59 protein-coding genes (2 of these 59 cut by a window edge) are annotated in these 55,892 nt (G+C 69.3%); 17 read left to right on the forward strand and 42 right to left on the reverse strand.

The genetic code is table 11. The features are described from left to right. The 7 genes from hemB to BOSE46_RS18250 form a co-directional block, all read right to left on the reverse strand. Positions 1–187, reverse strand: partial view of a porphobilinogen synthase gene (gene hemB, locus BOSE46_RS18220; RefSeq protein WP_159541581.1) — the 5' portion only. 797 nt of this gene lie to the left of the window's left edge; 187 of the gene's 984 nt are visible here — the first part of the coding sequence; its start codon is at positions 185–187; the stop codon falls past the left edge of the window. A gap of 9 nt (positions 188–196) precedes the next feature. After that, on the reverse strand, positions 197–1,807 hold the full coding sequence (locus tag BOSE46_RS18225) for a uroporphyrinogen-III synthase (RefSeq protein WP_159542934.1): 1,611 nt from the start codon (positions 1,805–1,807) through the stop codon (positions 197–199). A gap of 47 nt (positions 1,808–1,854) precedes the next feature. Further along, on the reverse strand, positions 1,855–2,775 hold the full coding sequence (gene hemC, locus BOSE46_RS18230) for a hydroxymethylbilane synthase (protein ID WP_159541582.1): 921 nt from the start codon (positions 2,773–2,775) through the stop codon (positions 1,855–1,857). After that, positions 2,772–4,067: a glutamyl-tRNA reductase gene (locus BOSE46_RS18235; RefSeq protein WP_159541583.1), complete on the reverse strand. Its 1,296-nt coding sequence runs from the start codon at positions 4,065–4,067 to the stop codon at positions 2,772–2,774. Before BOSE46_RS18235 ends, hemC begins: the two co-directional genes overlap by 4 nt. Next, positions 4,064–4,741: a redox-sensing transcriptional repressor Rex gene (locus tag BOSE46_RS18240; RefSeq protein ID WP_159541584.1), complete on the reverse strand. Its 678-nt coding sequence runs from the start codon at positions 4,739–4,741 to the stop codon at positions 4,064–4,066. Before BOSE46_RS18240 ends, BOSE46_RS18235 begins: the two co-directional genes overlap by 4 nt. 135 nt (positions 4,742–4,876) lie before the next feature. Beyond that, the gene (locus BOSE46_RS18245) at positions 4,877–5,140 is read right to left on the reverse strand and encodes a glutaredoxin family protein (RefSeq protein WP_159541585.1); all 264 of its coding nucleotides are present in this window, start codon (positions 5,138–5,140) and stop codon (positions 4,877–4,879) included. Beyond that, on the reverse strand, positions 5,137–6,708 hold the full coding sequence (locus tag BOSE46_RS18250; RefSeq protein ID WP_159541586.1) for a class I adenylate-forming enzyme family protein: 1,572 nt from the start codon (positions 6,706–6,708) through the stop codon (positions 5,137–5,139). The genes BOSE46_RS18245 and BOSE46_RS18250 overlap by 4 nt, the downstream gene beginning before the upstream one ends. A gap of 53 nt (positions 6,709–6,761) precedes the next feature. Here BOSE46_RS18250 and BOSE46_RS18255 point away from each other — a divergent pair, with 53 nt between their 5' ends. The 3 genes from BOSE46_RS18255 (at position 6,762) to BOSE46_RS18265 (ending at position 9,547) form a co-directional block, all read left to right on the forward strand. Further along, positions 6,762–7,646 (forward strand): HAD family phosphatase, encoded by an 885-nt coding sequence (locus BOSE46_RS18255; protein WP_159541587.1) that lies wholly within the window; start codon positions 6,762–6,764, stop codon positions 7,644–7,646. Between the two features lie 46 nt (positions 7,647–7,692). Then, positions 7,693–8,391 carry a sigma-70 family RNA polymerase sigma factor gene (locus BOSE46_RS18260; protein WP_236551799.1) on the forward strand — a complete coding sequence of 233 codons (699 nt, stop codon included), beginning with the start codon at positions 7,693–7,695 and terminating at the stop codon, positions 8,389–8,391. Between the two features lie 97 nt (positions 8,392–8,488). Further along, positions 8,489–9,547 (forward strand): DUF5667 domain-containing protein, encoded by a 1,059-nt coding sequence (locus BOSE46_RS18265; RefSeq protein WP_159541588.1) that lies wholly within the window; start codon positions 8,489–8,491, stop codon positions 9,545–9,547. A gap of 75 nt (positions 9,548–9,622) precedes the next feature. Here the strand turns inward: BOSE46_RS18265 and BOSE46_RS18270 are convergent, their stop codons facing one another. The 6 genes from BOSE46_RS18270 to proC all read right to left on the reverse strand — a co-directional run bounded on the left by BOSE46_RS18270 (position 9,623) and on the right by proC (position 14,484). Beyond that, positions 9,623–10,864, reverse strand: coding sequence for a lysophospholipid acyltransferase family protein (locus BOSE46_RS18270; RefSeq protein WP_159541589.1), 1,242 nt, complete (start codon positions 10,862–10,864; stop codon positions 9,623–9,625). After that, positions 10,861–11,844 carry an NAD-dependent epimerase/dehydratase family protein gene (locus BOSE46_RS18275; protein WP_159541590.1) on the reverse strand — a complete coding sequence of 328 codons (984 nt, stop codon included), beginning with the start codon at positions 11,842–11,844 and terminating at the stop codon, positions 10,861–10,863. The genes BOSE46_RS18270 and BOSE46_RS18275 overlap by 4 nt, the downstream gene beginning before the upstream one ends. A 6-nt stretch (positions 11,845–11,850) precedes the next feature. Further along, positions 11,851–11,952, reverse strand: a complete 102-nt coding sequence (locus BOSE46_RS18280; protein ID WP_019143756.1) for a 30S ribosomal protein bS22 — start codon at positions 11,950–11,952, stop codon at positions 11,851–11,853. A gap of 198 nt (positions 11,953–12,150) precedes the next feature. Then, on the reverse strand, positions 12,151–12,336 hold the full coding sequence (locus BOSE46_RS18285) for a helix-turn-helix domain-containing protein (RefSeq protein ID WP_159541591.1): 186 nt from the start codon (positions 12,334–12,336) through the stop codon (positions 12,151–12,153). Between the two features lie 156 nt (positions 12,337–12,492). Beyond that, complete coding sequence (locus BOSE46_RS18290; protein ID WP_159541592.1) at positions 12,493–13,668, reverse strand: acetoin utilization protein AcuC; 1,176 nt, start codon at positions 13,666–13,668, stop codon at positions 12,493–12,495. A 9-nt stretch (positions 13,669–13,677) separates the two neighbouring features. Beyond that, the gene (proC, locus tag BOSE46_RS18295) at positions 13,678–14,484 is read right to left on the reverse strand and encodes a pyrroline-5-carboxylate reductase (protein ID WP_159541593.1); all 807 of its coding nucleotides are present in this window, start codon (positions 14,482–14,484) and stop codon (positions 13,678–13,680) included. A gap of 23 nt (positions 14,485–14,507) precedes the next feature. Between proC and BOSE46_RS18300 the strand changes: the two genes are divergently transcribed. Then, complete coding sequence (locus tag BOSE46_RS18300; protein WP_159541594.1) at positions 14,508–15,458, forward strand: bile acid:sodium symporter family protein; 951 nt, start codon at positions 14,508–14,510, stop codon at positions 15,456–15,458. On the opposite strand, the gene BOSE46_RS18305 is transcribed toward BOSE46_RS18300, so the two are convergent. The 3 genes from BOSE46_RS18305 to BOSE46_RS18315 are packed head-to-tail and all read right to left on the reverse strand — an operon-like array spanning position 15,455 to position 17,849. Beyond that, positions 15,455–16,108 (reverse strand): LysE family translocator, encoded by a 654-nt coding sequence (locus BOSE46_RS18305; protein ID WP_159541595.1) that lies wholly within the window; start codon positions 16,106–16,108, stop codon positions 15,455–15,457. The two genes, BOSE46_RS18300 and BOSE46_RS18305, sit on opposite strands and share 4 nt — an antisense overlap. 20 nt (positions 16,109–16,128) lie before the next feature. Beyond that, positions 16,129–16,914, reverse strand: a complete 786-nt coding sequence (locus tag BOSE46_RS18310; protein ID WP_159541596.1) for a sugar phosphate isomerase/epimerase — start codon at positions 16,912–16,914, stop codon at positions 16,129–16,131. Between the two features lie 23 nt (positions 16,915–16,937). Further along, entirely contained in the window at positions 16,938–17,849 is a 912-nt protein-coding gene (locus tag BOSE46_RS18315) for a Ppx/GppA phosphatase family protein (protein WP_159541597.1), read from the reverse strand. Between the two features lie 94 nt (positions 17,850–17,943). Between BOSE46_RS18315 and BOSE46_RS18320 the strand changes: the two genes are divergently transcribed. Next, positions 17,944–19,629: a hypothetical protein gene (locus tag BOSE46_RS18320; RefSeq protein WP_159541598.1), complete on the forward strand. Its 1,686-nt coding sequence runs from the start codon at positions 17,944–17,946 to the stop codon at positions 19,627–19,629. Here BOSE46_RS18320 and BOSE46_RS18325 read toward each other — a convergent pair. Next, entirely contained in the window at positions 19,602–20,426 is an 825-nt protein-coding gene (locus BOSE46_RS18325) for a trans-aconitate 2-methyltransferase (protein WP_201299669.1), read from the reverse strand. The two genes, BOSE46_RS18320 and BOSE46_RS18325, sit on opposite strands and share 28 nt — an antisense overlap. Positions 20,427–20,494: 68 nt before the next feature. Then, entirely contained in the window at positions 20,495–20,902 is a 408-nt protein-coding gene (locus BOSE46_RS18330) for a GtrA family protein (protein ID WP_201299670.1), read from the reverse strand. A 102-nt stretch (positions 20,903–21,004) separates the two neighbouring features. Here BOSE46_RS18330 and BOSE46_RS18335 point away from each other — a divergent pair, with 102 nt between their 5' ends. Beyond that, entirely contained in the window at positions 21,005–21,955 is a 951-nt protein-coding gene (locus tag BOSE46_RS18335) for a glycosyltransferase family 2 protein (RefSeq protein ID WP_159541600.1), read from the forward strand. 7 nt (positions 21,956–21,962) lie between these two features. Here the strand turns inward: BOSE46_RS18335 and BOSE46_RS18340 are convergent, their stop codons facing one another. Both BOSE46_RS18340 and rffA read right to left on the reverse strand, forming a co-directional pair. After that, positions 21,963–22,742, reverse strand: coding sequence for a GNAT family N-acetyltransferase (locus BOSE46_RS18340; RefSeq protein ID WP_159541601.1), 780 nt, complete (start codon positions 22,740–22,742; stop codon positions 21,963–21,965). Next, positions 22,739–23,872: a dTDP-4-amino-4,6-dideoxygalactose transaminase gene (rffA, locus tag BOSE46_RS18345; RefSeq protein ID WP_159541602.1), complete on the reverse strand. Its 1,134-nt coding sequence runs from the start codon at positions 23,870–23,872 to the stop codon at positions 22,739–22,741. Before rffA ends, BOSE46_RS18340 begins: the two co-directional genes overlap by 4 nt. 94 nt (positions 23,873–23,966) lie before the next feature. Here rffA and BOSE46_RS18350 point away from each other — a divergent pair, with 94 nt between their 5' ends. Together BOSE46_RS18350 and BOSE46_RS18355 are read left to right on the forward strand one after the other, a co-directional pair. After that, positions 23,967–24,710: a hypothetical protein gene (locus tag BOSE46_RS18350; protein WP_159541603.1), complete on the forward strand. Its 744-nt coding sequence runs from the start codon at positions 23,967–23,969 to the stop codon at positions 24,708–24,710. Between the two features lie 42 nt (positions 24,711–24,752). Further along, positions 24,753–25,391 (forward strand): VOC family protein, encoded by a 639-nt coding sequence (locus tag BOSE46_RS18355; RefSeq protein ID WP_159541604.1) that lies wholly within the window; start codon positions 24,753–24,755, stop codon positions 25,389–25,391. Positions 25,392–25,395: 4 nt separating this feature from the next. On the opposite strand, the gene BOSE46_RS18360 is transcribed toward BOSE46_RS18355, so the two are convergent. Then, a complete protein-coding gene (locus BOSE46_RS18360; protein WP_159541605.1) occupies positions 25,396–26,052 on the reverse strand; it encodes a hypothetical protein in 657 nt (218 codons plus the stop codon). A gap of 89 nt (positions 26,053–26,141) precedes the next feature. On the opposite strand from BOSE46_RS18360, the gene radA reads away from it, so the two are divergent. Continuing rightward, positions 26,142–27,518 carry a DNA repair protein RadA gene (gene radA, locus BOSE46_RS18365; protein WP_159541606.1) on the forward strand — a complete coding sequence of 459 codons (1,377 nt, stop codon included), beginning with the start codon at positions 26,142–26,144 and terminating at the stop codon, positions 27,516–27,518. Between the two features lie 44 nt (positions 27,519–27,562). Next, positions 27,563–28,663, forward strand: a complete 1,101-nt coding sequence (disA, locus tag BOSE46_RS18370) for a DNA integrity scanning diadenylate cyclase DisA (protein WP_159541607.1) — start codon at positions 27,563–27,565, stop codon at positions 28,661–28,663. A 1-nt stretch (position 28,664) separates the two neighbouring features. On the opposite strand, the gene BOSE46_RS18375 is transcribed toward disA, so the two are convergent. Continuing rightward, positions 28,665–29,348 (reverse strand): hypothetical protein, encoded by a 684-nt coding sequence (locus tag BOSE46_RS18375; RefSeq protein WP_159541608.1) that lies wholly within the window; start codon positions 29,346–29,348, stop codon positions 28,665–28,667. Positions 29,349–29,428: 80 nt separating this feature from the next. On the opposite strand from BOSE46_RS18375, the gene BOSE46_RS18380 reads away from it, so the two are divergent. Beyond that, positions 29,429–30,325, forward strand: a complete 897-nt coding sequence (locus BOSE46_RS18380; protein WP_159541609.1) for an A/G-specific adenine glycosylase — start codon at positions 29,429–29,431, stop codon at positions 30,323–30,325. Positions 30,326–30,395: 70 nt separating this feature from the next. Here the strand turns inward: BOSE46_RS18380 and BOSE46_RS18385 are convergent, their stop codons facing one another. Next, a complete protein-coding gene (locus tag BOSE46_RS18385; protein ID WP_159541610.1) occupies positions 30,396–30,938 on the reverse strand; it encodes a TetR/AcrR family transcriptional regulator in 543 nt (180 codons plus the stop codon). Positions 30,939–31,006: 68 nt separating this feature from the next. Here BOSE46_RS18385 and BOSE46_RS18390 point away from each other — a divergent pair, with 68 nt between their 5' ends. After that, positions 31,007–31,333 carry a multidrug efflux SMR transporter gene (locus tag BOSE46_RS18390; RefSeq protein ID WP_236551800.1) on the forward strand — a complete coding sequence of 109 codons (327 nt, stop codon included), beginning with the start codon at positions 31,007–31,009 and terminating at the stop codon, positions 31,331–31,333. A gap of 18 nt (positions 31,334–31,351) precedes the next feature. After that, on the forward strand, positions 31,352–31,777 hold the full coding sequence (locus BOSE46_RS18395) for a protein-tyrosine phosphatase family protein (RefSeq protein WP_159541611.1): 426 nt from the start codon (positions 31,352–31,354) through the stop codon (positions 31,775–31,777). A 57-nt stretch (positions 31,778–31,834) separates the two neighbouring features. Here BOSE46_RS18395 and BOSE46_RS18400 read toward each other — a convergent pair whose 3' ends face one another. The 7 genes from BOSE46_RS18400 to BOSE46_RS18430 form a co-directional block, all read right to left on the reverse strand. Next, positions 31,835–34,348: an ATP-dependent Clp protease ATP-binding subunit gene (locus BOSE46_RS18400; protein WP_159541612.1), complete on the reverse strand. Its 2,514-nt coding sequence runs from the start codon at positions 34,346–34,348 to the stop codon at positions 31,835–31,837. 141 nt (positions 34,349–34,489) lie between these two features. Then, positions 34,490–35,947, reverse strand: coding sequence for a lysine--tRNA ligase (gene lysS / locus BOSE46_RS18405; RefSeq protein WP_159542946.1), 1,458 nt, complete (start codon positions 35,945–35,947; stop codon positions 34,490–34,492). 199 nt (positions 35,948–36,146) lie between these two features. Beyond that, complete coding sequence (locus tag BOSE46_RS18410; RefSeq protein ID WP_159541613.1) at positions 36,147–36,926, reverse strand: type III pantothenate kinase; 780 nt, start codon at positions 36,924–36,926, stop codon at positions 36,147–36,149. 4 nt (positions 36,927–36,930) lie between these two features. Then, the gene (gene panD, locus BOSE46_RS18415) at positions 36,931–37,353 is read right to left on the reverse strand and encodes an aspartate 1-decarboxylase (protein WP_371415528.1); all 423 of its coding nucleotides are present in this window, start codon (positions 37,351–37,353) and stop codon (positions 36,931–36,933) included. A gap of 14 nt (positions 37,354–37,367) precedes the next feature. Further along, positions 37,368–38,201 (reverse strand): pantoate--beta-alanine ligase, encoded by an 834-nt coding sequence (gene panC / locus BOSE46_RS18420; protein WP_159541615.1) that lies wholly within the window; start codon positions 38,199–38,201, stop codon positions 37,368–37,370. A gap of 3 nt (positions 38,202–38,204) precedes the next feature. Continuing rightward, complete coding sequence (locus tag BOSE46_RS18425; RefSeq protein ID WP_159541616.1) at positions 38,205–39,107, reverse strand: Rossmann-like and DUF2520 domain-containing protein; 903 nt, start codon at positions 39,105–39,107, stop codon at positions 38,205–38,207. Positions 39,108–39,227: 120 nt separating this feature from the next. Further along, the gene (locus BOSE46_RS18430) at positions 39,228–40,691 is read right to left on the reverse strand and encodes a glycosyltransferase family 2 protein (protein WP_159541617.1); all 1,464 of its coding nucleotides are present in this window, start codon (positions 40,689–40,691) and stop codon (positions 39,228–39,230) included. Between the two features lie 36 nt (positions 40,692–40,727). Here BOSE46_RS18430 and BOSE46_RS18435 point away from each other — a divergent pair, with 36 nt between their 5' ends. From BOSE46_RS18435 to BOSE46_RS18445, 3 genes are all read left to right on the forward strand, one after another. Then, positions 40,728–41,657 (forward strand): SAM-dependent methyltransferase, encoded by a 930-nt coding sequence (locus BOSE46_RS18435; RefSeq protein WP_159541618.1) that lies wholly within the window; start codon positions 40,728–40,730, stop codon positions 41,655–41,657. Positions 41,658–41,733: 76 nt separating this feature from the next. Continuing rightward, positions 41,734–43,209: a polysaccharide pyruvyl transferase family protein gene (locus tag BOSE46_RS18440; protein ID WP_159541619.1), complete on the forward strand. Its 1,476-nt coding sequence runs from the start codon at positions 41,734–41,736 to the stop codon at positions 43,207–43,209. Further along, entirely contained in the window at positions 43,206–44,348 is a 1,143-nt protein-coding gene (locus BOSE46_RS18445) for an NADH-quinone oxidoreductase subunit D (protein ID WP_159541620.1), read from the forward strand. Before BOSE46_RS18440 ends, BOSE46_RS18445 begins: the two co-directional genes overlap by 4 nt. Positions 44,349–44,477: 129 nt before the next feature. On the opposite strand, the gene BOSE46_RS18450 is transcribed toward BOSE46_RS18445, so the two are convergent. Continuing rightward, positions 44,478–44,765, reverse strand: a complete 288-nt coding sequence (locus BOSE46_RS18450; protein ID WP_159541621.1) for a DUF1330 domain-containing protein — start codon at positions 44,763–44,765, stop codon at positions 44,478–44,480. 22 nt (positions 44,766–44,787) lie between these two features. Here BOSE46_RS18450 and BOSE46_RS18455 point away from each other — a divergent pair, with 22 nt between their 5' ends. Next, the gene (locus BOSE46_RS18455; RefSeq protein WP_159541622.1) at positions 44,788–46,440 is read left to right on the forward strand and encodes a DUF885 domain-containing protein; all 1,653 of its coding nucleotides are present in this window, start codon (positions 44,788–44,790) and stop codon (positions 46,438–46,440) included. Positions 46,441–46,588: 148 nt separating this feature from the next. Here the strand turns inward: BOSE46_RS18455 and BOSE46_RS18460 are convergent, their stop codons facing one another. The 11 genes from BOSE46_RS18460 to dacB form a co-directional block, all read right to left on the reverse strand. After that, entirely contained in the window at positions 46,589–47,092 is a 504-nt protein-coding gene (locus tag BOSE46_RS18460) for a DUF3180 domain-containing protein (RefSeq protein ID WP_159541623.1), read from the reverse strand. Between the two features lie 13 nt (positions 47,093–47,105). Further along, positions 47,106–47,669, reverse strand: coding sequence for a 2-amino-4-hydroxy-6-hydroxymethyldihydropteridine diphosphokinase (gene folK / locus BOSE46_RS18465; RefSeq protein ID WP_159541624.1), 564 nt, complete (start codon positions 47,667–47,669; stop codon positions 47,106–47,108). Beyond that, the gene (folB, locus tag BOSE46_RS18470; protein WP_159541625.1) at positions 47,666–48,040 is read right to left on the reverse strand and encodes a dihydroneopterin aldolase; all 375 of its coding nucleotides are present in this window, start codon (positions 48,038–48,040) and stop codon (positions 47,666–47,668) included. Before folB ends, folK begins: the two co-directional genes overlap by 4 nt. After that, positions 48,037–48,471 carry a nuclear transport factor 2 family protein gene (locus BOSE46_RS18475; RefSeq protein ID WP_201299671.1) on the reverse strand — a complete coding sequence of 145 codons (435 nt, stop codon included), beginning with the start codon at positions 48,469–48,471 and terminating at the stop codon, positions 48,037–48,039. The genes folB and BOSE46_RS18475 overlap by 4 nt, the downstream gene beginning before the upstream one ends. Further along, entirely contained in the window at positions 48,468–49,283 is an 816-nt protein-coding gene (folP, locus tag BOSE46_RS18480) for a dihydropteroate synthase (RefSeq protein WP_159542952.1), read from the reverse strand. The genes BOSE46_RS18475 and folP overlap by 4 nt, the downstream gene beginning before the upstream one ends. Before the next feature lie 42 nt (positions 49,284–49,325). After that, positions 49,326–49,892 carry a GTP cyclohydrolase I FolE gene (gene folE, locus BOSE46_RS18485; protein ID WP_159541626.1) on the reverse strand — a complete coding sequence of 189 codons (567 nt, stop codon included), beginning with the start codon at positions 49,890–49,892 and terminating at the stop codon, positions 49,326–49,328. After that, complete coding sequence (gene ftsH, locus BOSE46_RS18490) at positions 49,889–51,907, reverse strand: ATP-dependent zinc metalloprotease FtsH (RefSeq protein WP_159541627.1); 2,019 nt, start codon at positions 51,905–51,907, stop codon at positions 49,889–49,891. Before ftsH ends, folE begins: the two co-directional genes overlap by 4 nt. Positions 51,908–52,063: 156 nt before the next feature. After that, entirely contained in the window at positions 52,064–52,621 is a 558-nt protein-coding gene (gene hpt / locus BOSE46_RS18495) for a hypoxanthine phosphoribosyltransferase (RefSeq protein ID WP_159541628.1), read from the reverse strand. Positions 52,622–52,625: 4 nt separating this feature from the next. Beyond that, complete coding sequence (gene tilS / locus BOSE46_RS18500; RefSeq protein ID WP_159541629.1) at positions 52,626–53,579, reverse strand: tRNA lysidine(34) synthetase TilS; 954 nt, start codon at positions 53,577–53,579, stop codon at positions 52,626–52,628. Positions 53,580–53,589: 10 nt separating this feature from the next. Beyond that, entirely contained in the window at positions 53,590–54,636 is a 1,047-nt protein-coding gene (locus BOSE46_RS18505) for a zinc-dependent metalloprotease (protein ID WP_159541630.1), read from the reverse strand. A gap of 118 nt (positions 54,637–54,754) precedes the next feature. Next, positions 54,755–55,892, reverse strand: partial view of a D-alanyl-D-alanine carboxypeptidase/D-alanyl-D-alanine-endopeptidase gene (gene dacB / locus BOSE46_RS18510; RefSeq protein WP_159541631.1) — the 3' portion only. Its footprint extends 269 nt past the window's final position; only the last 1,138 of its 1,407 coding nucleotides appear in the window; its start codon lies beyond the right edge, outside the window; its stop codon occupies positions 54,755–54,757.

A 55,892-nucleotide genomic window follows, 5' to 3' on the forward strand; every position in this document is an offset into this window, starting at 1 on the left:
TGCGGGCCGTGTCGCGCGTGTGCTGCACGACGCCGGGCATGCTCTCGATCGGCCGGGGCTCGGAGATGCCCTCGGCGATGAACATCGGCAGGACCAACTGCGACGGCTGGACGTGCGTCTCCCGCACCAGCCGCCTCATCGCCGGCGACTGGCGCAGGCGACGAGGGCGGTCGGCAGGAAAGCTCATCGGTGAGACCTACGCCTTGCGACGCGTCGACGGACGCTTCTGCGACGGCTTGGTGACCGGCTCACCTGCGTCGAGGAACGCCAGACGGCGAGTCGCACCGAACTCCGCGAGCGCATCGGCCAGCACCTCGACCGACGGGGACTCGGCGAGGACGTCGACCCGGAGGCCGTGCTCCTCGGCGGTCTTGGCGGTCGCCGGACCGATGCACGCGATGATCGTCGACGTGTGCGGCTTGCCGGCGATGCCCACGAGGTTGCGGACCGTGGACGACGAGGTGAACATGACCGCGTCGAACTTGCCGGTCTTGATCGCCTCGCGCGTCGGCGCTGGCGGCGGGGCCGCCCGGACCGTGCGGTAGGCCGTGACGTCGTCGACCTCCCAGCCGAGATCGACGAGTCCGGCCACGAGGGTCTCGGTAGCGATGTCGGCGCGCGGCAGGAAGACGCGGTTGATCGGGTCGAGCAGGTCGTCGTACGGCGGCCAGTCCTCGAGCAGGCCGCGGGCCGACTGCTCACCGCTGGGGATGAGGTCGGCGCGGATGCCCCAGGTGGCGATGGCCTCGGCGGTCTTGTCGCCGACCGCGGCGATCTTGAGACCCGAGAACGCGCGGGCGTCGAGCCCGTACTCCTCGAACTTCTCGCGAACGGCCTTGACGGCGTTGACGCTGGTGAACGCGATCCACTCGTAGCGACCCTCGACGAGGCCGCGGACGGCCTTGTCCATCTGCTGCGGGTTGCGGGGCGGCTCGACCGAGATGGTCGGGACCTCCTCGGACAGGGCGCCGAAGCCACGCAGGCGCGCGGCCAGGCTGGCGGACTGCTCCTTGGTGCGGGGCACCAGGACGCGCCAGCCGTAGAGCGGCTTGGTCTCGAACCACGACAGCGCCTCGCGCATCGTGACGACCTGGCCGACGACCGTGATGGCCGGCGCGGTCATGCCCGCGGCCTTGGCGTCGGCGGCGATGTCGGCGAGCGTCGAGACGATCGTGGTCTGCTCGGTCGTCGTGCCGACCCGGGTCATGGCGACCGGCGTCTCGGCGGAGCGACCGGCGGCGACGAGCCCAGCGGCGACCTCGCCGATCCGGGCGACGGCCGACAGCAGGACCAGCGTGTCCTGGGACGCGTGCTCGGACCAGTTGATCGATGCGTCGCCGACGCTGACGACCGAGTACTCACGGTGCGTACGGTTGGTCAGCGGCACGCCGGCGTACGCGGGCACGGCCGAGACGGACGAGATGCCCGGCACGATCTCGAAGCCGATGCCGGCCTTGCTGCAGGCTGCGGCCTCCTCGGGCGCCGTCGCGTAGGTGAACGGGTCACCCGCGATCAGGCGTACGACGTGTGAGCCGGTCTTGGCGTACTTGACGACGAGCCGGGCACGGGCGGCGTGCGTCAGGGTCTCGCCGTCCTCGCCGACTCCGCCGTCGATGATCTCGGCACCGTTGGTGACGAGGGCCGCCTGCTCGGGCAGCTCCGTGATGACGATGTCCGCCTGGGCGAGCAGCTCAGCCGCGCGCACCGTCAGCAGGCTGGCATCGCCCGGTCCGGCGCCGACGAAGCTCACGTGGCCGCGGACAGCCTTGTGTGCGTTCGGTCGAGCCGGGGACGGTGCTTCTCGCATCGCAGTGGTGATGGTCACGGTGGTCCTTTTCTCGGTCTGCCTGGGGGTTATGAGGCGACAGCCACAAGGGTGTCTGCGCCTTCGGCGAGCATCTCGGCAGCGAGACGCTCACCGACCGCGGCGGCTTCAGATGGCAAGCCGGTCGCGGACAGTCGGATGGTGGGCGAGCCGGAAATGCTTCCGACCACGGCACGGAGCCAGAGCTCGTCGCCGTCATCGCCTTGGGCGATTTCGGCAAGAGCTCCCACGGGTGCACTGCAACCTGCCTCGAGTGTGGCGAGGAGGCTGCGCTCGGCGGTGACGGCAGCACGGGTGTCGCTGTCGTCGAGGCCGCTGAGCAGATGGATCGTCGCGTCATCATCGGCGCGACATTCGCAGGCAAGCGCTCCCTGCCCGGGGGCGGGAAGCATCTGCAGTGGATCAATGACCTCGGTCGCCTCGTCCGCGCGGCCGAGCCGCAGGAGACCGGCGCGGGCGAGCAGGACGCCGTCGTACTCACCCGAGGCGACCTTGGCGATGCGGGTGTCGACGTTGCCACGGATCGGGACGACCTCGACACCGAGGCCCAGCGCGTTGAGCTGAGCCTCGCGGCGCGGCGAGCCGGTGCCGACGCGAGCGCCCTGGGGCAGCTCGCCGAGGGTCATGCCGTCGCGGGCGACCAGCACGTCGCGGGCATCCTCGCGCTGCGGGATCGCGGCGAGCGTAAGACGTGGGTCGGGGGTCGTGGGCAGGTCCTTGAGGGAGTGCACCGCGATGTCGACGTCGCCGCGGACGAGCGCCTCGCGCAGGGCCGCGACGAAGACACCCTGGCCACCGAACTCGACGAGCGGCTGCAGGCTGCGGTCACCTTCGGTCGAGATCGTGACGAGCTCGACCTCGACGCCGGTCGCGCGGAGGCGATCGGCGATCAGGCCCGACTGGGTCATGGCGAGTGCGGACGCACGCGTGCCGAGGCGGAGGGCGGTCATGAGGACTCCCCCTTGACCTGGGTGACGGCGTCCACGGTGGACTGGTCGAGCGCGAACAGGTCGGCGAGCGCCTCGGCGTACGTGAGGTCGGCGCGGCCGTCGATGAGCTGCTGGACCCGGACCGTCGGGGCGTGGATGAGTTTCTCGGCGACCCGGTGCAACGCCTTGCGGACCGCAGCGAGCTCGTCGGCGGTGAGGTCGGGGAGCCGGGTCTCGATGCGCGCGAGCTCGGCCGCGACGACATCGGTGGCCATCGTGCGCAGGGCCACGACGGTCGGGGTGATGTGCGAGGCCGCCTTGGCGGCGAGGAACGTGCGGACCTCGTCCTCGACGATCGCGCGCACCTGCTGGACATCGCCGGCGAGCTCGGTGTTCTCACCGAGGCGGGCGAGCACGACGAGATCGACGAGGTCGACGCCGTCGAGGTCGCGCACGGTCGGGTCGATGTCACGCGGCAGGGCCAGGTCGATCAGGGCCATGGCCCGCCCGGCACTCGCCGCGGCGATGCGGTCGCGGTCGAAGACCACGCCGGTCGCGCCGGTGCAGCTGATCAGCACGTCGGTCGCCGACAGCTCGACGTCCATGGCCTCCCAGCGGACGGCGCTGACGCCGAACGTGGCGACCAGTGCGTACGCCCGCTGGAACGTGCGGTTGGCGACCATGATGCGGTTCGGCGCCACGCCACGGTTGACGAGTGTGCGGACCGCGAGGCTGGCCATCGTGCCGGCGCCGGCGACCAGGAACCTGGTGCCCTCAGCGTCGACGACATCGCCGGCGGCGTCGAGGCCCGCGGTGACGATCGAGGGGGCGAGCCGGTCGATGCCGGTCTCGGCGTGACCACGCTTGCCGATGCGCAGCGCCTGCTGGAACAGCGCGTTGAGCGCCGAGCCGACGGTCTGCTCGGCCTGGGCGCCGTGCAGCGCTTCGCGGACCTGCCCGAGGATCTGGCTCTCGCCGAGGATCATCGAGTCCATGCCGGCCGCGACGCCGAACAGGTGGGCGACGGCGGCCTCGTCGAAGTGGACGTAGACGTGGCGGACGAAGTCGTCGCGGTCGAGACCCGAGTGCTCGGCAAGCAGGCGCGAGACCTCTTCGACGGCGCCGTGGAACCGCTCGGCCTCGACGTAGATCTCGACCCGGTTGCACGTCGAGATGACGACGGACTCGGAGACGAACGGCGCCTCGAGCACGAGGTGCGAGAGCTTGACGGCCGCGTCGGTGTCGAGCGACACCTGCTCGAGGACATCGATCGGAGCCGACCGGTGCGACATACCGACAACGAGAACACTCATGCCGTCGCCTCCTTTCCGGCCTTGCGCTGCTCGTGATAGGCGAGGATCTGCAGCTCGATCGACAGGTCGACCTTGCGTACGTCGACGCCGTCGGGCACCTGCACGAGGGCCGGTGCGAAGTTGAGGATGCTGGTGACGCCCGCCGCGACCAACCGGTCGGCGACTTCCTGGGCGGCCTCGCCCGGCGTCGCGATGATGCCGATCGAGATGGCGCGCTCCTCGACGATCGCGGTCAGGTCGTCGAGCGAGGACACCGTGATGCCCGAGATCGTGGTGCCCACGCGCTTGGGGTCGGCGTCGACGAGGGCCGCGACGCGGATGCCACGCGTGCTGAAGCCCTGGTAGGCCGACAGCGCGGAGCCGAGGTTGCCGACGCCGACGATGACGACGTCCCAGTCCTGGGTCTGGCCGATCTCGCGGGCGATCTGGTAGCGCAGGTACTCCACGTCGTAGCCGACGCCGCGGGTGCCGTAGGAGCCGAGGTAGGACAGATCCTTGCGGAGCTTGGCCGGGTTGACCCCGGCGTTCTCGGCGAGGTCGTTGGAGGAGCACGTCGCGACGCCCTGCTCGGCGAGCGCGTTGAGCGCGCGCAGGTAGACCGGCAGCCGGGCAACCGTGGCATCAGGGATGCCACGAGCGCTGCCGTCCGCGAGGGGGGTGCGAAGTATGGTCACGGTGCTCCTGCACTGCACGGCCGGGGATTATCCCTGTCGGGACTGGCATGCGATGCGCCCTCAGTTTAAGAGTTTGTGAACGCGTTAACAAAATCGTGACTCAGGGCGATGGCATATCTCACATGCGCTTGCGCCTCAGGGCGTACGTCCCAGTGCCTTGCGCAGCCGCACCGGATCGACCCGCCAGAAGTCGTGCTGTGCCCCGTCGACGAACGTCACCGGCACCTGCTCGGTGAATCGTGACGTCAGATCCGGGTCACTCGTGATGTCGACGCGGGTCCACGAGGCCCCCGTGTCGGCGCAGATCTCGGCGACCAGCCCCTCGGCAACCTCGCACAGGTGGCAGCCGGGACGGGAGTAGACGACCACACGAGCGTCGCCGGAGTGCGCGATCGTCACGACGCGTCGAGGCCGAGCGTCTCGCTGCGGGCGAGCGCGCGCAGCCGGCCCTTGGCGACCTTGCCGGTGGCCGAGTGCGGCAGGCCCTGCACCACGACGACCCGCTTGGGCTGCTTGAACCGCGCCAAGCGCGTACGGCAGTGGGCTTCGACCGACTCGACGATCGTGCTCTCGGGTGTCTCCGGGTCCTCTGGCACGACGAAGGCCACGACCGCCTCGCCGGTCTCCTCGTCGGGCAGCCCGACGACCGCGACCTGCGTGACACCGGGCACCTCCGCGATGACGTCCTCGACCTCGAACGGATAGACGTTGAACCCCGAGACGATGACGAGCTCGCGCAGGCGGTCGACCAACGTCAGGTCGCCGTCCTCGTCGAGGAAGCCGATGTCGCCGGTCGGATACCAGCCGTCGTCACGCGGGCCGTCGACCCCGTCGGGCCAGTAGCCGGAGAAGAGATTGTCGCCCTTGACCCAGATCTCCGCGGGATCACCCGAATGTGCGTCGGCGCCACCTGCATCGACGACGCGTACGTCGATGCCCGGCAGGGGACGGCCGACCGAGCCGGCCTTGGGCGGCGTGCCTTCCGGACGCTGCGAGCCGAAGGTCGTGGCGATGACCGGCGCGGTCTCGGTGAGCCCGTAGCCCTGCTCGATGTACTTGCCCGACGAGGCGAAGAACGACTCGGCGAGCTCGGCATCGAGCGCTGAGGCACCCGACAGGATCGTGGTCACGCGGGCGAGCTTGTCGCGCAGGTCGTCGCGCCCGGCCCAGGCAGCCACGACCGGCGGCGCCAGCGGGATGTTGGTGACCCCCTCGGCGACGACCTGGTCGAGCAGGCCACCGGGGTCGAAGCCGTCGACCAGCAGCACGCGCGCCCCCTGGCGTACGGCCTGGCCCAGCACGCAGTTGAGGCCGTAGATGTGGAACATCGGCAGCAGTCCCAGACATACGTCGTCGGACGACATCGCCGGCGGGTCGAGGCTGGCGACCTGCTCGATGTTGGCGATCAGGGCCCGGTGGGTCAGCATCGCGCCGCGTGGCTTGCCACTCGTGCCCGACGTGTAGAGCACGACGGCGAGGGCCTCGGCGTCGACGGGCGACGTCGGGTCGGAACCGGTCGCGCCGGCGAGGAACGTCTCGAGGTCCGTCTCGCCCTTGAGCGGCTTGGCGCCGTCGACGATGACGCTGACCTTGTGGTCGTCCGTGACGGCTTCACGGACCTGGGTCACTCCGGCCTCGTCGCACAGCACGACACGGGCCAGCGAGTCGGCGAGCATGCGCCCGATCTCGCGGGTCGTCGATCGCGGGTTGATCGGCACGGCGACCATGCCGCCGCGAAGGATGCCGAAGTAGGCGATCGGCAGGTCGATGCGGTTGGCCATGACGACCGCCACCCGCTGCCCCGCCACGAGTCCACGCGCGGACAGACCGCGCGCCACGGCATCGGCGGCATCGTCGAGCTGGCGCCAGGTGAGCTCACGGCGTTCGGCACGGTGCTCGACCAGCGCGATGCCATCAGGATCGGCGGACGCAGCGTCTCGGAGGTAGTCGCTGACATTGACTGTCACGCCTCCGAGTCAACCACACGCCCGCGGGCCGGGAGGGCGTTAGTCTCGGTTGCATGTCACGGGACGCTCGACCCGATCAGCCCCGCAATCTGCGGTCGCGATCCGTGCTGTCCGGCCAGGCCGCCGCTTCGGCCGCCGAGATGGAGAACGCCCTCACGACCCAGCCCGACACGACGGCTGCCGCGTTCTTCGACGTCGACAACACGATCATGCAGGGCGCGTCGATCTTCCACCTCGCCCGCGGGCTCCATCGACGCAAGTTCTTCACGACCAAGGACATCGCCAAGGCCACGTGGCAGCAGCTCTACTTCCGCATCGCGGGCGTCGAGGATCCCGAGCACATCGCCAAGGCCCGTTCGTCGGCCCTCGCGTTCATCGCCGGACACCAGGTGTCAGAGCTCGAGGAGATCGGCGAGGAGATCTTCGACGAGCACATGGCGCACAAGATCTGGCCCGGCACCCGCGCGATCGCCCAGTGGCACCTCGATCGCGGCCAACGGGTGTGGCTCGTGACCGCGGCACCGGTCGAGATCGCCAACGTCATCGCCCGGCGCCTGGGCCTGACCGGCGCGCTGGGGACCATCTCGGAGCATGTCGACGGTACGTACACCGGTGAGCTGGTCGGCGAGATGCTGCACGGCGAGGGCAAGGCCGACGCGATCCGCGAGATCGCCGTACGCGAGGGCCTCGTGCTCGACGACTGCTACGCGTACTCCGACTCCAGCAACGACCTGCCGATGCTGTCCCTCGTCGGGCACCCGTGCGCCGTCAACCCCGACTCCACGCTCCGTGCCCACGCCAGGGCCAACGGCTGGCGCATCCGCGACTACCGCACGGGCCGCAAGGTCGCGCTGGTCGGTGGCAAGGGCGTGGCGGCGGCCATCGCGGCCGCCGGAGCGTGGCGTGTGCTGCGTCACAGAAAAAGTTCAACGAACTGACAGCAACCCTGCCCCGGGTTAGTATTTCGGGGATCAGGGAGGGCCTGTGAGGAACACCAGCGGATTGCGCATGGCGTTGTCGCTTGCCCTCGCGACCCCGGACGACCGGTCCCTCCTGATTGCGCTCGCGGTGGCCGACTCACCCGCGTACGCGCCCTCCAACGGCGGCTCCAGTCCCCACGACGACAACGACCCCGAGGCCTCGCGCCTCCGCGCGCTGGTCGACCTCGCCAAGGAAGGCGACGCCGAGGCGTTCGGACAGCTCTACGACCACTACGTGTCGGGCGTCTTCCGGTTCGTCTACTACCGCGTGGGTTCCCAGCAGCTCGCCGAGGACCTCACCAGCGAGACCTTCGTCCGCGGGCTCCGGGCGATCCAGCGGTTCAACTGGCAGGGCAAGGACTTCGGCGCGTGGTTGACGACGATCGCGCGCAACCTCGTCGCCGACCACTTCAAGTCGAGCCGGGCCCGCCTCGAGATCGTCGCCGAGACGATCCCTGAGGGCAAGGTCACCGTCGCCAGCCCCGAGCAGGAGGTCCTCGCGCTCATCTCCAACGAGATGCTGTTCGAGGCCGTCAACTCCCTGCCCAACGAGCAGCGCGACTGCATCCTCATGCGTTTCATCCAGGGCATGTCGATCGCCCAGACCGCCGCGGCTCTCGGCCGCAGCGAGGGCGCGATCAAGCAGCTCCAGCTGCGCGCCGTTCGTAGTCTCGCCAAGACGATGCCGGAGGACGCACGATGATGCGCATGCACGTGTTTGTCCTGTCATTTGACCGTAACTTTCCGGCCACCGACGTCGTTGAATGCACTGAGACCTTCAGAGCAGTGAGGAACCCATCATGATCGGCCGTCGCTCGCACGACGACGCCCAGTCCTTCGAGGAGGCTTGGAGCGGCCGCGCATCCGGCGACCAGCAGATCGCGGATCTCGTACGCTTCGCCGAGCGCCTCTGCGAGGCTGCCGTCGTCGAGCCCTCGCCGATGTTCCGCGAGTCACTCCGGACCCAGCTCATGACCGAGGCCGCGACGGTCCTCGTGCCGCTGCCCGCCAAGCCAGTCGCCACACCCGCACGCGACACTCGTCCCGCACGCCGTCGCGTCGCGACCCTCACCGCAGCGATGGTCGCCTCGGCGGGCGTCGTCGGCATCGTCGCCTCCAGCGCGTCGGCCGTCCCCGGCGAGATGCTCTACCCCGTCAAGCGCAGCGTCGAGTCGGTCGAGCTCGCCCTGCACCGCGATGACGCCTCCCGCGGCTCGTTCCAGCTCCGTCAGGCCTCAGAGCGCCTCGCCGAGGCCCGCGAGCTCAGCGCCAAGGGTGGTTCCGAGAGCCTCATCGCCGACACCCTCGACGACTTCGCGACGCAGGCCGAGTCCGGCTCGTCATCGCTGTTCAACGACTACTCCGGCAACGGCGACAAGAAGTCGGTCCGCACGGTCAACGACTTCGCGATCGAGTCCAGCGCCAACCTCTCGCAGCTGTCGGCGCAGCTGCCGTCCGGTGCCGACGACTCGTTCGACGTCGCAGCAGAGACCATCCGCAACCTGGCCACGCAGGCCTCGTCGCTGTGCATCGCGTGCACGACCGGCGATCTCCAGCAGCTGGCGTCCTCGGTGACCTCGTTGGCGCCGCCGCCGGCGAGCAGCTCCGGATCCAGCTCGCCGGACAAGAAGTCCGACACCACCAAGCACGATGACAAGACGTCCGGGAACTCGGCACCGACCAAGGGCACACCGACCCAGACTCCGATCGTGGCGCTGCCTGCCCCCACGTCCGCGCCGACCACCAAGGCTCCCTCGCTGAGCGACATCACCGACCCGGTCCTGGGCGCGGTGCTGGGCGACGAGAACCAAGAGGGCCTGATCCCCGGCCTGCTGAACGGGTTGCTGGGCAAGAAGTAGAGCGCGCGGCTCCTTCGTCGCCGCTTCAGCGGCTCGGCCCATGGTCACCTCATGGGTCACCTTGTGCTCTGAACCTTAGAAGAACGCGTTGCCTCGGTCCACCAGCAGGCCGTAGAGGGTCTGCTGGATCGTCTCCCGCACCTGGTCGGTGACGTTGAACAGCAGCATCGGGTCGTCGGCCGACTCCGGGTCGTACGCGTCCGTGCGAATGGGCTCACCGAACTCGATGATCCACTTGCTGGGCAGCGGGATCATGCCGAGCGGCCCCAGCAACGGGAAGAACGGCGTGATCGGCAGATAGGGCAGCCCCAGCAGGCGGGCCAACGAGGGCACGTTGCCCACCAGCGGGTAGATCTCCTCGGCACCGACGATCGACACCGGAACGATCGGTACCTGCGCACGCATGGCCGACGACACGAAGCCGCCCCTGCCGAACCGCTGGAGCTTGTAGCGCTCGGCGAACGGCTTGCCGATGCCCTTGAAACCTTCGGGCCAGACGCCGGCGAGCTCACCCGTCGTCAGCAGCCGCTCGGCATCCTCGGTGCAGGCCAGGGTCGCGCCGACCTTGCGGGCGATCTGGCCGACGAACGGCAGCGAGAAGACCAAGTCGGCACCCAGGGGCCGCAGATCGCGCCCGGCGTACTTCTTGACGGCGTAGCCGGTGATGAGGCCGTCGATCGGGACGGTGCCGGAGTGGTTGGCGACCAGGAGTGCACCGCCCTCTGCCGGGATGTTCTCGACGCCACGCACCTCGAGGCGGAACCACTTCTCGGCGAGCGGCTCGATCGCGGCGGTCAGGACCTCGGTGATCTGCGGGTCGAAGCCGAACTCGTCGACCTCGTAGTCACCGCTCATGCGCTTGCGGATCGTCGCGAGCAGCGTGGCGACTCTGGCCTCCCAGTCGCTGCCGAGCACTCGCTGGGCGGCCTGGATCACCGCGACCACGATCTCGTCGATCGGGATGCCGGCCGACAACGGCGCGGCGCCGGCGGTGCGCGTACGTCTGGCGGCTTCCTCAGCGGCGGCTGCGGCAGCGGCAGCTGCGTCCTCGTCGGTCACGGCGCGCAGGCGCGGCTTCGGCGCAGCAGCCTTGTCGGCCGGACGCTTGGTCGGCGCGGCCTTCTTGGGCGGTGACTTCTTGGCCGGCGCCTTCGTGGCGGCCGGCTTCGGCTCGGTGACCTTCGGCTTGGCCTTGGCGACGGGCTTCCTGGCCGCCGGCGCGCCGGCCAGGGCGCGCGCAGCGGCTGATGGCGAGGTCTGCCGGTTGCCACGTCCGGCCTTGCCGCCCGAACCGATGGTCTTGCGCTCGTCGCTCATGCGCGTCCCCCCACCACCGACATGACGCCGGGTCTCAGTGAATCGCGGAACTCCTCGAACGTCTGCAGGGAGGTGCGCGTCAGGTCGTAGCCGAAGATGTCCCGCAGCGCCGAGGTGTCGACGACCCGTCCGTAGGTCAGCAGCCGGTGGAGGTCGGGCGGGATGTCGGAGCCCGCGGCACGCAGCACGCGACGAGCGGCCGTCGCGAAGCCGAACGGCGGCAGGGGGATGATCGGCCGCCCGAGCCGGCGGGCCGCCTGGCTCAGCAGCACGACGCCGTCGCCGGCGATGTTGAACGTGCCGGGCCGGTCCTTGACGATGGCCTGCTCGAGGACGGCGAACGCATCGTTGAGGTCGGTGAACTGCAGGCGCGGGTCGAAGCCCATCACGGCCGGCAGGACGGGACTGGCGAAGTAGGTCGCGAGCGGGGTGTCGATCGACGGGTGCAGGATCTGTGCCGCTCGCAGGGTCGTGATGATGACCTCGGGGCGCCGGCGCGCGAACCCACGGACGTACGACTCGACCTCGACGATGTCCTTGGGGAAGCCACTGCGTACGCCGTCACGAGCCAGCAGCGACTCGGTGAACATGGCCGGATCGCGGGGGGAGGAGCCGTAGACCGCGGTCGACGAGCCCAGGATGAACTTGGTGACGGTCGACGCACGCTGGCACGCCGCCAGGAGCTGCATCGTGCCGATGACGTTGAGCTCCTTGGCGCCGCCGGTGCGGCCCCGCCGGGGCGGGTTGACGTCGAGGTGCACGACGGTGTCGACGTCCTCGACCGCGATGACCTTGCCGACGACAGGTGTGCGGATGTCGGCGCGGACGAACTTCACGCCACCGAGGTCACCTGGCGGCAGCATCGTGTCGATGCCGACGACCTTGCTGATGCCCGCGCCCTCGCCGAGGTCTGCGAGTCGGCGCGCGAAGAGCGACGCGAACGTACCCGCAACACCGGTGACGAGGACAGACCGGGCCATGGAGACTTACTTGCCCAGACGACGACGCTGTACTCGGGTGCGCTTGAGCATCTTGCGGTGCTTCTTCTTCGACATCCGCTTACGGCGCTTCTTGATGACTGAACCCACGGGTCACGACTCAATTCTTGTTGGCCACAGGTGTGGCTGGTGCCTGAGATTGGTGGCCATTGCGGAGATCGCAAACCATCGCGTGGCGCGGCTTCGGTCCCCCGTAGTGGCTGCGAACAGCCTACACGTCAGCACTGGCCGGGATTTTCCCCGACCATGGACGGAAGAGCTGGCAGCGAACGTACGTGTTGCGCGTCGTCAGCCGGCCTGGAAGTAGGACTTGCCGAGGAACTCCTCGACGGCGTCCGCCGGCACGCGGAAGGAACGTCCCACGCGGACGGCTTCGAGCTCGCCGGAGTGCACGAGACGGTAGACCGTCATCTTGGAGACCCGCATCTGAGCCGCCACTTCCGCGACGGTCAAGAACGTCGGTCCGGATGCCATGTCACCACCTGCTTCCTGAGGGGCACGCGCGCTCTCCGGCTTCCCCACCGGAGAAACAGCGCGCGTGCCTTGGTTGAGACTAGTGCCTCCTGAGGTCTCCGGGACAGTAGTTGCCAAAAACTCCTGTGTGGAGTGCGGTTGCCCGCAAACACGGCCTCAGGGCTGCGGATCGAGGCCGTTCAGGGGAAAGGCCGCCGTGCGGGTGGCCTGGATGGAGCGGTCGAGCCAGCTCGCGGGGTCATAGCCCTGCTCCCAGGCGCGGTAGCCGACGGCACGGCCGTCCGTCATGCGCAGAGGGCCCGGCGACCCGCGCAGCTCCTCGATGCGAGCTCGCCAGCGCTCAGGGGTCAGGGTCGACGGATCGAGGGGCGCACCGGCGACGATCGCGAGCAGGTGGGCCCAGGCGCGCGGCACGACGTCCATGACGGCGTAGCCCCCGCCACCGGTGGCGACCCACTTGCCGCCACAAACCTCCTCGGCGAGGTCGCGCAGGGCGAGGTAGGACGCGCGCTGGCCGTCGACGCTGAGCATCAGGTTGGTCAGCGGGTCGTCCATGTGGGAGTCGCAGCCGTGCTGCGTCACCAGGATGTCGGGCTTGAACTCGCGGACCAGCGCGGGCACGACCGCGTGAAACGCCCGCAGCCATCCGGCGTCGGACGTACCGGGCGGGAGCGGCATGTTGACCGCCGCGCCCTCCGCACCTTCACCACCGGTCTCGCTCGAGAAGCCCGTGCCGGGGAACAGCGTCTGCGGGCCTTCGTGGATCGAGATCGTCAGGACCCGCGGGTCGTCCCAGAACATCTGCTGCACGCCGTCGCCGTGATGCGCGTCGACATCGACGTACGCCACCCGCTGCGCACCGTTGTCGAGGAGCCAGCGGATCGCGAGGGCGACGTCGTTGTAGATGCAGAAGCCGCTGGCGTTGCCCGGCATCGCGTGGTGGAGGCCGCCGCTGACGTTGACCGCCCGTGGCGCGGCACCCGTCCAGACGCGGCGGGCCGCCTCGACGCTGGCGCCCGCGATGAGCGCACTGGCCTCGTGCATGTGGGCGAACACCGGATTGTCGTCGGTGCCGAGCCCGATGCTGGGATCGGTGTAGGTCGGATGGTCGCTGAGCTTGTGGACGCCCTCGATGTAGGCCGCCGAGTGGATCAGGTTGAGCTCGTCGTCCGTCGCCGGGACGGCGCCGACGATGTCGAGCCCGTCGACGATGCCGATCTCACGCGCGAGGGCCATCGTGAGGTCGATGCGGACCGGCGCCATGGGGTGGGACTGGCCGAAGTTGTACTCGGTCAGGTGCTGGTCGAAGACGACGCACGCGCGGTCAGTCATGCATCAACACTATGCCGGGCCGGAGAGCTCGGCGGACCTGGCGGCGGCCGCGGCGACGCCGGCGATCAGCGCATCCTTCGCGCCGTGGTCGTCGAACGTCGTGATCGCGGCATGCGTCGTGCCGTTGGGCGACGTGACCCGACGCCTGAGCTCCTCGGCCGTCTCGTCGGACTCCGCCAGCAGCTTCGCCGCGCCGACGAGGGTCTGGGCCGTGAGCGTACGGGCCGTCTGCTCGTCGAGGCCGGCGTCGATCCCGCCGGCGATCATGGCCTCGGCGAGGTAGAAGACGTATGCGGGGCCCGAGCCGGAGACCGCGGTGACGGCGTCCTGCTGCGCCTCGTCGACGACCACGACCTTGCCGCCGGACTCGAGCAGGCGCACGACGTCGTCGATCCGGTCGCCCGTGGCGGAGGCGCCCGGGGAGATGCCGAACATGCCCTCGCCGACGAGCGCCGGGGTGTTGGGCATCGCCCGGACGACCGCGACCCCGGCCGGCAGCGCCGCCTCGATCGCGCCGATCGTGATGCCGGCGGCGAGGGACACGACGGTCGCCTCGGGGCGTACGGACCCCGCGATCTCGTCGAGCAGCGCGAGCACGTCCTGCGGCTTGACGACGAGGAGCACCACGTCGGCGTCCGCCACCGCCTCGGCATTGCCGGTCACGGTGACCCCGTACGTCTCGCGGAGCTCAGCTGCCCGCTCCTCACGCTTCTCGGAGATCACCAGGTCGGCTGCCGCGTGTCCCGATCGGAGGATCGCCGACAGCAGGGTCTCGCCCATCACGCCGGCACCGAGGATCGCGATCCGTTGAGTCATACGGGCAAGGCTACTGTCGCGGGGTGCGCCTGCGACTCGACCCGTTCATCATCGCGCTGCTGGTGGCGGCAGTCGTGGCGTCATTCGTGCCGGCGACGGGGTCGGTCCTCGACGTGCTCAAGCACGCTTCGCTCGTCGCGATCGGCCTGCTGTTCTTCCTCTATGGTGCCCGGCTGTCGACCGCCGAGACCATCGCCGGCCTCAAGCACTGGCGGCTGCACGCCGCGATCCTGTCGACGACTTTCGTCGCGTTCCCGCTGCTGGGGCTCGGCACTCAGGTCCTCGAGCCCGGCCTGCTGACGCCGGGCCTCGCGAACGGCGTGCTTCTGCTGTGCCTCGTGCCGTCCACCGTCCAGTCATGCGTCGTCTACACCCGCATGGCCCGCGGCAACGTGGCCGGCGCGGTCGTCAGCGCCTCGTTGTCCAACCTGATCGGCGTGTTCCTCACCCCGGCGCTCGTCGCGCTGCTGATGACGTCCGACGCGCACGTCGACGCCGGTGCCGTGGTGCGGATCGTGCTCCAGCTGTTCGTGCCGTTCGTGCTCGGCCAGCTGCTGCGGCCGTTCATCGGCGAGTTCATGACGCGGCACGACGCCCGGCTCACGGTGTACGACCGCAGCAGCATCGTGCTCGTGGTGTTCGTCGCGTTCAGCGAGGGCGCCGACGCCGACATCTGGTCGACCTTGAGCGTGTGGGACGTCCTTGCCGTCGCGTGCGTGTGCGCCGTCCTGCTGGCGATCGCGATGGGCTGGACCGTGCTGCTCGGCCGCGTGCTCGGATTCGCGCGCGCTGACCGGGTTCCGCTGCTGTTCTGCGGCTGCAACAAGAGCCTGGCGAGCGGGTTGCCGATCGCGTCGGTGCTGTTCGCGGGCCCGGACGTCGCGCTGATCGTCCTGCCCCTGATGCTGTATCACCAGATGCAGATCATCACCGGCGCTGTCGTGGCCGGCCGGCTCGCCCGCAAGGCGTCCTAGTGGTGGTTGCCCGAGACGGCCAACCCGACCCCCAGACCGATCATCGAGGTCCCGCCGACCGCGCCCATCGCCTCGCCGCGCTTGGGTGAGGCGTTGAACCACGTGCGGAGCTGGCTCGCGATGACCGCCCACAGGCTGTCGGAGAGCAGGCCGATCACGACGGCGATCAGGCCGAGCAGCAGCATCTGCGCCTGGATGTGGCCGTTGCCGCGATCGATGAACTGCGGCAGGACGGCGCCGATGATCATGAACGCCTTGGGGTTGGAGACGCCGACGATGAAGCCCTGGCGGACCACCTTGGGCCAGGTCAGCACCGGGAAGCCACCCGCGCCGGCGCCGGCGACGCTGAACGCCTTGCGGTGCCGGATGGCCTGGATGCCGAGCCACACGAGGTAGGCCGCACCGGCGAACTTCAGGATCATGAAGACGAGGATCGACTCCTCGACGATCACACCGAGGCCGAGAGCGACCAGGATGACGACGGTCAGCAGGCCGAGGGTGTTGCCGAGCACGGTCGCCAGCGCGACAGCGCGCCCGTACGCCAGCGCGCGGCCGATCGTGAACACGACGCTGGGCCCCGGGATCGCGATGAGGATGAACGCGGCAAGCCCGAACGCGAGGAACTGGTCGACGGTGATCAGGCCCGTCATCCTCGCAGAATCGGAGGCGCTCAGACAGTGGCGTGGAGGCGGGTGAAGGCCAGTGCCTCGAGGAGGTCGGCCTCCCGGTCGCTCTGGTCCTTGGCCTTGCGGGTGTTGATCTCGACGACGATCTCGCCGGCATAGTCCGAGCCGGCGACGTGCTCGAGGAACTCCCGGCACGGCTGCGTGCCGCGACCGGGCACCAGGTGCTCGTCCTTGGCCGAGCCCGAGCCATCGGTCATGTGGATGTGGGACAGCCGGCCACCCAGCGCCTTGGCCATCTCGAGGGGATCCTCCCCGGCGGTCGAGCTGTGGGACAGGTCGACCGTCACGTGTGCGTAGTCGTGCTGCAGCGGGTCCCACCCCGGGGCGTACGCCTGGAACTCGCGCTTGCCGGTGCGCCACGGATACATGTTCTCGACGGCGTACGTGACGCCGTGCTGTGCCTCGAGGTCGGCGATGCCCTCGACGAACCCCCGGGCGTAGTCACGCTGCCAACGGAACGGCGGGTGCACGACGATGACCGCGGCGCCGACCTCGTGCGCCATCTCGGCACTGCGGTGCAGCTTGCCCCAGGGATCGCTGCCCCAGACCCGCTGTGTCACGAGCAGGCAGGGCGCGTGGATCGAGACGACCGGGATCTCGTGGAACGCGCTGAGTGCCTTGATCGCGGTGATGTCGGCGCTGACGTCGTCGATGCCGACCATGACCTCGACCCCGTCGTAGCCGAGGCGGGCCGCCGACTCGAAGCCATTGGCCGTCGACCCCGGGTAGACCGAGGAGGTCGACAGCGAGACGCGGATGGGTTCGGGCACGTGCTCAGGCTAGACCGGCAACCTTAAAGCGCGTCGAGATGCCCGAGCAGAACGCCTTCGCGGAGCGCCCAAGGGCAGATCTCGAGCTCCGTCAGGTCGAACAGGTCGATCGTCGCCTCCGCCACGATCGCCCCGGCCCTGATCTGGTGGGCCCGGTCCGGAGAGACGCCCGGCAGCTTGACGACGTCCTCGTCGGGCATCGTGACGAGCTGCTCGACGAGGGGCGAGAGATCCTGCTTGCGCAGCACCCGGCGTACGTAGCGACCTTCGTCGGCCGATGCTGCGCCGCAGATGCGGGCCAGCGAACGGAACGTCTTGCTGGTCGCGACGGCCCGGTCGAATGCCCCGCCGCGCAGAATGGCACCGGCCTCGTCGGCGATCGTCGACCGGACGTGGAGCCGCAGCTCGGCGGGCGTGTGCCCGGAGTCGAGCCAGTCGCGGGTCAGCCGGCCGGCACCGAGAGCCATCGACTGCGCCACGTCGGGGGTCTCGTCCGAGCCGGCGGCGATCTCGAGCGACCCGCCACCGATGTCGAACACACCGAGGCGGCCCGCGGACCAGCCGAACCAGCGGCGTACGGCCAGGAAGGTCAACCGGGCCTCGTCCTCGCCGGACAGGACCTGCAGGTCGAGACCGCTCGCGGCGTTGACCCGGGCGATCACGTCGTCGGCATTGACGGCGTCCCGCACCGCCGAGGTGGCGAACGCGAGGATCGTCGTGCAGCCCTTGTCCTCGGCCTCGGCACGGGCCTCCACGACGTACTTGACGAGCCTCGAGACACCCTCCTCGGTCACGGCGTTGCGCGAGTCGAGGTGCTCGGCGAGGCGGAGTGGCTCCTTGTAGCTGTGCGCCGGCAGCGGCGGGCCACCACGGAACGCGTCGATCACGAGCAGGTGACCCGTGTTGGAACCGATGTCGAGGACGCCCATGCGCATACGTCCATCCTCTCACTGGCAGGAGGCGCGTAACATCTGCAACGCTGTCCGTCGGCCGGCGAGCCGTTCATTGCCAATCCGGGAGGACGATCGAGTGAGACTCGACCACTTGCGCGGCCTTGCGCGTCAGGCGCTCGCATCCCGCGCCGCGTGGCCGATCCTGATCACCCTGTACGTCCTCGTCGTCCTCTTCCTGCTCGCCCCAGTCCTGCTGGCGCCGATCGGCGGCGATGACGGCTACTGGGTCCTGGACACAGGCCCGCTGACACACGGATCCCTCTGGCAGGCGTTCTGGCAGCCGCTCTCAGTGGCGTTCGACTTCGACTTCCAGCCTCGGACGACGGCGCTCGCTTTCTCCGAGCGTCGCATCTTGGCGCTCCTCACGATGAAGACGTCGATCTACTTCTCGATCCCGCCATTCATCGTCTGGGCAGCCGTCAAGCTGGCACTGATGGGGCTCAGCCTCGCGGCCGTACTCGTCTTCCTGCGAGCGCTGCGGTTCCGCGACAGCTCCGGCGCCGTCCGCGGACTCCAGCGCGACACCATCGCGTTCGTGATGATCGCCCTCCCCCTGACGATCGCGATCGGGGCCAAGAGCCAAAACGTCCGCAGCCTCAACGGGTGGAACTTCTACCCGACCCTGGCCTACGGTCCGTTCGCCTTCTACCTGCTCTTCGCAGCTTTTGTCCTCGGGATGTCCCGTCGGCTGGAGCGCAACTACCGTCGCTGGCTCGTGCCCGCTCTGCTGTCCATGACGCTCATGGGCGTCGTGGTCAACCTGTCGTACGAGCTGCTCGCGCTGTCGATCCCACTCAACGTCATGCTGCTGGCGACGGCACCACGACCGGCTGAGGGCTCACTGTGGCAGCGTTGGCGCGCGCCCTTCACGGTCGGTGCCACGCTCGCGCTCACCTACACGACGATGTTCGTGTGGATCCGCTGGCAGATCAGCCAGATGGCGTGCCACGCGTCCAACACCTGCTACGTCGGCACCGTGATCGAGGTCAGGCCCCGCACGCTCCTCAACAACCTTCTCGGTTCACTGCCGGGCGGCACGGGCGACTTCGTCCGTGAGCGCGCGGAGCTCCGGGAGCTTCCATATCCCGGTGTGACACCGCTGAGCGTCCTCCTCCCCATCGTCGCGACTGCGCTGATGTTCGCGCTCTGGGCAGCCTGGAAGGCGCGCCAGGACCCAGACGCCGGAGTCGCCAAGCCCGGCGGAGACCATCGCGGGACGCTCCTCGTCGTCGCCGTTGGCATCGTCATCGCCCTGGGCAGCGCGGTGGTGACTGGCATCAACGCCAATGCCGTGCAGCAGCTCGACACCCCCATGCTGTCGTACCGCTCGAATGTCGTCACCTGGTCAGCGCTGGCCATGGCCGGGCTCGCCGTCGTGCGCCTCCTGGTGACCCGAGCATGGGCTCCCCTGCGGGTCGGCGCCCTCGCCGCCTTGACCGCGCTGATCGTCGTCAGCATCGCCGTCAACCAGCCACGCAACGTCTTCTCGGCCAACGATGACCGGATCGGCACGAGGTCGGCCTTCACCGACAGCCTTCACCGCGAGGTGGCTGTGGCCGATCCCAGCCGGGCCGGCGATGCGCGCCGATGCACGATCATCACGACGCTCCTCAAACGTCTGGATGTCGTCGACCCCCGCACGCAACGCACGATCAACGGCGCCTACGCAGCGTACGAGTTCTACCACCACGAGCCGTTCTGCTCGACCGGCGCCGGCGACCCCGCGCCAGTCGATCAGCCTGGGGGTTCGTCGGCGCCTTGAGTCACCTTGCGGGCAACCACCAGGCGTGAGCCGCCCAAGGGGAATCTCAAGCCCCACCTGATCAGCGCGTTCTCAGCCCGCATGACTCGGTAGAGCACCGCGTTGAGCCAGCCCGGCATACGCATCTCGTCGATGGGATCGTAGTCATCGGTGCGACCCCGCATCCGCAACCGAGACAGCACCATCATGGGGAGCAGGATCGACACGAACGACGTGCTCTTGAGCACCTCGAAGCCCGCGCCGGAGATCTTGTCACGCAGCTCACCGGCCGTGTATCGGCGCACGTGGTGCGCGTGGTCGTCAGCGGGGCTCCAGAGCCAGCGGTGCTGGGGGACGCTGATCACCAGCAAGCCGCCCCGCTTGAGAGCGCCGTGCATCTCGCGCAGCACGTCGACGTCCTCCTCGATGTGCTCGAGCACGTCGAACGCGCCGATGACATCGATCTCCTCGCGCATGGGAATGGCGCGAGCATCCATCTGCATGAGGCGCGCGGACGGCACCCGTGCGCCTGCGAACGACAACCCATCCACGAAGATCTCGCTGCCGTAGAGCCGTGCAGTCGGGTGCTGCGCCGCGATCCCGGACAGGACGAAGCCAGTGCCGCAGCCGATCTCGAGGAAGCTGCTGACGTCGGGGCGATAGCGGCGCAGGGCCCACAGGATCAACTCGTTCCTGGCGCGGAACCAGAAGCTCTTCTCCTCGAGGGGGGCGAGCTCGGCGAACAGCTTGGATTCGTAGCCGCCGCCACCGTGTGCAAGTTCGGGCGCGAACGCGGGATAGCCGTCGACGACCGTCACTGCGTGCCCGCAGGCATCGCAGGTGTAAGCCTCTGAGTCGTACGACGCACCACAGGCCGTGCACTGCATTAGGTCTCCATCGATCGGTCGGAGTCTTGATCACTCGGCGCCTCGGACCGGAACACAAAGAACTTGAACGCCGCGAACAGATATGCCGCGACCACGACGATAGCGAAGGCCTGCGACCACACGTGCGACCAGCCGTAGTGGTCGAGCAGCAGCGTCAGGATGCAGAGGTTCAGCAGGAAGCCGCCTGCATGCGCGACGACATACCGCGCGCCCGCACCCCACACACTTCCTTCGTGCGCGAACGTGAGCCGTCGATTGCCCACGAAACCCACCGCAGCGGCACCGACGTACACCGCGCCGGCTGTGACCTTCGGCGAGGCGCCGAGCGCCGTGATGATGATGTAGACGCCAAACGCCACAGCATTGCTGACGACGCCGACGAACCCGTATCGCAGGAGCTGTCTCACCTGAATCCGTTCGTCGTCGGGCGTGGTGGGAACCGGCCGCCCCACCCACTTCGTCGTGACGGCAGCGTACGGGGACGACGGACCCTCGTGCACACTAGGCGCATGCCGTCGCAGACTGAACTCCTGCCGGGACTCTCCGTCGTCATTCCGTGCTACAAGTCCGCACCGATGCTGCCCGAGCTGTCCCGACGCCTCATCGAGGTGCTGGGGGCGACGTGCGAGGCGTTCGAGGTGGTCCTCGTGGTCGACGGAAGCCCCGACAACACCTGGGACGTGGCACGCCAGCTGGCCGAGCAGCACGCCAACGTCTCCGCGATCCGGCTGTCGCGCAACTACGGCCAGCACAATGCGCTTCTGGCGGGCATCCGCTCGGCTCGGTACGCGACGCTCGTCACGATGGACGACGACCTCCAGCACCCGCCGGAGCAGATCCCCACGCTGCTGGCGGCCCTCACGGACGACGTCGACCTGACCTACGGCGTCCCGATCGTTGAGGAGCACGGCGCACTGCGCAGTTTCGCGTCCCGCAGCGTCAAGCGCGTCATGACGCTGGGCCTCGGCATCACCGACGCCAGCAACATCAGCGCGTTCCGCATCTTCCGCACACGTCTGCGCGACGCATTCGAGGGGCTCGACGGACCGCACGCCTCGATCGACGTGGCGCTGTCCTGGGCAACTGCTCGGACCACGAGCGCGACCGTGCACATGGACCGACGCGCAGAAGGGCAGTCCAACTACTCGTTCCGTCTGCTGGTTCGCCATGCGATCAACACGATGCTCGGCTACAGCACGCTGCCGCTCAGGCTCGTCGGCTACCTCGGCCTGGTCTGCGGTGGGCTCGGCATCATCTTGCTGGCAGTGGTCCTCTGGCAGTATTTCTCCGGCACGACGACGGTCCAGGGTTTCACCACCGTCGCCTCGATGGTGGCCATCTTTTCAGGAGCGCAGATGGTCGCGCTCGCCATTGTCGGCGAGTACATCGCCCGCATCCATTCGGAGAACCTCGGACGACCGACGTATGTGATCAGCGAGCGCTCCCGCGATGATCAGTGACCGCCGCTCACGGCAGCAGGCCTCGACGTACGGCGTGCACCGTCGAGACCGCGCCCACAGGCTCGAAACCGTAGCGCGCCCATGATCGTTGGACGTTGGTGTTGTGAGCCTGCGTCGAGATCACGAGCAGCTCGCCACCGGACTCGAGGACGGCGTCCTCACATCCGGCCAAGAGGTGGGGATAGATCCCCTGCTGGTGGAACTGCTGCCTGATACCCGCCAGCTGGATCTCGCTCACGCGGTCCGATGTCTGCATCGTGGCGAGACCCACCGCACCGCGATCAGCGTGACTGACGATGACGGCCTGATCCTCTGCCGCTGAGCGCTGACCCCACTCGACGTAGCCGGCCAGCGCTGCAACAGGATCCAGCAGGGGGTTGGCAAGATAGTGATTGCCGTAGCCCGCGAACATGTCGCTCACGAGCTCCTTCACCAGCGATGCCTCGGGCGAGTCGGTGACGCGCGTGGAGACGGACTCCCGTGGTGTCGGACGACGTCCGTCCCCGACGGCAAGGCGCCAGTACGTGAGCGTGTCGGCTGCGACCAGGTCGCGTCCCGCCCCGCGGAGTGCAGCGAACCACCCCACTCGAGCAGCCGGATGACGGACGACCACGACGTCGGACTCGTCGTCCTCGAGAAACCGCAGGACCGATGACAGTGCGGCGTCTGGATCCTCGACGGCGAGCGGGACCTCGGCACGGCTGAACGACAGGCCGAATCGTCGCGACTCCAACGGCGACGCCCGCAAGGTGACTGCGTCGCCGCTTACGGCCGATTCCCAGCTCACGCGAGTTCGAACGACGTGACGGCGTCGATGACTCGCGCCTGATCGCTCTCGGACAGGTCCGGGAACAACGGGAGCCGCACCAGTCGCTGGCTGACGTCGGCCGTGACCGGGCAACCACCAGGCGCGGTGCGGCCGCGCTCCACACCGACGGGCGCGGAGTCGAGCGGCACGTAGTGGAAGACGCCGAGGATGCCCGCATCCCCGAGGTGGCGAATGAGGCGTCGTTGGTGGTCATGGTCCGGCATGACCAGGAAATAGAGGTGTGCGGGGTGCTCGCGATCCTCGGCGATCGTCGGCGTCGCCACCCCGTTGTCGGCGGCCCACGCCGCCAGCTCGCCGTGGTAGGTGTCCCAGACTCGCATGCGCTTCTTCTGGATCGCGTCAAAACCCTCGAGCTGCGCCGTGAGGAATGCCGCCAGCAGGTCCGACGGAAGGTAGCTCGATCCGACATCGACCCAGCGATACTTGTCGACCATGCCGCGGAAGAACTGGCCGCGATTGGTCCCCTTCTCCCGGATGATCTCGGCCCGCTCGAAAAGCGCCGGCTCGTTGAGAACCAACGCGCCACCCTCACCGCACTGGATGTTCTTCGTGGCGTGGAAGCTTTGGGTCGCCATCGATCCCAAGGAGCCGAGGGCGCGGCCGCGGTACGTGCCGCCGAAGCCGTGCGCATTGTCCTCGATCACCGGCACACCGTGACGACGAGCGATGGCGAGGATCTCATCCATCTCGCAAGCGACACCGCCGTAGTGGACCACGACGATGGCCTTGGTGCGCGGGGTGATGGCCGCTTCGACCAGGCGCTCGTCGATGTTGAGGGTGTCTGGACGACAGTCGACGAACACGGGCGTGGCGCCACGCAGGACGTACGCATTGGCGGTCGAGACGAAGGTGAATGACGGCATGATCACTTCGTCGCCCTCGGCGAGGTCGAGCAGGAGCGCGGTCATCTCGAGCGCGTGGGTGCACGACGTCGTCAACAGGGTCGCGCCGCCCCCGACGAGACCCGAGATCAGCTTGGACGCCCGTTCGGTGAACGGACCGTCGCCGGTGAGCAGCCGCGAGGACATCGACTCCGCGAGGTACTTCTCCTCGCGGCCGGTGAGGTGCGCGATGTTGAACGGGATCATTCAGCGAGTCTATGAGGTCCGCCCGCCGGGCCTGCGGCGTCGGCACCCTCAGCAGCGGGGCCGGCGCTTCGACCCGCGGACTACCATGACAGTGATGCCCGAAGTCGAGCTCGGATTCCCCCGTACGTACGTGGAGTTCGCCAATCCCGCGGACCCGACCGAGGTCTTTCGCTGCGACCTGACCTGGCTGACGTCGCGATGGACGTGCATCTTCGGCGCCGGCTGCCCGGGCATCTACGAGTCCAGTCCCGAGGCCGGCTGCTGCGCGCTGGGCGCGCACTTCGCGGATGACGACGACGCGCAGCGCGTCGGTGCGATCGTCGACAAGCTGACCCCCGCGCACTGGGAGCGCCACGACGAGGGTCGCCGCCGCGGGTGGACCGAGAAGGACGACGAGGGCGAGCTCAAGACGCGGGCATTCGAGGGGGCCTGCATCTTCCACAACTCACGCGGCTTCGAGGGCGGCTACGGGTGTGCCCTGCACGGCTACGCGCTGGAGCAGGGGCTCAAGCCGCACACGACCAAGCCCGACGTGTGCTGGCAGCTGCCGCTGCGCCGACAGTTCCGCGACGTCGATCGCGGCGACGGCACGACGTACACCGAGACGCAGATCGGCGAGTACACCCGCGCCGGCTGGGGACCGGGTGGCGCGGACCTCGACTGGTACTGCTCGTCCAACACCGAGGCGCACGTCGGGCTGGAGCCGGTCTACGTCACCAACCAGGACGAGCTGACCGAGCTGATGGGCGAGGCCGGATATGCCGAGCTGGCCCGCTATTGCAGGGAGCATGAGGCCGGGGGCACCAATACACCACACCCGGCGGACCCCCACCGCTGACCCCCTGCACCACCGCGATGCGGCGTCAGGCAACAATGCCGTATGCACCTCGACCACGTCTCGTTCGCCGTCGGCCCCGACGGCCTCGCCGGCACGACCGCAGAGCTCGGCCGGCTGCTGAATGCCACGTTCATCGATGGCGGTGCCCACCCCCGGTTCGGCACCCGCAACATGATCCTTCCGCTGAAGAACCGCCAGTACCTCGAGGTCGTCGAGGTGCTCGACCACCCCGCCTCCGACAAGGCCGCCTTCGGCCAGGCCGTGCGCGCCCGCCGCGACGCCGGCGGAGGCTGGCTCGGCTGGGTCGTCTCGGTCGAGGACATGACCGAGGTCGAGCACCGCATGGGCCGGCACGCCGTGCCGGGCAACCGCCGCCGTCCCGACGGCTACAACCTCGAGTGGAAGCAGATCGGCACGAGCGGCATGAAGGCCGACCCGCAGCTGCCGTTCGTCATCAAGTGGGAGAAGGACCCGGCGGAGCACCCGTCGCAGATGGCCGACTCCGACATCGCGCTCACCGCCCTCGAGATCGCCGGCGACCCCAAGCGTCTCGCCGACTACCTCGGTGAGCCCGCCATCGAGGCGCTCGAGGACATCGAGGTCCGCTGGGTGGCCCCGCACGGCACCCCCGGCATCCTCGCCGCCGAGTTCAGCACCCCGAACGGCGTCGTCAAGATCTAGGTCCTCAGGAAGGCCTGACGCTCTCCGCGTGGGCCAGGTCCAGCTGTGGCGCGACCTCCTTGAGATGGCCGTGACGCCACAGCGCGTGCACCGAGAACGCAGCCACGAGTGATCCGAGAGCACCCAGCGACATGTCGCTCAAGGTGTCGGCGTACGCGCCGAGTCGCTCAGGCGACCACCGCAGGAATGCGAAGTACTCCGCGATCTCCCACACGAGCGCCGCGCTCACACCGAAGGCCAGGGCCCGCTCGACGACAGCGCCGAGGGTGGACGAGCGGTGCATCGTCAGCAGGATGACCGCCGCGGTCAGCAGACCGGTGTTGACGAAGTGCACGACGTTGTCGAACGAGTCCATCGAGTCGTAGAGGTTCACGAAGTTGCCGAAGATGTCGCTGAAGCAGGCGAAGGTCACGAGGAAGTCGGCCACCCACGGGAACGACGCCCGCTGCCGCCACCACGTGTGCCAGATCAGCGGGACGGCGAACGCGGCGATCGGATAGCCGATCGCCCGTGGCACCAGGCCCTTGCCGTCCAGGTTGCCGACACCCGGCACGAAGAGGGCGACGCCGAGGAGCAGGAACAGGCCGGCCTTGGCCGCGATGTCGGCCGTCTTGAGGACGGGCGGCGCGGGGTAGCGGGTGGCCACCGCGACGTACGTCATGGGAGAAGTTTAGTCGGGGGCCTCCACACCCGATGACAAGCCGCGGCCGAATCCGTCCTCCTGTCAGCGGGCACGCCTAGGCTGAGGCCATGGCAGCCACCAAGACCGCCCGCCCCGGCTACGTCTGCGCCGACTGCGGCTGGACCACCAGCAAGTGGGTGGGCCGCTGCGGCGAGTGCCAGGCCTGGGGCACGGTCGATGTCGCCGCCCCCGTACGCGCCGGCCGCACGCAGGCGGCCCCGGTCGTCACCCCTGCCGTCCCGATCAGCCAGGTCACGATCGAGTCCGCACGGTCCACGACGTCGGGCATCGGCGAGCTCGACCGGGTCCTCGGTGGTGGCGTGGTGCCCGGCGCGGTGCTGCTGCTCGCCGGTGAGCCCGGTGTCGGCAAGTCGACGCTGCTGCTCGAGGTCGCCGCCAGGTGGGCGCGAGCCGGCCGCCGCACGCTCTACGTGTCCGGCGAGGAGTCGGCCGCCCAGGTCCGCCTGCGCGCCGAGCGCACCGGTGCCGTCGACGACAACCTCTACCTCGCCGCCGAGACCGATCTCGGCGCGGTCCTGACGCACGTCGAGACGGTCAAGCCGGGGCTCCTGATCATCGACTCGGTCCAGACGATCGGGTCAGCAGACGTCGACGGCGTGCCCGGTGGCGTCACGCAGGTCCGCGAGGTCGCGTCCGCTGTCATCCAACGCGCCAAGCACGACAACATCGCGACACTGCTCGTCGGCCACGTCACCAAGGACGGCTCGGTCGCCGGGCCACGCGTCCTCGAGCACCTCGTCGACGTCGTGCTCCAGTTCGAGGGCGACCGCAGCTCGCGCCTGCGCCTGCTGCGGGCGGTCAAGAACCGCTTCGGCCCGGTCGACGAGATCGGCTGCTTCGACCTCGTCGACGACGGCATCGTCGAGGTCCCCGACCCGACCGGCCTGTTCGTGTCCCGTCACGAACAACCCGTGCCGGGCACGTGCGTCACCGTCACGATGGAGGGCCGCCGGCCACTGCTGGCCGAGGTGCAGGCGCTGACGGTCAAGTCCTCGACACCCTCCCCCAGGCGTACGTCCAGCGGGCTCGACTCGTCACGGGTCGCGATGATCCTCGCGGTGCTGACCAAGCACTGCAAGCTCAATCTGTCCGAGCTCGACGTCTACACCGCGACGGTCGGCGGAGCCCGGCTGGTCGAGCCGTCCGTCGACCTTGCCCTCGCGCTCGCGACGGCCTCCGCTCAGCGCGAGACCGCGGTGCCGGCCAACCTCGTGGCGATCGGCGAGGTCGGGCTCGCCGGCGAGGTGCGCAAGGTCAGCAACCTGGCCGCACGATTGCGCGAGGCAGAGCGCATCGGGTTCCGGTGCGCGGTCGTCCCGGCCGGTTCGGAGGGGCTCGACGGGCTCCGCACCTCGATGACGATCATCCCCATCAGCGACATCCAATCGGCGATGGGTTGTCTCGATGTCACCGCACCCTACTGAGTCCGCATACACTGTGTGCGACCTGAGTGAGGTGGTGAGACGCCATGGCGTCAGCAGCTGAGCGAGCCGCGGCGGCAGCCGAGGCTTCCGCGCGCCTGCGTGCGACCCTCGCCACCATCGCCCCGGGCACCTCGTTGCGCGAAGGCCTCGAGCGCATCCTGCGCGGCCGCACCGGCGCCCTGGTCGTCGTCGGCCACGATCGCCAGATCGAGGCCATCTCGACCGGCGGCTTCGCCCTCGACGTGCCGTTCACGGCGACCGGGCTCCGCGAGCTCGCCAAGATGGACGGCGCGATCATCCTGGACCGCGACGCGACGCGCATCCTGATGGCCGGCGTCCACCTGATGCCCGACCCGTCGATCGTCACCGCCGAGACCGGCACCCGTCACCGCACCGCCGACCGCGTCGCCCGCCAGACCGGTGTCCCGGTCATCTCCGTCTCGGCCTCGATGCACATCATCGCGCTCTACCTCGAGGACCTGCGCCACGTGCTCGAGGACACCGGCGCCGTGCTGGGCCGCGCCAACCAGGCACTGCAGACCCTCGAGCGCTACCGCAACCGCCTCGACGAGGTCTCCGACGCGCTGTCGGCCCTCGAGATCGAGGATCTCGTCACGGTCCGCGACGTCTCGGCCGTCGCCCAACGCCTCGAGATGGTCAGCCGCATCGCCGGCGAGATCGACACGTACGTCCTGGAGCTCGGCACCGACGGCCGACTGCTCGCGCTCCAGCTGGAGGAGCTCATCAGTGGTGTCGATGCCGAGCGCGAGCTCGTCATCCGCGACTACATGCCCAGCGGCCGGCGCGGTCGTACGCCCGGGGCAGTCCTGGCCGAGCTCGCCGCGATCGAGTCGACCGACCTCGTCGACCTGGGCTCGGTCGCCCGGGCCCTGCGCATTGGCACCGAGGAGACCCTCGACACGCCACTCGCACCGCGCGGCTACCGGCTCCTGGCTCGCATCCCGCGACTGCCGATCACGGTCGTGGAGCGGCTGATCGAGCACTTCGGCTCGCTGCAGAAGCTGTTGGCCGCCAGCATCGAGGATCTCCAGACCGTCGAGGGAGTCGGCGACCTGCGCGCTCGCGGTGTCCGCGAGGGCCTGTCCCGACTGGCCGAGTCGAGCATCCTCGAGCGTTACGTCTAGCTCAGTCGTTCGGCTTCGTCGTGTTCTTGGCAGAGGGCGTCGGCTTGGTCGGCGTGGTCTTCGACGGCTTGGGCTGAGGCCTGCGGTCGAGCGTGAAGCTCGTCTTGCCGGGTTCGCCGCCGAGCGTCCCGATCTGCACCGTGTACGTCCCCGGCGTCGCGTAGCCCTCCTTGGCCGAGCACTTGCTGCCCGAGCCGCGTCCGGACCAGGTCGCCGTGACGAGTGACGCCCACTGCGGCGAGATCGACACCGGATCGTCGAGCAGGGCGACCTTGCACACCGTCGAGTCCCAGATCGGCGTCTTGTTGGCGCTGATCACCGCGACCAGGTCGGCGTCGGCAGGAGTCAGCGTGCAGGCGGTCTTCTCGGTCGAGCTGACCACGAGGCCGATCGTGACTGGCGCCTTGGTGAACTGTCCGGGCTCGACCGTCGGGGTCATGCGGATCTTCTCGGGATCGCAGGCGCGGCTGGCACTGACGAGCGTCACGTTGACGACGCCGTTGACCGGGGCGACGACCGGCGGTGCCGCGGTCGTCGTCGCGGGAGCCTGCGCGGTCGGCTTCGGGTCCGGCTTGTCGTCGCCTCCGACGAAGCGCAACGCCAGCCACACGAGGGCGATCACCGCTGCCAGAACGAGCAGCCGGCGGCGCCAGTAGATCTCCGCAGGCAACCGTCGCTGACTCACAGGCCCACGCTATCCGCGCGCCCGGCGCTCAGACGTCCCGACGCGCCCTGCCACGGGCGCCATGCGAGGATCGACGCGTCATGACGACCCGCCCCACCCCGCTGCCGCTCGCCGACCTGACGCGACTTCACGACGAGATCCTCGACTGGTTCGGTCGTACGGCCCGTGATCTGCCGTGGCGCCGCAACGTGTCACCGTGGGCTGTCATGGTCTCGGAGTTCATGCTGCAGCAGACCCCGGTGTCGCGGGTGCTGCCGGTGTACGAGGCATGGATCGAGCGCTGGTCGACGCCAGCCGCACTCGCCGCCGCGCCGTCGGGTGAGGCCGTGCGGGCGTGGGGCCGACTCGGCTACCCGCGGCGCGCGCTACGGCTGCACGCCGCAGCCACGGCCATCGTCGAGCGCCACGGTGGCGAGGTGCCGTCAGCCCTCGACGAGCTGCTCGCCCTGCCCGGCGTCGGCGCCTACACCGCGGCCGCCGTCTCGTCCTTCGCATTCGCCGGCCGCGAGGCCGTGCTCGACACGAACGTCCGGCGTGTGTTCGCCCGGATCATTGCCGGTGAGCAGTTCCCGCCCGCAGCCGTGACCACCGCCGAGCGCGACCTGGCCACCGCGCTGCTGCCCGTACGCGACGCGCACCGCTGGGCCGCAGCGACGATGGAGCTCGGCGCACTGGTGTGCACCGCGCGTTCGCCACGGTGCGACGAGTGCCCGGTGGCCGACCTGTGCCGCTGGCGCGCAGCGGGCTATCCGGCGTACGACGGGCCGGCTCGCCGCGGCCAGGCCTGGCACGGCACGGACCGGCAGTGCCGCGGGCGACTGATGGCCGTGCTGCGCGACGCACCCGGTCCCGTGCCGAAGTCGGCGCTCGACCTCGTGTGGGCCGATGCGCCGCAGCGCGAACGGGCTCTCGACGGCCTGGTCGCCGACGGTCTCGTGGAGCCCCTGCCCGGCGAGACGTACGCGCTGCCAACGTGACGCCGGTTCCTAGGGAGGCCGCCTGCGGCCGACCGGGAGCGAGCTCTGCGAGCGAAGGACGCTCCGCACCTCAACCGCCCAGTGCGGCGGCCAGGTCCTCGATGATCTGGCGGGACTCGGCCTCGTCGTCGAGCGGGCGGTCGAGGAACACGCCGTTGAATGTCGCGTCGATCAGGTTGGCGACACCCTCCGCGCGCCCGGCGGACACGCCCGAGCGCTGGAGGTATGCCGAGAGAGTCTCGATCCACAACGTGTTGGAGGCGCGGATCGACGAGGCGTACGGCTCCCGGCCGAGCAGGCCCAGCGCCGCGGCCTCGACGTACATACGTTGGCAGCGCTGCACCTGCTCGTGCTCGGTGTAGGTCGCCCACAGGTCGAGCACCGCCTGACGCAGTGACCCCGCCGGCTCCATGGCGTCGATGTAGGCCATCGAGCGGGTGTTGGAAGCCTCGAGCACCGCTGAGACGAGCTCGTCCTTGGAGCCGAAGTGATAGATCAGCATCCGGTCGCTCGTGCCGAGCTGGGCGGCGAGGGGACGAAGGCTCAGGCCGATCAGCCCGTGGGCCAGGGCATAGTCGGTGGCCGCCTCGACGAGGTCATCGCGCTTGCTCATATGCAGATGAATGTAGCATGTGCTACGTTAGAAACGTAGCAAGTGCTACAGGAAGCCAGGAATGGATCATGCTCATCGCTGCCGCCCTGTTGATGGTCGCGATCGCCACCGAGGTGGCCGCCACCGCGGCGCTCCCCCGTGCCGAAGGGTTCACCAACCCGGGCTGGACCGCGGTCGTGGTCGCCGGCTACGCCTTGTCGATCTGGCTGCTGACCGTGGTGGTCAAGGAGATCCCGGTGTCCGTCACGTACGCCATCTGGGCCGGACTGGGCACCGCCGCGATCGCCGTCATCGGCGTCGTGTTCCTCGACGAACCGGTCAACCCCGCCAAGATCGCCGCGATCGCGCTGATCATCGCCGGCGTCGTGCTGCTCAACGCCCAGACCTCGCACTGACTCGCCTAACCTCGACGCATGAGCGAGTGGGACGCCGACGCCGTCGGGGTGATGAGCCTGCCGTCTGGGCTGCGCGTTCGCGGCCGGGGGCTCCGCAGCGAGCTGCCACACGGCCCGGAGCCGGACCTCGGGGTCTATCTCCTCGGTCATGAACCGGCGCCTGTCGCCTGGGAGTCGCGTTGGGTCAGGTGGCCCGACTTCCGGCTGCCGAGCGATCCCGCAGCACTGCGCCTGGTCCTCCTGGAGGTCAGGAAGCGCGCCGCCGGCGAGCGGGTCGAGATCGCGTGCGGCGGCGGACGTGGGCGTACCGGGACGGCGCTTGCCTGCCTGGCCGTGCTCGACGGCGTACCTGCAGGGCAGGCTGTGGCGTACGTCCGCGAGCACTACGACGCCAAGGCGGTCGAGACGCCGTGGCAGATGCGCTTCGTGCGCCGCTTCGCCTGAGACACGACGAAGCCCCCGCAGCCTGGGCTGCGGGGGCCTCGTACGTACGCGCGGCTGTTACTCGGCTGACGCCTCGACGGCCGGGGGCACGTCGGCAGGCATCTCGAGTGCGAGGTCGGCCTTGTTGCGGCCCTCGAACGTGAAGACCGCTTCCGCGCCTTCGCCCTCGACACCGACCAGCACGAGCTGGCCGGGGCGGAGCTCGCCGTAGAGCAGCTTCTCGGCCATGACGTCCTCGATCTCGCGCTGCACCGTGCGACGCAGCGGACGCGCACCGAGCACCGGATCGAAGCCGCGCTTGGACAACAGGTCCTTGGCCTCCATCGTCAGCTCGATGTTCATGTCCTTCTCGGCGAGACGCTTCTCGAGCGAGTCGATCATCATGTCCACCATCTGCAGGATCTCCTCCTGCGTCAGCGGCGGGAAGACGATGATCTCGTCGACACGGTTGAGGAACTCAGGCCGGAAGTGCTGCTTGAGCTCGATCGACACGCGCTCCTTCATCTTGTTGTAGGACCCCGCGGTGTCGCCGGCCTGGCTGAAGCCCAGGTTGACGCCCTTGGAGATCTCACGCGCACCGAGGTTGGTGGTCATGATGACGACGGCGTTCTTGAAGTTGACGACGCGGCCCTGACCGTCGGTGAGGTGGCCCTCCTCGAGGATCTGCAACAGCGAGTTGAAGATGTCGGGGTGGGCCTTCTCGATCTCGTCGAACAGGACGACGGAGAACGGCTTGCGGCGCACCTTCTCGGTCAGCTGGCCACCCTCTTCGTAGCCGACGTAGCCGGGAGGCGAGCCGAACAGTCGCGAGACCGTGTGCTTCTCGCTGTACTCGGACATGTCGAGCTGGATGAGGGAGTCCTCGTCGCCGAACAGGAAGTTGGCCAGCGCCTTGGACAGCCACGTCTTGCCGACACCCGAGGGCCCGGCGAAGATGAACGATCCACCGGGGCGCTTGGGGTCCTTGAGACCTGCACGCGTACGGCGGATGGCCCGCGACAGCGCCTTGATGGCCTCGTCCTGACCGATGACCCGCTTGTGGAGCTCTTCCTCCATGTTGAGCAGGCGGCTGGACTCGGCCTCGCTGAGCTGGCCGACGGGGATGCCGGTGGCCTTGGCGAGCACCTCGGCGATGAGGTTCTCGTCGACGACCGCGACGGTGTCGAGGTCGCCGGACTTCCAGGCCTTCTCGCGCTCGCCCTTGGCGTTGATGAGCTTCTTCTCCTCGTCGCGCAGGGAGGCGGCAGCCTCGAAGTCCTGTGCGTCGATGGCGCCTTCCTTGCGACGGCGGACGTCGACGATCTTGTCGTCGAACTCCTTGAGCTCCGGCGGCGTGGCCATGCGGCGGATGCGCAGGCGGGCACCGGCCTCGTCGATCAGGTCGATCGCCTTGTCGGGCAGGAACCGGTCGGAGACGTAGCGGTCACCCATCGTCGCCGCCGCCACGAGGGCGTCGTCGGTGATGGAGACGCGGTGGTGTGCCTCGTAGCGGTCACGCAGGCCCTTGAGGATCTCGACGGTGTCGAGCACGGACGGCTCGTCGACGAGGATCGGCTGGAAGCGACGGTTGAGCGCCGCGTCCTTCTCGAAGTGCTTGCGGTACTCGTCGAGGGTCGTGGCACCGATGGTCTGCAGCTCACCACGGGCCAGCATCGGCTTGAGGATGCTGGCGGCGTCGATCGCGCCCTCGGCGGCACCCGCACCCACGAGGGTGTGGATCTCGTCGATGAACAAGATGATGTCGCCGCGGGTGCGGATCTCCTTGAGGACCTTCTTGAGGCGTTCCTCGAAGTCACCGCGGTAGCGCGAGCCGGCCACGAGCGCGCCGAGGTCGAGCGTGTAGATCTGCTTGTCCTTGAGCGTCTCGGGGACATCGCCACGGACAATGTCCTGGGCGAGGCTCTCGACGACGGCCGTCTTGCCGACGCCGGGCTCACCGACGAGCACCGGGTTGTTCTTGGTGCGTCGCGACAGCGTCTGCATGACGCGCTCGGCCTCGTCGTCGCGGCCGATGACCGGGTCGAGCTTGCCCTCGCGGGCGGCCTGCGTCAGGTTGCGACCGAACTGGTCCAGCACGGCGGACGTGCTCGGAGCGGACTCGCTGGGCGCGCCGGCCTGCTCGGCCTCCTTGCCCTGGAAGCCGCTGACGAGCGTGATGACCTGCTGGCGTACGCGGTTGAGGTCGGCGCCCAGCTTGACGAGGACCTGGGCGGCGACGCCCTCGCCCTCGCGGATCAGGCCGAGCAGGATGTGCTCGGTGCCGATGTAGTTGTGGCCCAGCTGCAGCGCCTCGCGGAGGCTGAGCTCGAGGACCTTCTTGGCGCGCGGAGTGAACGGGATGTGCCCGCTCGGAGCCTGCTGGCCCTGGCCGATGATGTCCTCGACCTGGCCGCGTACGGCTTCGAGTGAGATGTCGAGGCTCTCGAGAGCCTTGGCCGCAACGCCCTCACCTTCGTGGATGAGGCCGAGGAGGATGTGCTCCGTGCCGATGTAGTTGTGGCTGAGCATGCGTGCCTCTTCTTGGGCAAGCACGACCACGCGACGAGCACGGTCGGTGAATCTTTCGAACATGGCGTCCCCCTCTGCTGGACTATCAGTTCAGTTTAGTCGGGTATGGAAATCTGCACGCATCGATGTCCATATGTGTAACCCAACCTTCACCGTGGACCCGGTGTTCCGGAGTTCGCTGTCGGCAGAACCGGCCGGTCGGTGTCACTCGGCCCGCGACAGCGGAAACAGAATCGCTTCGCGGATGCCGATGCCCTGCAGCAGCATGACGAGCCGGTCGACGCCGAGTCCCATGCCGCCGGCCGGGGGCATGCCGAACTCGAGGGCGCGCAGGAAGTCCTCGTCGACGTCCATGGCCTCGGGGTCGCCGGCCGCGGCGAGCCGCGACTGCTCCTCGAGCCGCTCGCGCTGGATGACCGGGTCGTTGAGCTCGGAGTAGGCCGGGGCCAGCTCGACGCCGTTGATGATGAGGTCCCACGCCTCGACCAGGCCGGGCTTCGTGCGGTGCTTCTTGGCCAGCGGACGTACGGCCTCGGGGTAGTCGCGGACGAACGTCGGCTGGATCAGCGTGTGCTCGACGAGCTTCTCGTAGAGCTCGAGCACGATGTCGCCGGCGACCCAGTGCGGCTGGAGGGCGACCTCGTGCTTGGCCGCCAGCGCCTTAAGTTCGTCGGCGGAGGTGTCGTTGTCGACCGGCGTACCGGTCGCGTCGGAGACGAGCTCATGGATCGTGGCGTGCTTCCACTCGCCCTCGAGATCGATCTGCGAGCCGTCGCGACCCGGGACCACGGTCTTGCCGATCGCCCGCGCGGCATTGACCACCAGGTCGCGCGTGAGCTCGGCCATCGTGTCGTACGAGCCATAGGCCTCGTACGCCTCGAGCATCATGAACTCGGGGTTGTGGGTGTTGTCGACGCCCTCGTTGCGGAACGTCTTGCCGATCTCGTAGACCCGGTCGACGCCGCCGACCAGGGCGCGCTTGAGGTCGAGCTCGATCGCGATGCGCAGCAGCATGTCCTCGTCGAACGCGTTGGTGTGCGTCGTGAACGGCCGGGCCGCGGCACCGCCGTTGGTGTGCTGCAGGACCGGGGTGTCGACCTCGATGTACTCGTGCGCGTCGAGTGTCGCGCGGAGCGACTGCAGGACCTTGGCCTTCACGCGTACGTTGTCGCGGGCCTCGGGCCGCACGATCAGGTCGACGTAGCGCATGCGGCTGCGGGCCTCGTCGGACAGCGGGTTGTGCTCGTTGGGCAGCGGACGCACGGTCTTGGCGGCGATCTGCCACCCGCTCGCCATGACCGAGAGCTCGCCGCGCTTGCTCGTGATGACCTCGCCGGTGACCGCGAGGTGGTCGCCGATGTCGACGGTCGACTTGAACTCCGCGAGCCGGTCCTCCCCCACGCCGTTGAGCGAGATCATGGCCTGCAGCGGTGTGCCGTCACCCTCGCGCAGCGCGGCGAACACGAGCTTGCCGGTGCCACGGATGAAGATGACCCGGCCCGCGACCGTGACGATGTCGCCGGTCTGCACGTCCGGTCCGAGCGCCTCGGCGTCGTACGCCTCGACGACCTGCTTGAGCGTGTGGGTGCGGCCGACGATGACGGGATAGGGCTCCTCGCCGCGGTCGATGAGCTGCTGGCGCTTGTCCAGGCGCACGCGCATCTGCTCGGGGAGGTCGTCCTCTGGGGCAGGGGTGCTGGTCGCGTCGCTCACGAGGGTCGATCCTATCGGTGCTGTTGGTGACCCTGACTTTCCGGTCGGCCCGACATCCCGCGCCAAGATCTGGCGTCAGATCAACCGTTTCGGACACCCGTCGGGGTCAGAACGGTTGATGTGCCGCCACTTCTTGGGGCCGACGGGTTCAGTCGTGGTTCTTCTCGTGGATCAGGCGGAGGCCCGTGAGGGTCAACCAGGGGTCGCGGGTCGTGATGGTCGTGCAGTGGTCGACGACGGCCTCGGGGTAGGAGCCGGTGGCGATGACGGTGACGTGGTCGGGATCGGCGCCGAGGGACTCGATGATGCGGGTGACGAGCCCGTCGACGAGGCCGGCGAAGCCGTAGACGATGCCGGACTGCAGCGCTTCGACGGTGTTCTTGCCGATGACGTCGCGGGGCAGGGCCAGCTCGACGCTGCGCAGCTGGGCGCCGCGCCGGGCCAGCGCCTCCAGCGAGAGCTCAACGCCGGGTGCGATGGCACCACCGATGTAGCGGTTGGCGTCGTCGACCACGTCGAAGATCGTCGCGGTGCCGTTGAGGTCGACGACGATCGCCGGACCGCCATAGAGCTCTGCGGCGGCCAGCGCGTTGACGATGCGGTCCGCGCCGACCTCGCGAGGGTTGTCGGTGTGGATCGGCACGCCCGTCTTGACGCCGGGACCGACGATCGCGACCGGCAGGTCGGCCCAGTAGCGCTCCTGCATCGCCCGCAGCTCCACGAGGATCGCCGGCACCGTGCAGCACAGGGCCACCGCGCTGATGTGCGAGATGCCCTCGTGGTCGACGAGACCCATAAGCAGCATGTACCACTCGTCAGACGTACGCCGCTCGTCCGACGACACCTGCCAGTGCGCGATGAGCTCGTCCTCGTCGAACGCGCCGATCGTCGTGTGGCTGTTGCTGACGTCGAGACACAGGAGGGTCATGTCTTCACCGGGAGGCCACGAGGGGGTTGTCGATGACGTCGCCACGTACGAGGCCCGAGCCGGCCAGCACCTCGGCCGGGTCACTGCCCGCGCCGACGACCCGGTTGTCGGCGTCGACGAACACGACGCTGGGCTCGAACGTACGCGCCTCGGCATCGTCCATCTGCGCGTACGCGATGAGGATCACGAGGTCGCCCGGGTGCACGAGGTGCGCGGCGGCACCGTTGATGCCGATGACGCCGGAGCCGCGCTCACCGGCGATCGTGTAGGTCTCGAGCCGCGCGCCGTTGTCGATGTCGACGATGTGGACGAGCTCGCCGGGCAGCAGGTCGGCGGCGTCGAGCAGGTCCTGGTCGACCGTCACCGAGCCGACGTAGTGCAGGTCCGCCTGGGTCACCGTCGCGCGGTGGATCTTGGACTTCATCATGGTGCGGATCAACGTCAGGCTCCTAGCGTGAGGGCGGTGTTGTCGAGGAGTCGCGGCGTGCCGACCTTGGCGGCCACGAGCAGGCGCGCCTCGGCACCGGGACGGGGCTCGCCCATGTCGGGGTCTGTCAGCACGAGGTAGTCCGGCGTGATGCCCGCGGAGTCGAGCACCCTGTGGGCCTCGGCGAGCACGTCCTCCGCACCATCGGGGCCGGCAGCGACGCCGGCGCGCAGCGCAGCCGAGATGTAGGCAGCCTGCTGGCGCTCCTCGGCCGAGAGGTAGCGGTTGCGCGAGCTCATCGCGAGACCGTCGTGCTCACGTACGGTCGGGCAGCCGACGATCTCGACTCCCTGCGCGAGCTCGCGCGCCATGTGCCGGATCAGGGTCAGCTGTTGGTAGTCCTTCTCGCCGAACACCGCGACGTCAGGGCGGACGAGCCCGAACAACTTCGCCACGACGGTCAGCACACCGCGGAAGTGGGTCGGGCGTACGGCGCCTTCGAGGACCGTGCCGAGCGGGCCGGGATCGACCGTGACGGTGTCGACCAGCCCGGACGGATACATCGTCGGCACGGTCGGCGCGAACACGACGTCGACGCCTGCCTCGGCGCAGCGCTCGAGGTCGGCGTCGAACGTACGCGGGTATGCCTCGAAGTCCTCGCCCGGTGCGAACTGCGTCGGGTTGACGAAGATCGACGCGACGAGGGTCTCGCCGAGCGGCCGGGCGTGCTTGAGCAGCTGCAGGTGGCCGTCGTGCAGCGCGCCCATCGTGGGCACGAACGAGACCGTCGAGTCACCGCGCGCGGCGTCGAGCTCCGCACGCGTACGCGCGATGGCCGGCGTTGCCATGGATCAGATCCCGGCGGCGATCTCGGCCAGCGTGTCCCAGTCGGCCTCGTCGAGGACCTGGCGGATCGTGCTGGCCTGGGCGGGCGCGAGGCGACCGTCCGACTCGGCACGACCGGCGGTGGCGCGGGCCATCTCGAGGTAGGCATCGACCGTCGCATCGTCGACATCGGCCGCGGCGAGCGCGTCGACGTGGGCGCGGATCGTCGTGACGTCACCGCGTACGACCGGGCCGGTGAGGGCCGCGTCGCCGTAGGCGAGCGCGTTGTCGAGGGCGGCGGTCAGCAGGGGGCGGAGCACCGCGGCGGGATCGGCGGCGCCGGCCGTGCGGAGCAGGTCCATCGACTGCGCGACGAGGGTGACGAGGTGGTTGGCGCCATGGGCGAGGGCTGCGTGATAGAGCGCGCGGTCGGCCTCGGCGACCCACATCGGGGTGCCGCCGAGGGCCGCGACGAGCTCTTCGGCGAGCGCACGCTCGGCCGGGCCGGCCGTGAGGCCGAAGACCGGCGTGCGGTCGAGGTCGACCGGCGTGCCGGTGAAGGTCATGGCCGGGTGGAACGCGATCGGACGCGCGCCGAGCCGGGTCAGCGAGGCCAGCGCGTCGAGGCCGTGGCGGCCGCTGGTGTGCAGGACGTACTGGCCGCGGCGTACGGCACCGGACGCGGCAAGCTCCTCGGCGATCGCGATGAGGTCGTCGTCAGGCACGGCGAGCACGAGGATGTCGCTGGCGGCCGCGAGCTCGACCGGCGTGCGTACGTCGACGCCCGGCAGCAGGGTCGAGACGCGAAGCTGCGAGGCCTCGGAGCGCGCGGAGACGCCCACGAGGGGATAGCCGGCGGCGCGGAATCGCGATGCGAGGACGGCGCCGACTCTTCCGGCTCCGATCACGCCCATGGAGAAACGCTTCATGCGTGGTGCCTTTCGTTCCAGTCCCGCGAGCGGGTACCAGACAAACTGACGTCTCAAGTCTACCTTCGGGGCGCTCCGGCGACAGGGGTACGACCTATGCCATGAGTCACACACCGGTGGCTACCGCGGGATCTTGGCGGTGGCGGTGCCTTCACGGTCGCCGTCGGTCAGCGTCGCGGTGATCTGCTTGGGCGCGCGGCGGGCGACGCCTCGCAGCGTCACGGTCCAGCCGGAGCCGGGGTAGGCCCGTTCGCTGCCCAGGCGTGACGTGAACACCGCCGGCTCGCCCCATTGGACGACGTCGACGAGGTCCCCGTCGGTCTTGATCGTCAGCGACGGCGCGCTCAGGTCGACGTTGGGGAACCACGCCGCCACGTCGAGGACCAGGTTGTCGCCGTCGTGGTGCACCGCTCGCACGACCACCTTGAGCGCGGTCTGCTCGGCCGTCAGCACGTACGCCTCGGGTGGCACCGGATCGCTCTGCCAGCCCGGCAGGTATGAGGTCAGGCCGGCCGGCTCGACGCCCGACGGGTGCATCTCGGACTGCATGCCCTCCGCGCGTACGTAGCGCCAGATGGCGTCCCGGTCTCCGCTCGCGAGCAGGGCGTAGAGGACGCGGTACTGCGCCGGCACCTCGCGGGCGTAGCGATCGGCCGGCGCCGCGTCGACGATGCGCGGCACTCTCTCGACCAGCGCGTCGAGGTACGCGTCGTCGGCCCGCTCGAGCTTGAGCACCGAGTTGGGGATGTTGTAGCGGAGATACTGCAACGCCCGTTCTGCCCGTACGTCCGGCAGTGGTGTGAGCACCTCGAGCACGGCGTCGATCGCGTCCTGCCGGGCGTGCACGGCTTCGGCGGTCACCTGGCCCTGCGAGATCGACGACTCCTGGCGGCGCCACGTGTAGCCCATGACACCGGAGATGTCGATGCCGTTCGCGTCGCGGTAGGCCGTCGCGGTGACGATCTGATCGCCGGCGAGCAGCACCGTGGGGAAGGACAGCTGGGTCGCGTCCCAGAACGTACGCCGGAAGATCTTCGCGCACGCGACGGCGTTGACGAGGACGTCCGGCCGCTCGCTCAGGGTCGTGTGCCTGGCGGGGCGGGCGTGGAGACTGCGGATCCACTGCGCGGGCGGGCGGATCGCGGCGCCCTCCTGCCGCTGGTAGGGCATCACCGAGACGTCGGACCCGGTCTCCTCGAGGACGTCCATCGCAGCCCTGACCCCCGCTCGGGTCAGCCAGTCGTCCGCGTCGAGGAACGTGAGGAACTCGCCCGTCGCGACCGCGACCGCCGCCCGCCGGGCTTCACCGACGCCGGCGTTGGCCTGGCTCAGGACCGTCACGCGGGCGTCCGCCTTGGCGTGCCGTTGGGCGACGGCGAGGCTGCCGTCGGTCGAGCCGTCGTCGATCACGACGATCTCGACGCGGCGATAGTCCTGCTTGCGGGCCGACGTCAGGCACTCGTCGAGGAACTCCTCGCCGTTGTAGACCGGGACGACGATGCTCAGCACCGGCCGCGAGCGCTGGCGCCAGCGGTCGAGCGGCGCCGTCAGGGCTCGCCGCAGACGCCTACGAAGTCGAGCCACGCGCCGAGCATAGCGACGCTCCCTTAGGTTGAGGCCATGACGACGGGCCCACTTCCATGGCGCAATGCGTGGACGGAAGCGTTGTACGCCGAACGCGGCTTCTTCCGCACGTCCAGGCCCGCCGACCACTTCCGCACCAGCGTGCACGTCGGCGCCTTCGCCGGTGCGATCGCGGAGCTCGTACGACGCGCTGACGCGAGAAGGGTCCATGACGTGGGCGCCGGGGGCGGCGAGCTGCTCCGCGCGCTCCACGAGCTCCTGCCCGGCGTCCAGCTCGTCGGGGTCGAGCTCGCGGAGCGACCGAGCGACCTGCCCGATGCCATCGAGTGGGAGGAAGAGCTGCCGCAGGTGATGGACGACTTCGTGATCGCCAACGAGTGGCTCGACAACGTGCCGTGCGACGTCGTCGAGGTCGACGACGCAGGCGTCGTGCGCAAGGTGCTCGTCCATCCGGCGACCGGCGAGGAGACGCTCGGCGACGCGTACTCGCTCCAGTGGCTCGACACGTGGTGGCCGCTGACCGAGCCGGGCCAGCGGGCCGAGGTCGGCCTGATGCGTGACGGCGCCTGGAACGATGTCGTCTCGCGGGTGCGGGGCATCACGATCGCGATCGACTACGGCCACACCCGGGACGACCGGCCGCCGTTCGGCACCCTGCGGTCGTACGCCGACGGCCGCGAGGTCGACGTCGTCCCGGACGGCAGCCGCGACATCACGGCCCATGTCGCGGTCGACTCGGTCGCCGCAACGGTCGGCGCGACCCTGATCCGCCAACGCGACGCGCTCGCCCAGCTCGGCCTCGACGCGTCGCGTCCGCCGTTGGACCTCGCGCACTCCGATCCCAGCGCGTACGTCCGGGGGCTGGCGGCAGCGGGCGAGGCGGGCGAGCTCATGGCGCGTGGGGGTCTCGGCGACTTCTGGTGGCTGGTCACCGACACCCTCGGCCATGGAAGACTGACGTCATGAGCGAGCGCCAGCGAGCGAACCATGTGGCTGTCATTCCGGAGCCTCCGTATCGTGGGCTCTTCTCGGAGGCTTCGGAATGACCCGGCTGTTGGTCCGCTCCGGCAAGGACCCGTTCACCCCCGTCGTTGCCGAGTCGACGCTCACGCAGGACGTGTTCAACAGCAACAGCGGCAACTACCTGTTCCAGCACTCGGTGTGGAAGGCCCTGTCGATCGACGGCGCCGAGCTGGTCTCGAACGGCACGCTGTCGGAACGCGTGCCGCCCGAGGCTCGTGATGTCCGGCGCATCAACGAGGATTTCGACCACTTCGTCATCCCGATGGCCAACGCCTTCCGGCCGGAGTTCGCGCCCCGGCTCGACCGGCTCAACGAGCTGCTCACCGACCTGACGATCCCGGTCACGATCGTCGGCATCGGCGCCCAGGCGGCGCACGGGCAGGGCATCGAGTCGCTCGAGCCCATCGCCAAGACCGTCAAGAAGTTCGTCGGCCTCGTGCTCGACCGCTCGGCCTCGATCGGCGTACGCGGCGAGTTCACCAAGGCGTACCTGGTGGGGCTCGGCTTCCCCGAGTCGTCGGTCGACGTGATCGGCTGCCCGTCGCTCTACCTGCACGGCCGCGACTTCCGGGTCGACAAGAAGGTCGACTCGATCTCGGCCGACAGCCCCCTCGCGCTCAACCTCACGCCCGAGGTGCGGGGCATCGGCGCGTTCGCGACCGCCCAGGCCGCGCGGCACCCCAACCTCACCTACATCGGCCAGGACGCGCACGACCTGCGGATGCTGCTGTGGGGCACGCCGTTCCCGCACGTCCACGACCCGCTCGTGCCGGTGCACCTCGACCACCCGCTCTACCAGTCCGACCGCATCAGGCTCTTCCTCGACACGTGGACCTGGTACGACTTCCTCGCGACGCAGGAGTTCGCGTACGGCACCCGGTTCCACGGCAACGTCGCGGCGCTCCTGGGACATACGCCGGCGCTGTTGCTGGCGCACGACTCCCGCACTCTCGAGCTCGCGGAGTACCACCGGATGCCCTACACGCTGATGCCGGAGTTCACCGCGGAGCTCAAGGCCGAGGACCTCTACGAGGCCACCGACATGTCGGAGTTCAACGCCGCGCTGCCGGAGGGGTTCGACCGCTACACCGCATTCCTCGAGCGCAACGGCCTCGAGCACATCTGGACCGAGGGCAACGGCACCGGCGACTTCGACGAGCGCCTCGCCGCCGCCAAGTTCCCGCCGCCGGTGCACCCGTTGATCGCGTCGGACGGGCACGAGGTCGCCTCGCGGCTCAAGTGGCTGCGCGACGGCATGGTCCTCGACATCACTCGGCACCCCCAGGCGTACGAGCACCCGTTCCCGCACCCGCCGTGGAGCGGCGCCGGCAGCCGGCACGCCCGCATCCAGGAGACGACCGCCGAGAAGCTCAAGACGCAGAAACGGCAGATCGACGAGCTGTATGCCCGCCTCGAACGGGTCGAGCGGAACTCTCCGCGCGGCCTGACCAAGCGGTTCATCCGCATGGTGCAGGGCTGGTTCAAGCGCTCATGACCGAGGTCACCGCGAGCGTCGGCACGGGCTTCGCCACGACCGACATGGTGCTCAACATCGGTCCGCAGCACCCCGCGACTCACGGCGTGCTGCGCCTGCGACTGACGCTCGACGGTGAACGGGTCATGGCGTGCGAGCCGATCATCGGCTACATGCACCGCGGCGTCGAGAAGCTCTTCGAGGTCCGCGACTACCGGCAGATCATCGTGCTGGCCAACCGGCACGACTGGCTCAGCGCCTTCTCCTCCGAGCTCGGTGTGGTCCTCGCGGTCGAGGACATGCTCGGTATGGAGGTGCCCGAGCGGGCGACGTGGATCCGTACGCTCCTCGCCGAGCTCAACCGGGTGCTCAACCACCTGATGTTCCTGGGGTCCTATCCGCTCGAGCTCGGCGCGATCACGCCGATCTTCTACGCCTTCCGCGAGCGGGAGACGATCCAGGAGGTCATGGAGGAGGTCTCCGGCGGGCGGATGCACTACATGTTCAACCGCGTCGGCGGCCTCAAGGAGGACATCCCGGCCGGCTGGACCGATCGCGCCTCGGCGGCGATCGCGACCGTGCGCACGCGGCTGCAGGAGCTCGAGGACCTGATCTTCGGCAACGAGATCTTCCGGGCCCGCACCAAGGGCATCGGCGTGCTGTCGCCGGCGCTGGTCGAGGCGTACGGCGTCTCCGGCCCGATCGCGCGGGCCTCAGGACTCGACCTAGACCTGCGACGCGACGAGCCCTACCTCGCATACGGGGAGCTGCAGGACGTGCTGCGGGTGCCGGTGCGGGCCGACGGCGACTGCTACTCCCGGTTCGCAGTGCTGCTGGAGCAGACCAAGGTGTCCCTCGACCTGGCTGATGCGTGCCTCGCGCGGCTCGCCGAGCTGGCTCCCGGGCCGGTCAACGTACGGCTGCCCAAGATCCTCAAGGCGCCGGAGGGCTCGACGTACGTGTGGACCGAGAACCCGCTCGGGCTCAACGGCTACTACCTCGTGTCGCGCGGCGAGAAGACGCCGTGGCGGCTCAAGCTGCGCACGGCGTCGTTCAACAACGTCGCGGTGCTGCCCGAGATCGTCGGCGGCACCGTCGTGGCCGACCTCGTCGCGATCCTCGGCTCGATGTTCTTCGTCGTCGGCGACGTCGACAAATAGCGCTGGTTGAGGTGCGGAGGCCGCCCGCGGCCGATGGGGGCACCTCCCGCGAGCGCCAGCGAGTGGGGGACTCGAAACCAGGAGCGGCGGTTTCGAGACGCTCGTGCCTCGCTCCTCAACCACCTGACCTCAGACCTGCGTGACCCTCGTGATTTCCGTGCGGGCGACCGAGCGGTCGCGGAGCGGCGCCGCGGCCAGTCGTCGAGGGTCGGCCATGTACGCGTCGAGGGCCGCCTCGTCGGGCAGCTCGATGATCTGCACCTCGTACGGGCCCTCGTCGCGCTCGATGCTGCGCACCCGCTGCAGCAGGCGCGCGCCGTGATCGCCGAGCAGGCTCAGCACCTCGTCCTCGTACGTCGCGAGGAGCCCTTCGTTGCCCGGGATGGCCCAGAGCCGTACACACAGCGTCAGTGACATGGGGTCATCGTAGGGTCGGATCATGGCCGACTCCACGCCCCGCACACCGACTCCCATCGACACGCTCGCCGAGGAATGGCTCGACGTCATGCTCGACCTCGAGCCCGAGCTCCACATCCACCTCGGCCGGCCCGGCCGCGAGTCCGACTACGCCGACCGCTCGCCGGACGGGGCGGCCGCGGCGGTCGATGCGGCCCGGGCGATGCTGGCGCGCGTACGCTCGGCGGCCCCGGTCGACCAGGTCGACGGCGTCACGCAGGCCGAGCTGATCCGCACTCTGACGCTCGACGTCGAGCGGCACGACGCGGGTTTCTGGCAGCGCGACCTCAACGTCATCGCCTCGCCGGGCCAGGACCTGCGCGACATCTTCGACCTCATGCCCACCAAGACCCCCGACGACTGGGCGCACGTCGCGCGCCGCATGCAGAACGTGCCGGCCGCCATGTCGGGCTACCTCGACTCGCTGCGTGCGGGCATCGCCGCCGGCAACGTACCGGCCGTCCGCCAGGTCCGGGAGGTCGCCGGTCAGGCCCGCAAGCAGGCCGGCGCCGACAGCTTCTTCCTCAAGCTGGCAGCGCGCGCCGACGTGCCGGAGTCGCTCACGGGTGACCTCGAGGCCGGTGCTCGCGCAGCCACCGAGGCGTACGCCGCGATGGCCGACTTCCTCGAGCACCAGCTCGCGCCCCACGCCCCGGAGGACGACGCATTCGGCCGCGAGCACTACGCGCTTGCGTCGCGCTACTTCGTCGGCGCCGAGATCGACCTCGACGAGACGTACGAGTGGGGTGTCGAGGAGCTCGCCCGCATGGTGCAGGAGCAGGAGAAGGTCGCCGACCAGATCCTGCCCGGCGCGACGGTCGCCGAGGCGATCCGGCATCTCGACGCCGATCCGGCCTACAAGCTGCACAGCACCGACGCCCTCCGGGCCTGGATGCAGGAGACCAGCGACCGTGCCGTCGCCGACCTCGGGCGTACGCACTTCGACATCCCCGAGCCGATGCGCCGGCTCGAGTGCCTGATCGCGCCGACGCAGGAGGGCGGCATCTACTACACGCCGCCGAGCGAGGACTTCGAGCGCGCGGGCCGTATGTGGTGGAGCGTGCCCAAGGGCGTCACGGAGTTCGACACCTGGCGCGAGCTGACGACGGTCTACCACGAGGGTGTGCCCGGCCATCACCTCCAGTGCGGCCTCGCGGTCCACAACAGCGCCGAGCTCAACGGCTGGCGCCGCTTCAACTGGAACTCCGGCCACGGCGAGGGCTGGGCCCTCTACGCCGAGCGGCTCATGTCGGACCTCGGCTACCTCGACGACCCGGCCAACCAGCTGGGCATGCTCGACGGGCAGCGCATGCGGGCCGCACGAGTCGTGATCGACCTCGGCGTGCACCTCGGCAAGCCCAAGCCCGACGGCAGCGGCACGTGGACCGGCGACGACGTGTTCCCGTTCCTGTCCCAGCACGTCAACATGAACGAGCCGTTCATCCGCTTCGAGTCCAACCGCTATCTCGGCTGGCCGGGCCAGGCGCCGTCCTACAAGGTCGGCCAGCGCATGTGGGAGCAGCTGCGTGATGAGTGGGTCGCCGCCAACGGGCCGGACCTCAAGGAGTTCCACCGCCAGGCGCTCGCCGTCGGCAGCGTCGGCCTCGGCACCCTGCGCCAGACCCTCCTGACCTGACCCACTCCCGGTGACGGGTCAGTTTTCACCCCGTGACGGGTCACTTGTGGCCCGGCCACGGGTCGGTTGCGGTCTTTCCGCGACCGGCGTGTGACCCGTCAGCGGGCAGTTTCTGACCCGTCAGCGGGCAGTTTCTGACCCGTCAGCGTCAGGCCGGGGTGGGGTCGGGGCGGCCCTTCTTGGCCTTGCCGTCCTTGCCCTCTTCGTCATCGCCGGGCACACGGCAGGCGCGCTCCAGCAGCAGGGCGGCGACCAGCAGCAGCAGGCTGGCGACTGCCGCAGCGCTGCCGCGTACGACCCGCTCCTTGCCGAGCGGGGTGTCGGTCGCGTCGATGAACGCCAGGACGAACCCGCCGTAGACACCAGCGACCAGTGAACCGACGACGATGCAGGCCTTGGCGATCGCGAGCATCCTGAGGCCGTGCTCGGACGTCATGCGCTCGTGCTTCTTGTGCAGCGTCTGCCACGTGTTCCATGCGAACGTGCCGACCAGGATCGCCGCGAGCAGCAGCGTGAGCGGCGCGGCCCAGGTCAGCCTGGGCACGTTGCCGTCCAGTCGCACGATCAGCGGCGGGATGAGCCGTCCGCCGATGAGACCTGCACCGATCAGCGCGACGACCACGAGCGCCGAAGTGGGACGGACCCGGTTCATGCGCGAGTCGAGATCACAGGATGATCTCGAGGTCCTCGCGCTTGTGGACGCCGTTGGTGTCGACGCCCTCGAGGAGGTCGGCGACGAAGCCCTGACCGGGGATCTCGCCCTCAGGGTCGATCTCGAGCCACGGGATCAGGACGAAGCCGCGCTCGTGAGCGCGGGGATGCGGCAGCTTGAGCGACTCGTCGTCGGCGACCCGGGGTCCGACGACGATGAGGTCGACGTCGAGCGTGCGGGGAGCGCCCTGCTCAGAACGCTCGCGGCCGAACGCATCCTCGATCGCCAGCGCGCGGTCGAGCAGCGTGTGGACCGTCAGGGTCGTGTCGATCAGCACCACGGCGTTGAGGAACTTGCCGGAGCCCTCGACCGCGTTGACCGGGTCGGTCTCGTAGACCGAGGAGATCGCGACGACCGTGACCTCGGGAGTGTCCTCAAGGGCGGAGACCGCGCCCTGAAGCTTGCCGTGCCGATCGCCCAGGTTGGAGCCGAGGGACAGGACGGCCTGGCGGATGGGACGCATCCCGCCAGTCATCGTGTCGGCGTCCAGGACGTACGGTGTGGGCGCTTCGGTCACTGTTTGCTCCGCTCTATCGTGACGGCGACATCTTCGAACGTCACCTCGATGGGCGCTTCCGGTTTGTGCACCGTCACGCTAACCCATTGGACCGACTCTTCGGCCAGGCACAAGTCCACCATACGGAGCGCGAGCGACTCAATCAGGTCGACCGGCTCCCCCACGATGGCATCGTGTATCTGCTGCGCGAGGACGCCGTAGTGGACCGTCTTGGTCAGGTCGCCCTCGCGGGCCGCGGGACCGAGGTCGAGGCCGAGGCTCACGTCGGCGATGAACGTCTGCCCGTTCTGCCGCTCCTCGGCGAACACGCCGTGGAATCCGTGTGCCGAGATGCCACGCAGGTCGATCCGGTCAAGACCGCTGGGGATCATGCAGAGTCCTCGTCCTCGATGTGCAGCTCGGCGATCGGGGAGGCGTGGCGCGACAAGAACTTCCAACCCCCCGGTTCCTTGACCAAGATACTGGTGCAGACCAGCTTGCCCCCGGAGAAGGCCTCCGCTGACGACAGGCCCTCTCCCGACAGGATGTTCTCGGTGCACGTCACGACGGCCGTCGTGGGCTCGTCCGAGCAGTGCGGGAAGGTCGCCACCTCGAGGTCGGTGAGGAAGAACTGGATGTAGCCGACGTTGGCCATCAGCACGGTCCAGGAACGCAGGATCTGCGCCGTGCCCCGCAGCGGCAGGGCCCCGGGGTGCACACAGGAGGTGTCGACGTCGTCGACCCACAGCGAGGCCATCAGGTCGACATCGCCGGTCTCGATCGCGTCGTAGAACAGCCGGTGCGACGTGAGGTAGTCGGTCACTGCGCCTCCTGCGCCAGCCGAGCCACGACGCGTACGGCATCGGCTGAGGCGGCCGGCTCATGCACGCGTACGCACCAGGCACCGGCCTGGGCGGCGAGCGTCGTGATCGCGGCCGTCGCGTCGTCGCGGCCGTCCGTAGGACGAATCTCCGCGTGTCCTGAGCCTGTCGAAGGGTCGGACAGCAGCTCGCCGAGGAAGCGCTTGCGCGACGCCGCCACCAGCAGCGGGTGCCGGAGCTCGGTGAACGCATCGAGGTGCGCCAGGACCGTCCAGTTCTGCGCCCCGGTCTTGGAGAAGCCGAGGCCCGGGTCGAGGATGATCCGCCCGGAGTCGACCCCCGCGAGGACGGCGTGGTTGAGCTGGCCCATCAGCTCGCGGACGATGTCGTCGACCAGGTCGTCGTAGTGGGTGTGGTTCTGCATGACGGCGGAGTGCTCGCGCCAGTGCATCAGGACGATCGGCGCGTGTGTCCTGGCGGCGAGGCCCAGCATCTCGGAGTCGGCGCGCCCACCGGACACGTCGTTGATCAGCACCGCGCCCGCGTCGAGCGCCTGCTGCGCCGTCGAGGCGCGCATCGTGTCGACCGAGACGGTGATGCCCTCCGCGACCAGGCCCTCGATGACCGGGATGACGCGGCGCAGCTCCTCGTCGCCGTCGATGCGGGCGGCGCCGGGGCGGGTCGACTCGCCGCCCACGTCGACCAGGTCGGCACCCTCGGCGACGAGGTCGATGCCGTGCTGGATCGCGGTGGGCGCGTCGAGCCACTTGCCGCCGTCGGAGAACGAGTCAGGGGTGACGTTGACGACGCCCATCACGAGGCAGCGGTCCTCGGGCAGTCCGGGGAGCACGGCGACCTATCGTGCCGTGATGAGGCCCATGGCCTCGGCTCGGGTCGCCGGGTCGCGCAGCTGTCCGCGCACGGCACTCGTGATGGTCTTGGCACCGCCCTTGCGCACGCCCCGCATCGTCATGCAGAGGTGCTCGGCCTCGATCACGACGATGACGCCGCGCGGGTTGAGGTGCTCGATGAGCGCGTCGGCGATCTGGGTCGTGAGCCGCTCCTGGACCTGCGGCCGGCGCGCGAACACGTCGACGACGCGCGCGAGCTTGGACAGGCCCGTGACCCGGCCGCCGTCGGTCGGGATGTAGCCCACGTGTGCGACGCCGAAGAACGGCACCAGGTGGTGCTCGCACATCGACCACATCTCGATGTCCTTGACCAGCACGAGCTCGTCGTGGCCCACCTCGAACACCGCGGTGAGGACCTCTTCGGGGTCCTGGTCGAGCCCGGCGAGCAGCTCCTCGTACGACTTGGCGACCCGGGCTGGCGTGTCGCGCAGGCCGTCGCGGTCGGGATCCTCACCGACCGCGATCAACAGCTCGCGGATCGCCGCCTCGGCGCGCGGCCGGTCAACCGTCACGACAGCTCGGTGTCGCCGTGCACGTCACCAGCCGCCGGGGGCGGGGCGTCGACGCCGCTGTCAGGGCCGATCACGATGGGCGTCCCGTTGGTGCCGTTCTTGCCGCTGTAGGACTGGCCGGGGATCGTCGCGACCGGCGGACGCGTCGACGGCACGCGGGTCTCGGAACCGGTCCACGCCGGCCGGATCTCGCGGCGACGCAGCGGCTCGAAGATCTCGGCGACCTGCGACTTGTCGAGGGTCTCCTTCTCGAGCAGCTCGGTCACCAGGGCGTCGAGGACGTCCCGGTTCTCGTTGAGGATGTCGAACGCCTCCTGGTGGGCGTAGGAGATCAGCTTGTTGATCTCCTCGTCCACGACGGCCGCGACGGCCTCGGAGTAGTTGCGCGCGTGACCGATGTCGCGGCCCAGGAAGGGCTGCGACTCGTTCTCGCCCAGGCGTACGGCACCGAGGCGCTCGGTCATGCCGTACTGCGTGACCATCGCGCGGGCCAGGCTGGTGGCCTTCTCGATGTCGTTGCCGGCGCCGGTCGTCGGGTCGTGGAACACGAGCTCCTCGGCCGCGCGTCCGCCCATCATGTAGGCGAGCTTGTCGAGCAGCTCGGCACGCGTCTGGGAGTACTTGTCCTCGTCGGGCAGCACCATCGTGTAGCCCAGCGCGCGACCACGTGGCAGGATCGTGATCTTGTGGACCGGGTCGCTCTGCGGGAGCGCCGCGGCGACGAGCGCGTGGCCGCCCTCGTGATAGGCCGTGATGCGTCGCTCGTTCTCGTTCATCAGGCGGCTGCGCTTCTGGGGGCCGGAGATGACGCGGTCGATCGCCTCGTCGAGGGACGTGTTGGTGATCGTCTTCTCGTTGTTGCGGGCGGTCAGCAGTGCGGCCTCGTTGAGCACGTTGGCGAGGTCGGCGCCGCTGAAGCCGGGGGTGCGGCGGCCGATGGCCTCGAGGTCGACGCCCGGCGCGATGGGCTTGCCCCGCGAGTGCACCTTGAGGATCTGCGTGCGGCCGGCGAGGTCGGGTGCCTCGACGCCGATCTGCCGGTCGAAGCGGCCGGGACGCAGCAGCGCCGGGTCGAGCACGTCGGGACGGTTGGTCGCCGCGATCAGGATGACCCCGCCGCGTACGTCGAAGCCGTCCATCTCGACGAGCAGCTGGTTGAGGGTCTGCTCGCGCTCGTCGTGGCCGCCGCCCATGCCGGTGCCGCGGTGGCGCCCGACGGCATCGATCTCGTCGATGAAGACGATGGCCGGGGCGTTCTCCTTGGCCTGCTCGAACAGGTCGCGGACGCGGCTCGCGCCGACACCCACGAACATCTCGACGAAGTCGGAGCCCGAGATCGAGTAGAACGGGACGCCGGCCTCACCCGCGACGGCGCGCGCCAGCAGGGTCTTGCCGGTGCCGGGCGGGCCGTAGAGCAGGACGCCCTTGGGGATCTTGGCGCCGACGGCCTGGAACTTGGCCGGCTCCTGGAGGAACTCCTTGATCTCGCCGAGCTCCTCGATCGCCTCGTTGACACCCGCGACGTCGGCGAACGTCGTCTTGGGGGTGTCCTTGGTCATGAGCTTGGCCTTGGACTTGGCGAACTGCATGACGCGGCCGCCACCACCGGCGGCGTTGTTCATCATGTAGATGATCAGCAGGAAGATCAGGATGATCGGCAGCAGCGTGAACAGGAGCGACAGCAGCGGGTTGGTCTTGGGGACCTTGACGTCGAACGACTTGAGCTGCTTGTCGGCGACGGACTTCTCGGCCTGCTGCACGAGGCGCACGCCCTGGTCGCCGAGGTACTTGGCCTTGACCTTCTTGCCGTCATCCAGCGTCGCCTGGATCTGCTGGTCACCGTCGACGAACGTGACCTCCTTGACCTTGCCGTCCTCGAGGTAGCTCACCATCGTGGCGGTCTTGACGGACTTGTAGCCGTCGGCGTTGGACGTTCCGATGACGATCGCGATCACCACGACGGTGATGACGATGATCCAGAGCCAAGGGCCCTTGAAGAGGCGTTTGAGGTTCATGTACGGCGTGGAGCGGGTCCACTCCTCCTGGTGTGCTGGTCGGTAATGAGACGGTACACGCAGCGCCGTCCATCAGTTGAACGTGTGTCCGGCCGCTCAACGTTCCCTGCCAGCGTTCGCCAGCAGCGAACCATGCCCTGCGGTTGCTGGGGATTGCTAGGAGTAGACGTGCGGCGAGAGCGTGCCGATGCACCGCAGGTTGCGGTACCTCTCGTTGTAGTCGAGGCCGTAGCCGACCACGAACGCGTTGGGGATGTCGAAGCCGACGTACTTGACCTCGACGTCCATCTGCTGCGCCTCGGGCTTGCGCAGCAGCGTCGCGATCTCGACCGACGCCGGTCCGCGCGAACGGAGGTTGGTGATGAGCCACGACAGCGTCAGGCCGGTGTCGATGATGTCCTCGACGATCAGGACGTGCCGGCCGCTCAGGTCGGTGTCGAGGTCCTTGAGGATGCGCACCACTCCGGACGACTTGGTGCCGGAGCCGTATGACGACACCGCCATCCAGTCCATCTCGACGTGCCGGTCGAGGCTGCGGGCGAGGTCGGCCATCACCATGACGGCGCCCTTGAGCACGCCCACGAGCAGGATGTCCTTGCCCTCGTAGTCCCGTTCGATGTCCGCGGCCATCTCCTTGAGCCGGGAGACGATCTGCTCTTCGGTGAACAGGGTCTGGTCGAGCTCGAGGTCATCTTCGACATGCGTCTGATCCACGGGATCAGCCTCCCACAGGGGTCCGCACGTACGACAGGGAATCCCCCTCCCGTACGCACGCGATGCCTCCCGGCAGCTCGATCCGGACCTGTCCGTGCCAGTCCGTGACGAGGCGGTCGAGCTCGGCGACGTGCGCTGCCGTGAGGGCCGAGCCGTCGGCACCCGCCTCGAGCGCGTGGCGGCGGAGCACCCGCGACCTCAGGGCGGCCGGCAGTGCCAACAGGGTCGGGACGCGGTCGCCGTCCTCGACGGCGCCGGCCAGCTCGTCGAGGTACGCGTTGTCGCTCCGCACCTGGTCCGCGGTCCGCGCCAGCGCCTCGGCGACTCCCCCACCCAGCACGTCCTCGAGCACCGGCATGGCCTCGCCGCGCACGCGCGACCTCCGGTAGGCCGGGTCGCTGTTGTGCGGATCGGTCCACCACTGCAGGTCGTACGCCCGGCAGATCTGCTCGGTCTCGGCTCGCCTCAGTCCCAGGAACGGTCGGCGGAGCATCCCGTCGACCGGAGCCATGCCGGCGATCGAGCGGGGGCCAGAGCCCCGGCCGAGACCGAGCAGCACCGTCTCGGCCTGGTCGTCGAGGGTGTGCGCCAGCAGGATCGCGTCGGCGCCCGTACGTTCGAGCGCCTCGTAGCGTGCGCGGCGGGCCGATGCCTCGGGCCCGCCTGCCGTGCCGACATCGACCGTCACCACCTGGGCACTGACGGCGAGGCTCGCGAGCTGGTCGGCGGCCCTGGCGGCGACGGTCGATGACTCGCGCTGCAGCTGATGGTCGACGATCACGGCCGACAGGTCGTACGCCTCACGGTCGGCCACGAACGCCGTGACGGCGGCCAACGCCAACGAGTCGGCACCGCCGGAGACCGCGACGACCACACGACTGCCCGGCGCGAGGTCGGTCAGCGCGCTGCGCACGAGGTTGCGACCCGTTGCGACCACCGGATCGAGTGCACCGCCCATGCCGACGAGCTCAGCCGTGCACGCGGGCGACCCACGAGGACGGGTCGAGGATCTCGGACTTGGTGGGCAGGTTGGCCGGCTCGGCCCACACGGCGTTGAAGCCCGAGAGCCCCACCTTGCCGTTGACCTCGCGGACGAACTCGGCGCCGTCGCGGTACTGGCGCATCTTGGCGTCGAGCCCCATCAGGCGGCGGAGCAGACGGTCGAACGTACCGGCGCCCTTGCGGCGCTGGGTGAACTTGCGGCGGATCTCGGCGACGCTCGGGATGACGTCCGGCCCGACGCCGTCCATCACCACGTCGGCATGTCCCTCGAGCAGCGACATGATGCCGGTCAGCCGGTCGACGACCTCGCGCTGCCGGTCGTTCTGGAACAGCTCGGCGAGTGACGCGTCCGAGTCGCCGCGGACGACGCGGATCACCTCGCCGAGGCCGTCGGTCACGAGCGAGGAGATCGCCGATGCGTCGAGGTCAGTGGCGTCGACGAACTCGTCGAGCAGCGACTTCATGTGGTCGCGCATCCAGTCGACCGCGGTGAACTGCACGCGGTGCGTCTCCTCGTGCAGGCACACCCACAGCCGGAAGTCGTGCGGGTCGACGTCGAGCTGCCGCTCGGCCTGGACGATGTTGGGCGCGACGAGCAGGAGTCGGCCGCCTTCGCCGTTGGGGCCGTCCCAGAACGGGTCGAACTGGCCGAGGACCTTGCTCGACATGAACGACATCAGCGCACCGAGCTCGGCGCCGCTGATCTTCTCCCCGACGGTCTTGGCCATCCCGGAGGGCGCCTTGTTGGCGGCCGCGAGCTTGACCATCACCGGGTCCATCATGACCTTGAACGTGTCGAGGTTGGCCTCGATCCAGCGCGGGCGGTCGACCACGAGCACGGGCGCAGTCGCCGACGTGGCGTGCAGATCGCTGAAGTCGCGCACCGGGCCCTCGGACCTGGCGGCGCCCTCGCGCAGCTCGGCCACGGCCTCGGCCACCTCGGCGGCCGACATGTCCGGCCCGGGCTTCGACAGCTTCGTCGCCGTCGAGAGCGCGAACTTCCAATCGATCATGTGGCTACGTTACGGCCTGGATGGTGGTTTCGAGGCTCGGCCGCGGGCGGCCTCCGCACCTCAACCACCGGTGGTTGAGGTGCGGAGCGAAGCGGAGCCTCGAAACCACCACCGCAGATCAACCGCAGTCGCACTCGGTGATCGCGGCGGCGACCTTGTCGAGGGCCGCCTGCGCCTCGAGCGGCGCGGCCTTGCTGGTGCGATCCGCCATCACGGCGAAGACGACCGGGCGACCGGCGGCATCGAGGGCGTACCCGGCGAGCGAGTGGACGCCGGTCAACGTGCCGGTCTTGGCGCGGACCATGCCGAGAGACGGCTTGAGCTTGGCGAACCGGTCGACCAAGGTGCCGGTGAAGCCGCTGATCGGCAGGTCGGCGAGCAGACCGGAGGTCCGCGGCGTCGCGGCTGCGACGTTGACGGTCTGCGCCAGGGTCAGGGGCGTGATGCGGTTGCGGCGCGACAACCCGCTCCCGTCATGCAGCACGAGGCCGTCGGTGTCGATGTCGGCCTGGTCGAGCACGTCGGCGACCGCCTCGGCGCCGCCCTCGAAGCTCGCCGGCTTGCCCGCCGCGATGGCCGCGTGCCGCAGCATGACCTCGGCGGCCTGGTTGTCGCTGACCCGGATGAGGGTCTCGATGATCGTGGCGACCGTCGCGCTGCGCACCGCGGCGAGCGCGGTCGCTCCTTGCGCCACCTTCGCCTGCTCGGGCTCGTCCGTCACCGTGATGCCGCGATCCTCGAGCAGGCCGGCGAACGTGCGGGCTGCCGCCGCGGCGGGATCCTTGGCGCGTATGCCGTTCTGCTCACCCTGGTCGGCCCACAGCGCGCTGACCGGCGTGACGATGTTCTGGCTGACGTACGTCGACTCCCAGCCCGGGCTCGCGTCGGGGCCCGTGAAGAGCGAGGAGTCGTAGCCGAGGTTGACGCTCGTCGTCCCGTTCTTCCTCAGCGCAGCCGCCGCGCGCTTGGCCAGCGTCGTGAGGTCGGCGCGGATGACCGGGTCGTCCTTCTTGCCGGCCTTGACCGCGAGGTAGGGGTCGCCACCACCCACCAGCACGATCCGGTCGGCCGAGCCGACGACGCGCGTCGCGTACCTGGTCTGCGGGTCGATCAGCGACAGCGCGGCGAAGCTCGTGAGCACCTTGGTCGTCGATGCCGGCACGTACGCTCCCGGGCCGCTCGACATGAGTGCGCTGCCGTTGGCCGGGGCGATCGCCGTGAACCCGACGTGCGGCCCGAGCACCGACGCATCGAGG

It is taken from the genome of Aeromicrobium sp. 9AM (genome assembly GCF_902506105.1).
Lineage (GTDB): Bacteria > Actinomycetota > Actinomycetes > Propionibacteriales > Nocardioidaceae > Aeromicrobium.

Coding starts and splice junctions, on each gene's coding strand:
- BOSE46_RS18355 (WP_159541604.1), top strand. CDS start 24,753: ATGCACCTCGACCACGTCTCGTTCGCCGTCGGCCCCGACGGCCTCGCC.
- BOSE46_RS18435 (WP_159541618.1), top strand. CDS start 40,728: ATGACGACGGGCCCACTTCCATGGCGCAATGCGTGGACGGAAGCGTTG.
- BOSE46_RS18400 (WP_159541612.1), bottom strand. CDS start 34,348: ATGTTCGAAAGATTCACCGACCGTGCTCGTCGCGTGGTCGTGCTTGCC.
- BOSE46_RS18440 (WP_159541619.1), top strand. CDS start 41,734: ATGACCCGGCTGTTGGTCCGCTCCGGCAAGGACCCGTTCACCCCCGTC.
- tilS (WP_159541629.1), bottom strand. CDS start 53,579: ATGGGCGGTGCACTCGATCCGGTGGTCGCAACGGGTCGCAACCTCGTG.
- BOSE46_RS18410 (WP_159541613.1), bottom strand. CDS start 36,926: ATGACCCTCCTGTGTCTCGACGTCAGCAACAGCCACACGACGATCGGC.
- folP (WP_159542952.1), bottom strand. CDS start 49,283: ATGGGCGTCGTCAACGTCACCCCTGACTCGTTCTCCGACGGCGGCAAG.
- proC (WP_159541593.1), bottom strand. CDS start 14,484: ATGACTCAACGGATCGCGATCCTCGGTGCCGGCGTGATGGGCGAGACC.
- panD (WP_371415528.1), bottom strand. CDS start 37,353: ATGATGAAGTCCAAGATCCACCGCGCGACGGTGACCCAGGCGGACCTG.
- BOSE46_RS18505 (WP_159541630.1), bottom strand. CDS start 54,636: ATGATCGATTGGAAGTTCGCGCTCTCGACGGCGACGAAGCTGTCGAAG.
- BOSE46_RS18225 (WP_159542934.1), bottom strand. CDS start 1,807: ATGCGAGAAGCACCGTCCCCGGCTCGACCGAACGCACACAAGGCTGTC.
- BOSE46_RS18360 (WP_159541605.1), bottom strand. CDS start 26,052: ATGACGTACGTCGCGGTGGCCACCCGCTACCCCGCGCCGCCCGTCCTC.
- BOSE46_RS18395 (WP_159541611.1), top strand. CDS start 31,352: ATGAGCGAGTGGGACGCCGACGCCGTCGGGGTGATGAGCCTGCCGTCT.
- lysS (WP_159542946.1), bottom strand. CDS start 35,947: ATGCGCGTGCGCCTGGACAAGCGCCAGCAGCTCATCGACCGCGGCGAG.
- BOSE46_RS18315 (WP_159541597.1), bottom strand. CDS start 17,849: ATGCGCATGGGCGTCCTCGACATCGGTTCCAACACGGGTCACCTGCTC.
- BOSE46_RS18455 (WP_159541622.1), top strand. CDS start 44,788: ATGGCCGACTCCACGCCCCGCACACCGACTCCCATCGACACGCTCGCC.
- BOSE46_RS18335 (WP_159541600.1), top strand. CDS start 21,005: ATGCCGTCGCAGACTGAACTCCTGCCGGGACTCTCCGTCGTCATTCCG.
- hemC (WP_159541582.1), bottom strand. CDS start 2,775: ATGACCGCCCTCCGCCTCGGCACGCGTGCGTCCGCACTCGCCATGACC.
- BOSE46_RS18290 (WP_159541592.1), bottom strand. CDS start 13,668: ATGACTGACCGCGCGTGCGTCGTCTTCGACCAGCACCTGACCGAGTAC.
- rffA (WP_159541602.1), bottom strand. CDS start 23,872: ATGATCCCGTTCAACATCGCGCACCTCACCGGCCGCGAGGAGAAGTAC.
- folB (WP_159541625.1), bottom strand. CDS start 48,040: ATGATCCCCAGCGGTCTTGACCGGATCGACCTGCGTGGCATCTCGGCA.
- BOSE46_RS18380 (WP_159541609.1), top strand. CDS start 29,429: ATGACGACCCGCCCCACCCCGCTGCCGCTCGCCGACCTGACGCGACTT.
- BOSE46_RS18390 (WP_236551800.1), top strand. CDS start 31,007: ATGCTCATCGCTGCCGCCCTGTTGATGGTCGCGATCGCCACCGAGGTG.
- BOSE46_RS18285 (WP_159541591.1), bottom strand. CDS start 12,336: ATGGCATCCGGACCGACGTTCTTGACCGTCGCGGAAGTGGCGGCTCAG.
- BOSE46_RS18460 (WP_159541623.1), bottom strand. CDS start 47,092: ATGAACCGGGTCCGTCCCACTTCGGCGCTCGTGGTCGTCGCGCTGATC.
- disA (WP_159541607.1), top strand. CDS start 27,563: ATGGCGTCAGCAGCTGAGCGAGCCGCGGCGGCAGCCGAGGCTTCCGCG.
- BOSE46_RS18445 (WP_159541620.1), top strand. CDS start 43,206: ATGACCGAGGTCACCGCGAGCGTCGGCACGGGCTTCGCCACGACCGAC.
- BOSE46_RS18235 (WP_159541583.1), bottom strand. CDS start 4,067: ATGAGTGTTCTCGTTGTCGGTATGTCGCACCGGTCGGCTCCGATCGAT.
- BOSE46_RS18255 (WP_159541587.1), top strand. CDS start 6,762: ATGTCACGGGACGCTCGACCCGATCAGCCCCGCAATCTGCGGTCGCGA.
- BOSE46_RS18270 (WP_159541589.1), bottom strand. CDS start 10,864: ATGAGCGACGAGCGCAAGACCATCGGTTCGGGCGGCAAGGCCGGACGT.
- BOSE46_RS18265 (WP_159541588.1), top strand. CDS start 8,489: ATGATCGGCCGTCGCTCGCACGACGACGCCCAGTCCTTCGAGGAGGCT.
- panC (WP_159541615.1), bottom strand. CDS start 38,201: ATGGCAACGCCGGCCATCGCGCGTACGCGTGCGGAGCTCGACGCCGCG.
- BOSE46_RS18305 (WP_159541595.1), bottom strand. CDS start 16,108: ATGACGGGCCTGATCACCGTCGACCAGTTCCTCGCGTTCGGGCTTGCC.
- BOSE46_RS18450 (WP_159541621.1), bottom strand. CDS start 44,765: ATGTCACTGACGCTGTGTGTACGGCTCTGGGCCATCCCGGGCAACGAA.
- BOSE46_RS18385 (WP_159541610.1), bottom strand. CDS start 30,938: ATGAGCAAGCGCGATGACCTCGTCGAGGCGGCCACCGACTATGCCCTG.
- ftsH (WP_159541627.1), bottom strand. CDS start 51,907: ATGAACCTCAAACGCCTCTTCAAGGGCCCTTGGCTCTGGATCATCGTC.
- BOSE46_RS18425 (WP_159541616.1), bottom strand. CDS start 39,107: ATGAAGCGTTTCTCCATGGGCGTGATCGGAGCCGGAAGAGTCGGCGCC.
- BOSE46_RS18350 (WP_159541603.1), top strand. CDS start 23,967: ATGCCCGAAGTCGAGCTCGGATTCCCCCGTACGTACGTGGAGTTCGCC.
- radA (WP_159541606.1), top strand. CDS start 26,142: ATGGCAGCCACCAAGACCGCCCGCCCCGGCTACGTCTGCGCCGACTGC.
- BOSE46_RS18275 (WP_159541590.1), bottom strand. CDS start 11,844: ATGGCCCGGTCTGTCCTCGTCACCGGTGTTGCGGGTACGTTCGCGTCG.